This window comes from Glycomyces tarimensis (genome assembly GCF_054776215.1).
The window spans coordinates 93,197-141,002 of record NZ_BAAHCB010000019.1 but is presented as its reverse complement, the minus strand read 5'-3'; the positions used below and the strand labels follow the sequence as shown (position 1 = coordinate 141,002).

41 protein-coding genes and 1 pseudogene are annotated in these 47,806 nt (G+C 70.5%); 35 read left to right on the top strand and 7 right to left on the bottom strand.

Annotation, left to right across the window (positions count from 1 at the left end; genetic code table 11):
- On the bottom strand, positions 1 to 813 hold an 813-nt coding region (locus ACYVK3_RS14680), incomplete at its 3' end, for an NAD(P)H-binding protein (protein WP_460498070.1).
- Positions 814 to 901: 88 nt separating this feature from the next.
- Between ACYVK3_RS14680 and ACYVK3_RS14675 the strand changes: the two genes are divergently transcribed.
- Positions 902 to 1,297: a winged helix-turn-helix transcriptional regulator gene (locus ACYVK3_RS14675; RefSeq protein ID WP_460498069.1), complete on the top strand. Its 396-nt coding sequence runs from the start codon at positions 902 to 904 to the stop codon at positions 1,295 to 1,297.
- A gap of 40 nt (positions 1,298 to 1,337) precedes the next feature.
- Here ACYVK3_RS14675 and ACYVK3_RS14670 read toward each other — a convergent pair whose 3' ends face one another.
- The 3 genes and pseudogenes from ACYVK3_RS14670 to typA all read right to left on the bottom strand — a co-directional run bounded on the left by ACYVK3_RS14670 (position 1,338) and on the right by typA (position 5,171).
- Entirely contained in the window at positions 1,338 to 2,534 is a 1,197-nt protein-coding gene (locus ACYVK3_RS14670; RefSeq protein ID WP_460498068.1) for a glycosyltransferase, read from the bottom strand.
- Positions 2,535 to 2,930: 396 nt separating this feature from the next.
- Positions 2,931 to 3,296: pseudogene (locus ACYVK3_RS14665) on the bottom strand (transcriptional regulator); the annotation flags it as partial.
- Between the two features lie 3 nt (positions 3,297 to 3,299).
- Positions 3,300 to 5,171: a GTP-binding protein TypA/BipA gene (gene typA / locus ACYVK3_RS14660; protein ID WP_460498067.1), complete on the bottom strand. Its 1,872-nt coding sequence runs from the start codon at positions 5,169 to 5,171 to the stop codon at positions 3,300 to 3,302.
- A 176-nt stretch (positions 5,172 to 5,347) separates the two neighbouring features.
- Between typA and gsmA the strand changes: the two genes are divergently transcribed.
- From gsmA to ACYVK3_RS14640, 4 genes are all read left to right on the top strand, one after another.
- Positions 5,348 to 6,448, top strand: a complete 1,101-nt coding sequence (gene gsmA, locus ACYVK3_RS14655; protein ID WP_460498066.1) for a sporangiospore maturation cell wall hydrolase GsmA — start codon at positions 5,348 to 5,350, stop codon at positions 6,446 to 6,448.
- Between the two features lie 190 nt (positions 6,449 to 6,638).
- A complete protein-coding gene (gene uvrA, locus ACYVK3_RS14650) occupies positions 6,639 to 9,542 on the top strand; it encodes an excinuclease ABC subunit UvrA (protein WP_460498081.1) in 2,904 nt (967 codons plus the stop codon).
- Positions 9,543 to 9,598: 56 nt separating this feature from the next.
- On the top strand, positions 9,599 to 10,195 hold the full coding sequence (locus ACYVK3_RS14645) for a prepilin peptidase (RefSeq protein WP_460498065.1): 597 nt from the start codon (positions 9,599 to 9,601) through the stop codon (positions 10,193 to 10,195).
- 131 nt (positions 10,196 to 10,326) lie between these two features.
- Complete coding sequence (locus ACYVK3_RS14640) at positions 10,327 to 10,638, top strand: hypothetical protein (RefSeq protein ID WP_460498064.1); 312 nt, start codon at positions 10,327 to 10,329, stop codon at positions 10,636 to 10,638.
- A 90-nt stretch (positions 10,639 to 10,728) separates the two neighbouring features.
- Here the strand turns inward: ACYVK3_RS14640 and ACYVK3_RS14635 are convergent, their stop codons facing one another.
- Together ACYVK3_RS14635 and ACYVK3_RS14630 are read right to left on the bottom strand one after the other, a co-directional pair.
- Complete coding sequence (locus ACYVK3_RS14635) at positions 10,729 to 13,314, bottom strand: glycoside hydrolase family 9 protein (RefSeq protein WP_460498063.1); 2,586 nt, start codon at positions 13,312 to 13,314, stop codon at positions 10,729 to 10,731.
- A 74-nt stretch (positions 13,315 to 13,388) separates the two neighbouring features.
- Entirely contained in the window at positions 13,389 to 14,441 is a 1,053-nt protein-coding gene (locus ACYVK3_RS14630) for a LacI family DNA-binding transcriptional regulator (protein ID WP_460498062.1), read from the bottom strand.
- A gap of 186 nt (positions 14,442 to 14,627) precedes the next feature.
- On the opposite strand from ACYVK3_RS14630, the gene iolC reads away from it, so the two are divergent.
- The 13 genes from iolC (at position 14,628) to nusB (ending at position 28,205) form a co-directional block, all read left to right on the top strand.
- Complete coding sequence (gene iolC / locus ACYVK3_RS14625) at positions 14,628 to 15,614, top strand: 5-dehydro-2-deoxygluconokinase (RefSeq protein ID WP_460498061.1); 987 nt, start codon at positions 14,628 to 14,630, stop codon at positions 15,612 to 15,614.
- 10 nt (positions 15,615 to 15,624) lie between these two features.
- Positions 15,625 to 16,476 (top strand): Cgl0159 family (beta/alpha)8-fold protein, encoded by an 852-nt coding sequence (locus tag ACYVK3_RS14620; RefSeq protein ID WP_460498080.1) that lies wholly within the window; start codon positions 15,625 to 15,627, stop codon positions 16,474 to 16,476.
- A complete protein-coding gene (iolB, locus tag ACYVK3_RS14615; RefSeq protein ID WP_460498060.1) occupies positions 16,473 to 17,357 on the top strand; it encodes a 5-deoxy-glucuronate isomerase in 885 nt (294 codons plus the stop codon). Before ACYVK3_RS14620 ends, iolB begins: the two co-directional genes overlap by 4 nt.
- A complete protein-coding gene (iolD, locus tag ACYVK3_RS14610; RefSeq protein ID WP_460498058.1) occupies positions 17,347 to 19,260 on the top strand; it encodes a 3D-(3,5/4)-trihydroxycyclohexane-1,2-dione acylhydrolase (decyclizing) in 1,914 nt (637 codons plus the stop codon). Before iolB ends, iolD begins: the two co-directional genes overlap by 11 nt.
- Positions 19,261 to 19,270: 10 nt before the next feature.
- The gene (locus ACYVK3_RS14605) at positions 19,271 to 20,770 is read left to right on the top strand and encodes a CoA-acylating methylmalonate-semialdehyde dehydrogenase (RefSeq protein ID WP_460498057.1); all 1,500 of its coding nucleotides are present in this window, start codon (positions 19,271 to 19,273) and stop codon (positions 20,768 to 20,770) included.
- Between the two features lie 18 nt (positions 20,771 to 20,788).
- Positions 20,789 to 21,712, top strand: a complete 924-nt coding sequence (locus ACYVK3_RS14600; RefSeq protein WP_460498056.1) for an IolE/MocC family protein — start codon at positions 20,789 to 20,791, stop codon at positions 21,710 to 21,712.
- A 29-nt stretch (positions 21,713 to 21,741) separates the two neighbouring features.
- Entirely contained in the window at positions 21,742 to 22,749 is a 1,008-nt protein-coding gene (locus ACYVK3_RS14595) for a Gfo/Idh/MocA family oxidoreductase (RefSeq protein ID WP_460498055.1), read from the top strand.
- Between the two features lie 102 nt (positions 22,750 to 22,851).
- Positions 22,852 to 24,030, top strand: a complete 1,179-nt coding sequence (gene aroC, locus ACYVK3_RS14590; protein WP_460498054.1) for a chorismate synthase — start codon at positions 22,852 to 22,854, stop codon at positions 24,028 to 24,030.
- Between the two features lie 2 nt (positions 24,031 to 24,032).
- Complete coding sequence (aroB, locus tag ACYVK3_RS14585; RefSeq protein ID WP_460498053.1) at positions 24,033 to 25,589, top strand: 3-dehydroquinate synthase; 1,557 nt, start codon at positions 24,033 to 24,035, stop codon at positions 25,587 to 25,589.
- Positions 25,586 to 26,011: a type II 3-dehydroquinate dehydratase gene (aroQ, locus tag ACYVK3_RS14580; protein ID WP_460498052.1), complete on the top strand. Its 426-nt coding sequence runs from the start codon at positions 25,586 to 25,588 to the stop codon at positions 26,009 to 26,011. Before aroB ends, aroQ begins: the two co-directional genes overlap by 4 nt.
- 84 nt (positions 26,012 to 26,095) lie before the next feature.
- Positions 26,096 to 26,980 (top strand): hypothetical protein, encoded by an 885-nt coding sequence (locus ACYVK3_RS14575; protein ID WP_460498051.1) that lies wholly within the window; start codon positions 26,096 to 26,098, stop codon positions 26,978 to 26,980.
- A gap of 181 nt (positions 26,981 to 27,161) precedes the next feature.
- A complete protein-coding gene (efp, locus tag ACYVK3_RS14570; protein WP_460498050.1) occupies positions 27,162 to 27,719 on the top strand; it encodes an elongation factor P in 558 nt (185 codons plus the stop codon).
- A gap of 3 nt (positions 27,720 to 27,722) precedes the next feature.
- Positions 27,723 to 28,205, top strand: coding sequence for a transcription antitermination protein NusB (nusB, locus tag ACYVK3_RS14565; protein WP_460498049.1), 483 nt, complete (start codon positions 27,723 to 27,725; stop codon positions 28,203 to 28,205).
- A 142-nt stretch (positions 28,206 to 28,347) separates the two neighbouring features.
- Here the strand turns inward: nusB and ACYVK3_RS14560 are convergent, their stop codons facing one another.
- A complete protein-coding gene (locus ACYVK3_RS14560; RefSeq protein WP_460498048.1) occupies positions 28,348 to 28,845 on the bottom strand; it encodes a transcriptional regulator in 498 nt (165 codons plus the stop codon).
- Between the two features lie 273 nt (positions 28,846 to 29,118).
- Between ACYVK3_RS14560 and pyrR the strand changes: the two genes are divergently transcribed.
- The 17 genes from pyrR to ACYVK3_RS14475 all read left to right on the top strand — a co-directional run bounded on the left by pyrR (position 29,119) and on the right by ACYVK3_RS14475 (position 47,800).
- Positions 29,119 to 29,709 carry a bifunctional pyr operon transcriptional regulator/uracil phosphoribosyltransferase PyrR gene (pyrR, locus tag ACYVK3_RS14555; RefSeq protein WP_460498047.1) on the top strand — a complete coding sequence of 197 codons (591 nt, stop codon included), beginning with the start codon at positions 29,119 to 29,121 and terminating at the stop codon, positions 29,707 to 29,709.
- The gene (locus ACYVK3_RS14550) at positions 29,706 to 30,623 is read left to right on the top strand and encodes an aspartate/ornithine carbamoyltransferase family protein (RefSeq protein WP_460498045.1); all 918 of its coding nucleotides are present in this window, start codon (positions 29,706 to 29,708) and stop codon (positions 30,621 to 30,623) included. The genes pyrR and ACYVK3_RS14550 overlap by 4 nt, the downstream gene beginning before the upstream one ends.
- Positions 30,620 to 31,927, top strand: a complete 1,308-nt coding sequence (locus ACYVK3_RS14545; RefSeq protein WP_460498044.1) for a dihydroorotase — start codon at positions 30,620 to 30,622, stop codon at positions 31,925 to 31,927. Before ACYVK3_RS14550 ends, ACYVK3_RS14545 begins: the two co-directional genes overlap by 4 nt.
- Positions 31,924 to 33,075, top strand: coding sequence for a carbamoyl-phosphate synthase small subunit (gene carA / locus ACYVK3_RS14540; protein ID WP_460498043.1), 1,152 nt, complete (start codon positions 31,924 to 31,926; stop codon positions 33,073 to 33,075). Before ACYVK3_RS14545 ends, carA begins: the two co-directional genes overlap by 4 nt.
- Positions 33,068 to 36,406 (top strand): carbamoyl phosphate synthase large subunit, encoded by a 3,339-nt coding sequence (gene carB, locus ACYVK3_RS14535; protein ID WP_460498042.1) that lies wholly within the window; start codon positions 33,068 to 33,070, stop codon positions 36,404 to 36,406. Before carA ends, carB begins: the two co-directional genes overlap by 8 nt.
- A 17-nt stretch (positions 36,407 to 36,423) precedes the next feature.
- Positions 36,424 to 37,509, top strand: coding sequence for a quinone-dependent dihydroorotate dehydrogenase (locus ACYVK3_RS14530; protein ID WP_460498079.1), 1,086 nt, complete (start codon positions 36,424 to 36,426; stop codon positions 37,507 to 37,509).
- A 29-nt stretch (positions 37,510 to 37,538) separates the two neighbouring features.
- The gene (pyrF, locus tag ACYVK3_RS14525) at positions 37,539 to 38,456 is read left to right on the top strand and encodes a beta/alpha barrel domain-containing protein (RefSeq protein ID WP_460498041.1); all 918 of its coding nucleotides are present in this window, start codon (positions 37,539 to 37,541) and stop codon (positions 38,454 to 38,456) included.
- A gap of 145 nt (positions 38,457 to 38,601) precedes the next feature.
- The gene (mihF, locus tag ACYVK3_RS14520; RefSeq protein ID WP_460498040.1) at positions 38,602 to 38,925 is read left to right on the top strand and encodes an integration host factor, actinobacterial type; all 324 of its coding nucleotides are present in this window, start codon (positions 38,602 to 38,604) and stop codon (positions 38,923 to 38,925) included.
- Positions 38,926 to 38,945: 20 nt separating this feature from the next.
- Complete coding sequence (gene gmk / locus ACYVK3_RS14515) at positions 38,946 to 39,548, top strand: guanylate kinase (RefSeq protein ID WP_460498039.1); 603 nt, start codon at positions 38,946 to 38,948, stop codon at positions 39,546 to 39,548.
- A 63-nt stretch (positions 39,549 to 39,611) separates the two neighbouring features.
- The gene (rpoZ, locus tag ACYVK3_RS14510) at positions 39,612 to 39,884 is read left to right on the top strand and encodes a DNA-directed RNA polymerase subunit omega (protein ID WP_026923083.1); all 273 of its coding nucleotides are present in this window, start codon (positions 39,612 to 39,614) and stop codon (positions 39,882 to 39,884) included.
- A gap of 10 nt (positions 39,885 to 39,894) precedes the next feature.
- Positions 39,895 to 41,085, top strand: a complete 1,191-nt coding sequence (gene coaBC / locus ACYVK3_RS14505) for a bifunctional phosphopantothenoylcysteine decarboxylase/phosphopantothenate synthase (protein ID WP_460498038.1) — start codon at positions 39,895 to 39,897, stop codon at positions 41,083 to 41,085.
- Positions 41,086 to 41,202: 117 nt separating this feature from the next.
- Positions 41,203 to 42,396 carry a methionine adenosyltransferase gene (gene metK, locus ACYVK3_RS14500; protein WP_460498037.1) on the top strand — a complete coding sequence of 398 codons (1,194 nt, stop codon included), beginning with the start codon at positions 41,203 to 41,205 and terminating at the stop codon, positions 42,394 to 42,396.
- A gap of 192 nt (positions 42,397 to 42,588) precedes the next feature.
- Positions 42,589 to 44,478 carry a primosomal protein N' family DNA-binding protein gene (locus ACYVK3_RS14495; protein WP_460498078.1) on the top strand — a complete coding sequence of 630 codons (1,890 nt, stop codon included), beginning with the start codon at positions 42,589 to 42,591 and terminating at the stop codon, positions 44,476 to 44,478.
- Positions 44,479 to 44,516: 38 nt separating this feature from the next.
- Positions 44,517 to 45,275 carry a DUF72 domain-containing protein gene (locus tag ACYVK3_RS14490; protein WP_460498036.1) on the top strand — a complete coding sequence of 253 codons (759 nt, stop codon included), beginning with the start codon at positions 44,517 to 44,519 and terminating at the stop codon, positions 45,273 to 45,275.
- A 75-nt stretch (positions 45,276 to 45,350) separates the two neighbouring features.
- The gene (locus ACYVK3_RS14485; RefSeq protein WP_460498035.1) at positions 45,351 to 45,827 is read left to right on the top strand and encodes a VOC family protein; all 477 of its coding nucleotides are present in this window, start codon (positions 45,351 to 45,353) and stop codon (positions 45,825 to 45,827) included.
- A gap of 100 nt (positions 45,828 to 45,927) precedes the next feature.
- Positions 45,928 to 47,190 (top strand): sensor histidine kinase, encoded by a 1,263-nt coding sequence (locus tag ACYVK3_RS14480; protein ID WP_460498034.1) that lies wholly within the window; start codon positions 45,928 to 45,930, stop codon positions 47,188 to 47,190.
- The gene (locus tag ACYVK3_RS14475) at positions 47,156 to 47,800 is read left to right on the top strand and encodes a transcriptional regulator (RefSeq protein WP_460498033.1); all 645 of its coding nucleotides are present in this window, start codon (positions 47,156 to 47,158) and stop codon (positions 47,798 to 47,800) included. The genes ACYVK3_RS14480 and ACYVK3_RS14475 overlap by 35 nt, the downstream gene beginning before the upstream one ends.
- The last annotated feature ends 6 nt before the right edge of the window (positions 47,801 to 47,806 follow it).

Below are 47,806 nucleotides of genomic sequence, written 5' to 3'. Positions count from 1 at the left end.
GCGGAAGGCCGCCGCGTGGCGGCGCGCCCAGTCCTCGAACGTGCGCGGGCCCCGGCCCAGCACTCGTTCGACCTCGGGACTGATCCGCCGCTCCGCCTCATTGGGACTCCCGATGACGTCGAGGGAGGCCTCCACGACGTCTTCCGGCCAGAACCGGAGGAGTTGCTGCCGGGCTTCGTCACGGGTCTGCTCGATGAACTCCACCGCTTCGCCGATAGCGGCGGCGATGGCCCGTGTCTGCCCGCGGGGCGTGACCGGCTCCGGGCCGCTCAGCAGGTAGGCCTCGCCCTCGTGGCCATGCTCGGTGAGGGTGGCGGCCGCGACTTCGGCGATGTCGAGCGGGTCGATGACCGGCAGGCCCACGTCGCCGAAGGGCGCGGCGATGCGGCGTTCGGTGCGCACCGATTCGGCCCACAGGAAGGCGTTGGAGGCGAAGCCGCCAGGACGCAGGATCGTCCACTCCAGACCCGACTCGGTGACGGCGTCCTCGATAGCCCGTTGCGACGCATCGAGTCTGGTGACGGCACGCTCAGAGGAGAGCAGCACGACCCGCCCGACCCCCGCGGCCTTGGCGGCCTCGAGTACGGGGACGGCATCCAGCCGCGGATCGCGGGTGAGCAGGAAAAGCGACTCGGCGTTCGCGAAAGCCGATTCCAAGGTCTCGGGTTCCGACAAGTCGGCCCTGCGGTGGGTGACTCCGGCGGGGAGCTCGGCGTCGCCGCGGGACACGGCGGTCACCGCGGCTCCTCGTGCGGCGAGGGCGGCGACCAGTGGGCGGCCCACGTTTCCGGTGGCTCCGGTGACAACGATCATCTCGGATTCCTTTCGGTTTCGGTGTGGATCCCAAGGTAGAACCAAGACTTACTTTCGGGAAGGACGTACCTGAAGGTAAGCTCATGACATGTCGGGAGGAGAACAGCCCAGGGCATGGGCCCCGCCGGACGGCAGTGAGGTCTTTCACTCGAACTGCCCCGCAAGGCAAGTGCTCGACCACATCACCAGTCGCTGGGGCATCTGGGTGCTGCTCGCCTTGCGCGAGCGCGAATTGCGGTTCTTCGAGCTCCGCGAGCGCATCGAGGGCATCAGCGAGAAGATGCTGTCGCAGACGCTGCGCACGCTCGTGCGCGACGGCCTGGTCTGGCGTGAGGTCGAGCCGTCAGTGCCGCCTAAAGTCACCTACGGACTCAACGAGGTCGGCCGCGGCACCGCCGACCGCCTCGTGGACATGTTCGACTGGATCCGGGGGAACGCCGACCAGATCTGCCGGAACCAGAGCCGGTACGACGAGAGCGCTTGACGCCTCCGAAGCCGGCCGAGCGCTCCCGTCCCGAGCCTTATCAGTCCGCGTCCAGGAGGAGCTTCGCGGCCACTTCCGCCCCGTCGGGCCTGATCTCGGCGGCCACCTGCCGCGCTCGGGTCCTGGTCCGGGGATCCAGTGCCGTTTCGAGCGCGGCCGACAGGGTCGCGACGGTCGGCGTCGGGCCGTCGTGGGCGGCGCCGATGCCGAGCCCGGCGACTCGGCTCGCCCAGTACGGCTGGTCCGCTATCTGGGGCACCACGACTTGCGGCGCGCCGGCCGCGGCGGCCGTCGTGGTCGTGCCCGCGCCGCCGTGGTGCACCACTGCCGCCACTCGGCCGAAGAGCTTCCGATGGTTCGCCTCGCCGACGGCGAAGCCGTCCTCCCCCTCCTCGATCAGGCCCACCTCGGCCCAACCGCGCGAGACGACGACGCGGCGGCCGTGGGCTCGGACGGCCTGGACGGCCGCCTGGGCGGCGTGCTTGGCGGTGTCCCAAGGCATGCTGCCGAAGCCGACGTACACCGGCGGCGTGCCCGCGTCGAGGAACGCCTCCAGGTCGTCGGGGAGGGCGCGCTCGTCGGGCAGGAGCCACGCGCCGGTCTGCTCGACCTCGATGTCCCCGTGCCACGGATCGAGAACCGGATCGGTCGCCAGCCACGGCCGGTCGCCGAAGACCCAGTCGCGGACGTTGTCCACCGGCGGCAGGCCGACCGCAGCCCGGCCGGTGTTCACCGCCGGGCCGAAGAGCTCGTTCTTGAACTGGACGTCCAGGTCCCACAGCACCCGATTGTCGGTCACGTCCGGCGGGAACGGCCGGCCCGGCAGCGCGATCGGCGCCCTGTCCGGCGAGGGCAGGATGACCTGCTGGAAGGTCGCGAACTTCGATCGGATGCCCAGCTTCTCGGCCGCGGACAGCGCTCCGGCCGCGGCCGGCCACAGACCGGTCGCCACCAGCACGTCACAGCCCTCGGCCGCCGCGGTGACCCCTTCGAGCTCACTCGCCATCAGGATCGCCGCGGTCTCGGGCACGGACCGCCGCGGCCCGCTCGCCAAGTCCCGCGCCGAGGGACCGACGGGCGCCATCGGCACGCCCACCTCACCGAGCCGCCGCTCGAAGTCGTCGTCGGGCGGCGCGCACACCAGTACTTCCGCGCCGCGAGCCAGCAATTGTACCGCGAGTCCCGCGAGCGGTTCGACATCCCCGCGCGAGCCGTACGTCGACAGCAGTACACGCATGCTGTTTCCCCCAATGGTGGTGAGATCTGGTTTCGCCGACTGATTCTGCACCACCGTTGACCTGCGAGAATCGAGCCGGTGTGGGTCTTCTCGAAACCGATGCGCTATAAACTGAAGTGGGTTCGAGAACGGCCTTCCTCCTTTGCTTCACGGAGGTCGTTGCAACCTTGGTGAGTTCATTCGCCGCGCCACCGCTCGTAAAGAGCGGCTCGCGTGCCGCAGCATGTCGATGCCGGCTCGAAGGACGAGCGACGATCCAGTGAGCACCCGAGCACCCGAGCACCAGCGCTCTGCCCGGTCTGCGCTCGCGAGTGACCAGCGCGGTCGTAGCTCTCGCTCGCCCTCGAATCCGTAGACGATCGTCGCGTGTCGTACGCGAGCGCGATGGCGCCCGCGCTATCGCGCCGTTGCCGCGTTGCGTGCGGCGAGCTGTGCGAATGCCGCGGTCAGTTCTGGCGGGGCGATCACGTCGATGTCCGTGTCGAAGCGCCCCAGGGACGCGGCGAGCGCCACCCAGGACCAGGAGCCGGCGGTGTAGCGGCACCGGTCGGCCCCGAGGGCCTCGACGGTGCCGTCGCCGGCGAACGGGAGCACGGCGCCCGCGGGGAGGTGCAGGACGACGGTGCCGGTGCACGGCCAGGTGTCGACATGGTCGGAGCCCTTGAACCGTGCCGAGACGTAGTCCTGCGCGCTGCCTTCGGGGATCTCGCGCGGAGTGAACCGGGGCTCGGGCCCCGCCGTCCGGCGGGGCCCGTCGCGTTCGCCTTAGTTGCCGTGCTTGGCGCGGGAGGCGGCCCGGCCGCGCTCCTTCTGGTCGAGCACGACCTTGCGGATCCGCACCGTCTCCGGCGTGATCTCGACGCATTCGCCGTCGCGGCAGAACTCCAGCGCCTGCTCCAGCGAGAGGGCCCGCGGCGGCACCACGTTCTCGGTGGAGTCGGCCGCGGCGGCGCGCATGTTGGTGAGCTTCTTCTCCTTGGTGATGTTCACGTCCATGTCGTCCGCGCGCGAGTTCTCGCCGACGATCATGCCCTCGTAGACCTCGGTGCCCGGCCCCACGAACAGGATGCCGCGCTCCTGGAGGTTGATCATCGCGAACGCGGTGACCTGCCCGGCCCGGTCGGCGACGAGCGACCCGTTGTTGCGGGTGCGCAGCTCGCCGAACCACGGCTCGTGCGCCTCGAAGATCGAGTGGGCGATGCCGGTGCCGCGCGTCTGGGTCAAGAACTCGGTGCGGAAGCCGATCAGGCCGCGGGAGGGCACCAGCCACTCCATGCGGACCCAGCCCGAACCGTGGTTGGTCATGGTCTCCATGCGGCCCTTGCGCGAGGCCATCAGCTGCGTGATCGCGCCCAGGTGCTCCTCGGGGGAGTCGATGGTCATCCGCTCGACGGGCTCGTGGATCTTGCCGTCGATGACCTTCGTGACGACCTCGGGCTTGCCGACGGTCAACTCGAAGCCCTCGCGGCGCATCTGCTCGACGAGGATGGCCAGCGCCAGCTCGCCGCGTCCCTGGACCTCCCAGGTGTCGGGGCGCTCGGTGGGCAGCACCCGCAGCGACACGTTGCCGACCAGTTCGCGGTCGAGCCGGTCCTTGACGAGGCGCGCGGTGACCTTGTGGCCCTTGCCGCCCTTGCCGACCAGCGGGGAGTTGTTGGTGCCGATGGTCATCGAGATGGCCGGCTCGTCGACGGTGATGAGCGGCAGCGCCACCGGGTTCTCCGGGTCGGCGAGGGTCTCGCCGATCATGATGTCGGGGATGCCGGCGATGGCGCAGATGTCGCCGGGCCCGGCCTTCTCGGCGGGCACGCGGGTGAGCGCCTCGGTCATCATGAGCTCGGTGATGCGGACGCTCTGGATCGAGCCGTCGCGCTTCATCCAGGACACGGTCTGGCCCTTGCGCAGCTCGCCTTGGGCGACGCGGCACAGCGCGATGCGGCCGAGGAAGTTGTCGGCGTCGAGGTTGGTGACGTGGGCCTGGAGCGGGGCGTCCTCGTCGTACTCCGGCGCGGGCACGTGGTCGAGGATCGTGTCGAAGAACGGCTTGAGGCTGTCGGAGTCGTCGGGGACGGTGCCGTCCTTCGGCTGGTTCAGCGAGGCGACGCCGTCGCGGGCGCAGGCGTAGACGATCGGGAACTCGATCTGGTCCTCGTCGGCGTCCAGGTCCAGGAACAGGTCGTAGGTCTCGTTGACGACCTCGGAGATGCGGGCGTCGGGCCGGTCGGTCTTGTTGATGCACAGGATGACCGGCAGCCGCGACTCCAGGGCCTTGCGCAGCACGAAGCGCGTCTGCGGGAGCGGGCCCTCGGAGGCGTCGACGAGGAGGACGACGGCGTCGACCATCGACAGGCCGCGCTCGACCTCGCCGCCGAAGTCGGCGTGGCCGGGCGTGTCGATGATGTTGATGACCATCGGCGAGCCGTCGACGGGGTTGGCGTAGTGGACCGCGGTGTTCTTCGCGAGGATCGTGATGCCCTTCTCACGCTCGAGGTCCATCGAGTCCATGACCCGGTCGTCGACCTCGAGTCCTTCGCGGAACGCCCCGGCCTGTTTGAGCATGGCGTCGACGAGCGTGGTCTTGCCGTGGTCGACGTGGGCGACGATGGCGATGTTTCGCAGATCAGAGCGTATTGACACGCAGGCAATTGTCTCCTAAGCGCGCACCGGAAGCTCGGTCAGGCCACGTGATGGCCGACACGGCTGCCCGAGACGGGCCCGGCCGGCGGTTCCCGACGGAACACTCATTGCAGAGTGAACCTCACATTCAGCTTTCAACTGACAGAAAGACGACAGACTTCGTACCCTCGGTAGTCATGGGCGTATTGAACGTATTCTTCCGCTTCGTAATGGTCCTGGCGCTGGCCGCGAGCGCGATGCTGTCCGGCGCCCTGCCCGCATACTCCGAGATCAGCGGCGCGACCGTCGCCACCACCGGCGGCGGCGTCAACGTCCGCTCCGGACCCGCGACCGACCAGAAGGTCGTCGACACGCTCGCCGACGGCGCGAACCCCGCCGTCTACTGCAAGGTCCGCGGCGAACACGTCAGCGGCCATGTCCGCGACTCGTCCACGTGGCTGCGCATCGGCACCGACAAGTGGATCAGCCACGCGTACATCCGCTGGTCCGAGCGCAATCCGCACCTGCCCTGGTGCGCCATGGCCACGCAGAACGCCACCTACGCCAAGGTCACCTCCGGCGGAGCCGACCTCAACATCCGCGCCGCCGCGGACTCCGGCGCGAACCGCCAGGGCACCTACCCCGACGGCACCGTGCTGCGCGTCGCCTGCCAGGTGTGGGGCCAGTCCGTCGACGGCCGCGTCACCGAGACCAACGTCTGGTACCGCGTCGGCGACCAGCGCTACGTCTCGGCCGCCTACGTCAAGTGGACGGCGGGAGAGCCGTGGCTGCCCTGGTGCGGCCAGGACCCGCCGAGCGTCCCCAAGGGCGGCAACCAGGGCTTCATCGACCGGCACGCCGAATCGGCGCAGGCCAGCGAGCGCGCCACGGGCGTGCCCGCCTCGGTCACGCTCGCCCAGGCGATCCTCGAGACCGGATGGGGACAAGGCGCGCTCGCCCGCGAGGACCACAACCTCTTCGGCATGAAGTGCTTCGGCTCGCCCGGCGACCACGCCATCGGCTGCCGCGACTACGGCACCTTCGAGTGCAGCCCCACCGGAGGGTGCTTCGACATGGACGCCACCTTCCGCGCCTACGACAACGTCGGCGACTCCTACCGCGACCACGGGGACCTGCTCTCCGGCTGGTCGCGCTACGCCAAGGCCATGGAGCACCGGGACGACCCCGACCGGTTCGCCCGGGAGATCCACAAGGCCGGCTACGCCACCGACCCGAAGTACGCCGACAAGCTCATCGGCCTGATGCAGCAGTACGACCTCTACCGCTACGACTCGTGAAGCTCACGTGAGGCGCGCCTCACAACAGGCGAGGAATCCCAGCTGGGCACCGGGTAGCCTCGGTGGGAGGCCCGCATCGACCAGCGGGCCTCCCCAACCTGTCGGACCCGAAGGTTAGATTCCCACGGTGGCCAACGAGCAGCTTCAATCCACTTCCCAGCGAACGCCCGCACCCCTGTCGTCGGGGAACATCGTCGTGCGCGGCGCCCGCGAGCACAACCTCAAGGACGTCGACCTCGACCTGCCGCGCGACTCCCTGATCGTCTTCACCGGCCTGTCCGGTTCGGGCAAGTCCTCCCTGGCCTTCGACACGATCTTCGCCGAGGGCCAGCGCCGCTACGTCGAGTCGCTCTCGGCCTACGCCCGCCAGTTCCTCGGCCAGATGGACAAGCCCGACGTCGACTTCATCGAGGGCCTGTCCCCAGCCGTGTCGATCGACCAGAAGTCCACCTCCCGCAACCCGCGCTCGACGGTCGGCACCATCACCGAGATCTACGACTACCTGCGCTTGCTCTACGCCCGCATCGGCGTCCCGCACTGCCCCCAGTGCGGCGAGCCCATCGGCAGCCAGACGCCGCAGCAGATCACCGACCAGATCATGGCCCTGCCCGAGGGGACCCGCTTCCAGGTCCTCGCCCCGGTCGTGCGCCGCCGCAAGGGCGAGTTCGTCGACCTCTTCAACGACCTCCAGCAGCAGGGCTACGCCCGCGCCCGCGTCGACGGCCAGGTCTACACGCTCACCGACGTGCCGAAGCTCAAGAAGCAGGAGAAGCACGACATCGAGGTCGTCGTCGACCGCCTGGTCGTCAAGCCCTCCTCGGTCCAGCGCGTCACCGACTCGGTCGAATCGGCGCTGGCGCTCGCCGACGGCGTCATCGAGCTCGACTTCGTCGACCTCGCCGAGGACGACCCGGGCCGCCGCCGGCGATTCTCCGAGAAGCTCGCCTGCCCCAACGACCACCCGCTCGCACTCGACGAGCTCGAGCCGCGCACGTTCTCCTTCAACGCCCCCTTCGGGGCCTGCCCGGTCTGCCACGGACTCGGCATGCGCAAGGAGGTCGACCCGGAGCTGGTCATCCGCGACCAGGAGGCCTCCATCCGCGACGGCGCGCTCGCGCCCTGGTCGTCGGTCGGCATGGGGGACTACTTCCTGTACCAGATCGTGGCGCTCGGCGAGGTCGTCGGCTTCGATGTCGACACCGCCTGGGCCGACCTGCCCGACCGCGCCCAGAAGGCCGTCCTCTACGGCTACGACGGCACCCTCCAGGTCTCCTACCGCAACAAGCGCGGCCAGAAGCGCTCCTACGAGACGCGCTTCGAGGGCCTCGTGCCGTGGGTCGAGCGCCGCCACCACGAGACCGACTCGGAGTGGACGCGCGAGAAGTACGAGCAGTTCATGCGCGAGATCCCGTGCTCGACGTGCGGTGGCGCCCGCCTCAAGCCCGAGGTCCTCGCCGTCACCGTCGAGGGCAGGTCGATCTACGACGTCTGCGACCTCTCCATCAGCGAGTGCTCGCGCTTCTTCGCCGACCTCGAGCTCTCCGACCGCGACACCATGATCGCCGCGCCCATCGTCAAGGAGGTCACCGCCAGGCTCCAGTTCCTGCTGGACGTCGGCCTCGACTACCTCACGCTGGCTCGCTCCGCCGGAAGCCTCTCGGGCGGGGAGGCCCAGCGCATCCGCCTGGCCACGCAGATCGGCGCCGGCCTCGTCGGCGTCCTCTACGTCCTCGACGAGCCCTCCATCGGCCTCCACCAGCGGGACAACAACCGGCTCATCGGCACCCTCGAACGCCTGCGGGACCTCGGCAACACGCTCATCGTCGTCGAGCACGACGAGGACACCATCCGCGTCGCCGACCACATCGTCGACATCGGCCCGGGCGCCGGCGAGCACGGCGGCTCGGTCATCTACTCCGGCCCCGTCGAGGGCCTCACCGACGCGCCCGGCTCCATCACCGGCGACTACGTCGCGGGCCGCCGCCACATCGAGGTCCCGGCCGCGCGCCGCGCCCCCTCGCACGACCGCGAGCTCGTGGTCAGGGGCGCGCGCGAGAACAACCTCAAGAACATCGACGTGGCCTTCCCCATGGGCTGCATGGTCGCCGTCACCGGCGTGTCGGGCTCGGGGAAGTCCACGCTCGTCAACGAGATCCTCTACAACACGCTCGCCGCCGAGATCAACGGCGCGAAACTCGTCGCCGGCCGCCACCGCACCATCACCGGCGTCGACGGCGTCGACAAGGTCGTCGGCGTCGACCAGTCGCCCATCGGGCGCACCCCGCGCTCGAACCCCGCCACCTACACCGGCGTGTTCGACAAGGTCCGCAAGCTCTTCGCGGGCACGCCCGAGGCGAAGGTGCGCGGCTGGGGACCCGGCCGGTTCTCCTTCAACGTCAAGGGCGGTCGCTGCGAGGCCTGCGGCGGCGACGGCACGCTCAAGATCGAGATGAACTTCCTGCCGGACGTGTACGTGCCGTGCGAGGAATGCGTCGGCGCCCGCTACAACCGCGACACGCTCAAGGTCCACTACCGAGGCAAGACCATCTCCGACGTGCTCGACATGCCGATCGAGGAGGCCGCCGACTTCTTCGAGCCGATCCAGTCGATCCACCGGCACCTCAAGACCCTCGTCGACGTCGGCCTCGGATACGTGCGGCTCGGCCAGCCCGCGCCCACCCTCTCCGGCGGCGAGGCGCAGCGCGTCAAGCTCGCCTCCGAACTCCAGAAGCGCTCCACCGGCAAGACCGTGTACATCCTCGACGAGCCCACCACGGGCCTGCACTTCGAGGACGTGCGCAAACTCCTCGGCGTGCTCGACGGCCTGGTCGACAAGGGCAACACCGTCATCACCATCGAGCACAACCTCGAGGTCATCAAGTGCTCCGACTGGGTCATCGACCTCGGCCCCGAGGGCGGCGACAAGGGCGGCGTGCTCGTCGCCGCCGGCACGCCCGAAGAGGTCGCCGACATCGAGGCCAGCCACACCGGCGCCTACCTGCGCCCACTGCTGGGCATGGAGGGCAAGGGCAACGGCGACGGCCCCGCGGCGCGGCGCGCCAAGTCGGGCAACGGCCGCAAGACCAAACGGTGATCGCCTGACCGTGTCGTCGTCGGCGAACGCCGTCGGCGCGTGCGAGCATCGGCGTCATGCTCATCGCAGGGGCGGCCGCCGCCGCGATCCTCGTCAGCCCGGGCCTGCGCTGGTGCGTGGCCCTCGCCACCGGGCGACACGCCGGGCCCAGATCGATCGCCGCGGTCGCACTGGCCGCGGCGCTCCTCATCGTGTGGCGTGCCGACGGCGCGCTGCACGCGGTCGCATTGGCGCTGGTGGCGTCCGCCGGGATCGTCGCGGCGTGGGTCGACGTCTATGAGCGGCGGCTCCCCGACGCGATGGTCCTCCCGGTGTATCCCGCGGTCGCGGCCCTGCTCCTGGCCACCGCCGATCCCGACGCGATGCTGCGTGCGGCGGTCTGCGCGGCGGCGGGCATGGCCGTGTTCGGCGCTGGCTGCGCGTCGGGGCAGTTGGGCTTTGGCGATGTGAAGCTTGCGGGACTGCTCGGTCTCGTACTCGGCTGGGCGTCCTGGCACGCCGCCGTCCTCGCCTTGGTCGCGACCATGGTCATCGGCGGTTCGCAGGCAATGGCAGCGATCGCATCGCGACGAAGCGAACTCCCTTTCGGACCGGCGATGCTGCTCGGAGCGGCTGCCGCCTTGACGACTGCCAATATGGATATTCCTCACTAAAAAGGTATTGGAAAATAAAAGCCGTGACACGCAGCAAGTCCCATGAAATCAGGCCAAAAATGCATATAGTCATGTTCGGTTCTGCAATCGGGACCGACCATCGAAATCGAAATCGATTCAAGGGAGCGTTCATGCTTCGTAAAGCTCTTCAGGGTGCCGCGGTCGCCGGTGCCTCCGTTGCCCTGGCCGTCAGCGCAGCCTCGCCTGCCATGGCCCAGACCGAGTACGAGTACAGCCCCGCCGACTTCGGCGGCATCAACATCCTGTCGAACCTCTGCATCGACGTCAAGGAGATCGTCTACCTGGTCGACGTCGAGGTCCTCACCAGCGACGGCACCAACTGCGACTTCGTCGACAGCACGGTCCACGCCAACGGAAACGACGTGGACTTCGACGGCAACGGCCGCGGCTGGCACCACAAGGACAAGTGGCACGACGACTAGGTCGTGAATGAGAGGACGGGGGGCGGCCCAAGCCTGGGCCGCCCCCCGTTTCCCGTCACCGCTCAATCGGCGGTGCGGGCCGCCGTCACCTCATCCGGCGATGCAGATCACCGATGACGGCGCCACGGCCGTCCGGGCGTCCTTGCCGCCGATGAAACCGAAGGAGTACTCCCCGCCCGGCTGGAGCGGGAAGCCCCCGCCGAGGTTCGTCGCCGTCACCACATGGCCCTCCTTGGCCACCTCGGCGCTCCAGTGGCGCTCGATCGACTGCCCGGTGGGCAGCGCCCACCGCACCGTCAGGTCACTCAGCGGCTCGTCGCCGGTGTTGGTCACCACGACCTGTGCGTTGAAGCCGTCCGTCCACGAGCCGTTGATCTGGTACTCCACCTGGCACGAGCGGGCCGCCGACGTCGCCGTCCGCTCGGCGGCGAAGTTCGCGATCCACGCGAGCGGCGCGTTCCAGTTGATCGTCAACTCGTTGGTCGCCCACGAGCCGATGTCGTCGATGTAGCACCACTGCGGTTCGCAGTCGGTGAGCCACCGCTGCGCCACCGGGTCCCATGTAGAGGTCACCGTGTTCGGGCCTCCGGCGAGGGTGCCGTCCGGCGGGTTCGGCAGGTTCGGGTCGAGCTGGTTGGCGTACCAGCGGCTGTGCTGGTTCTGCGAGAAGTGCGTCCCGTAACCGGTCACATAGGAGTTGTTGAGCGCGTTGCGGCCCAGGATGTAGTCGAAGCCGGCCAGCACCCCGTCGCGGAAGCGCTGCTCCCCGGTGAGGTCGTAGGCGGTGCCGACGACGGTGAGCGCGTTGAGCACGAGGCTGTTCGAGCCCCAGTCGAAGTTGCCGTCCTCCCCGTAGGTGAGGTCCCAGGGGTTCGAGGCCTGCTTGGCCAGGTAGGCCTCGGCGGCGGCGACGACCTGGTCGGCGACCGCGTCGCGGCCGGGCAGGTCGTTCGGAACCAGCGCCAGGTCGATCTTGGCGAGGCCGGCGACCTGGGGCCATGAGATCGGATAGTCGAACACGTCCCCCTCGTGCAGCTCCGATGCCAGGACCTGGTCGGCGTAGGCCTGTTCGCCGGTGGTGATGTAGAGCTCGGCCGCGGCCCAGTAGAACTCGTCTTCGAGCACGCTGTCGCCGTACCCGCCGCTCCCGGCCGGGATGCCTTCCTGCGCGAGCATGTCCGGGTTCGCCACGGCAGCGTCCCAAGCGGTCTCGGCGGCGTCCAGGCACTGCGAGGCGAAGTCCGCGTCATAGGGCGCGAAGAGCCTGGCGCACTGGGCCGCTGTGGCGGCCAGGTTCAACGTCGCCGCCGTCGAAGGCGGGCCCAGGTAGCGCGGCTGCGGGTCGTCCGCCGGCATCAGCGGCAGGCCGGTCCAGCTCTCGTCGCTCATCTTGTGGTGCGCCATCCCGGCGAGCTCCTCGCCGGCGGGAACCTGCATGCTCATCAGGAACTCCATCTCCCAGCGGGCCTCGTCGAGGACGTCGGGGACGCCGTCGCCGTGCTCGGGGATGCGCAGGCTTCCGTCGGCCAGGCGAGCCGGTTCGCCGGTGGGGGAGTGGAGGGCCCGCTCGTAGATCGCCATGAGCTGGGCGACCGAGATGCCGCCGTTGACCACGTACTTGCCGTGGTCGCCGGCGTCGTACCAGCCGCCGGACACGTCCAGGGAGTAGTCGCAGGTGCCCGGGTAGCAGGGGACGTCCAGGTCGCCCTGGTTCGGCGCGACACCGACGTGCCCGGCCTCGCGGCCGTATCCCGGTGCGATCGCGTCGTCGATGGCGATGCCCGAGCGCTGCGGGTAGTAGAACGACATGGCGTCGACGGCCATCTGGCCGTAGGCGTCGGCACCGATGCCGAACGGATAGGACGTCTCGCCGTCGGCGGTGAGCGTGAAGCCCTCGCCGGCGCCCGTCACGTCCGAGAAGTCGATGGTGTGGACCGACTGCCCGGAGGTGGCGTCGGCCCCGTGGACCGTCGTCTCACCGCCGGCGACGACCGCGCCTTCGGCGTCGTGGAGTTCCCAGGGCAGCGGCTCGGCGGCGTCGGCGACCACGGTGGCGCGCTTGGGTCCGTCCGGCAGGTAGCCGACCTGGTTGACGCGCACGCGCGGACCGGTGTCGGGATCGTAGGTCGGTGGTTCGGCTCCGGTGAGCAAGGAGACCTCCGAGAGGCAGAGTTGCCACGGGTCGGCGTGGCGGCCGATCTGGAACGCCAGCTGCGCGTCCGTCCAGTCCTCATTGGCGGTGAAGGAGTAACTGTACTGCTGGGCCTCGACGTCGAGGAGCGGGAACTCCTCCAGGGCGGTCGGCCACGGGTCGACATCGCGCTGCACGAGCGCGCGGACGCTCACCGGGGCCGAGGCGCGCGCGGTGAAGTTGAGCTCGTAGGACTCGCCGGCGGCCAGCGGCAGGTCGTTCTGGCCGATGATGGCGTCCCACGGGTTCGACGTGCCTCCCGGCACGTCGAGGCACCATTCGCCGTCGGCGACCGCGCCGGTGAGGTTGGCGGTGGACCACCAGCCGTCGGTGCCGGCGGAGAAGTCGCCGTTGACGAGCAGATCGGTCGGCTCTTCGTCTTGTGCATAGGCGGTGGTGACGGCGATGGTCGAGAGTGCCAGGGCCCCGACGGTCGCGGACGCGAGCAGTGCGCGGCGTGGTCTTCGGGCGGGTAGGAATGGCATGGTGTCCCCTTCAGAGACTTGGGAGCGATACCACGCACATCCTGGCATTGAAACGTATGGATGTCAATAGGGGTTCATCGCGAGGCGGGCGGACCACTGGTGCCGCGAATGAGCAGCTTCGACTCCAGTTTGAGATAGGCACCGGCCTCGCGGACGCCGCGGAGCTGCTCGTCGGCCGCCTGGACCGCCAGGTGGGCGAGCCTCGGAACGTCCTGGCGGACGGTGGTCAGGTCGATGTGGCTGAGTCCGGCGATGTGGCTGTCGTCGTAGCCGACGATCGAGACCCGCTCGGGGATCTTGACTCCGGCGCGGGTGAAGACGTCGAGCAGACCGATGGCGCACTGGTCGTTCGAGGCGAACACGGCCGTGGGCAGCGCCCGGTCCCCGGCGAGCATCGCGCGGGCGGCGTCGCCGCCGGCCTCCTCGGTGTGGTTGCCGGGGATGACGCGGATGTGGTCGGCCAGTCCGTGCGCGCGCATCGCGTCGCGGTAGGCGCGGCGGCGCTCGGGCCCGCCGGGGCGCGAGCCGCCGTCGACGTGGACGATGTCGCGGTGGCCCAGGTCGACGAGGTAGTCGACGACCTCGCGGGCGCCGGGCCGATCGTAGGAGGTCACGACGTCGACGGGGAGGTCCTTGAGGTGGCGGCCGACGATGACGGTGGGGATGCGCCGGCCGATCTCCTCGATGTCCGGGTCGGGGATGATCGGTCCGCACAGCAGCAGCGCCTCGCTGCGGTGCCCGATGAGGGCCTCGATGGCCTTGTGCTCGTCGCGAGTCGGCACCGCGGCGCTCAGCACCAGGTCGTAGCCGAGCTCCTCGGCCGCGGGATGGATCGCCTCGACCAGGTCGACGTGGTAGGGGTTGCGCGGGGTGAAGAGGATGCCGAGGACCTTGCTGCGTCCGCGCGCGAGCAGTCGCGCGGCGATGTCCGGGCGGTAGCCGAGCTCGGCGGCGGCCTCGAAGACCCGTTCGCGCGTCTCGGGGCTCGCGCCGGGCTGCCCGCGGAAGACGAGGGAGACGAGCGCGCGGGACACGCCGACGCGGGCGGCCACGTCGGCCATGGTCGGCTTCCGCGACCGCTGTGCCGGGGCGCGGTCGGGTTGGTTCAGGGGGTCCAGGGGGGTCATGGCGCCGTCATCCTTCCGATGCAAACATATTGAGATTTTTAGTACCGAATCCTTGACTGAGGTCCGTGGTCCGTGTCATTCTAACCCCACTAGCGCGCTCTAGTAGCGCGCTCTATAACGAAGTGAATCCACATATGCCTGTCTACTATGCATATGTCTTGTTCATCCGAAATTCATGGGGAGGCGATGTTGGCTCCGCAGCCGCAGGCCGTCCACGGTGACCCGCCGTTCGACGTGATCACCATGGGACGCGTGGGGGTCGACCTCTACCCGGCGCAGACCGGCATCCGCCTCCCGGAGGTGACGGCGTTCAACAAGTACCTGGGCGGCTCGCCCACCAACGTCGCGGTGGCCGCCGCCAGGTACGGCCGGCGCTCGGCGGTCGTGACCAAGGTCGGCGACGATCCCTTCGGCGCCTACGTCCGGTCCGCGCTCGCCGGCTTCGGCGTGGACGACCGCTTCGTGGGCACCGACGCCGAGATGCCGACGCCGCTGACGTTCTGCGAGGTCTTCCCCCCGGACGACTTCCCGCTGTACTTCTACCGCTTCCCCAAGGCCCCCGACCTCAATATCGAGGCCGGCGAGCTCGACACCGACGCCATCGGCGCGGCCGAGGTCTTCTGGGCCACCGTCACCGGACTGTGCGCCGAGCCCAGCCGCACCGCCACCCTCGCCGCCCTCGAGGCCGCCCGCCCCTGCCGCCACACCGTCCTCGACCTGGACTGGCGCCCGATGTTCTGGGACAGCCCCGGCGAGGCCCGCCGGTGGATCGACCGGGCGCTCGGCTTCGCGGACGTCGCCGTCGGCAACCGCGACGAGGTCGAGGTCGCCGTCGGCGTGCGCGATCCCCGCGAGGCCGCGAAGCGCCTGCGGGACAAAGGCGTCCGGCTCGCCGTCGTCAAGCAGGGGCCCGAAGGCGTCCTCGCCGTCGACGACTCGGGCGAGGTCGAACTGCCGCCCGCGCCGGTCGACGTCGTCAACGGCCTCGGCGCCGGAGACGCGTTCGGCGGCGCCCTGATCGACGGGCTGCTGTCCGGATTGAGCGCCGAACTCGTCATCGCCCGCGCCAACGCCGCCGGCGCCATCGTCGCCGGCCGCCTCGCCTGCTCCTCGGCCATGCCCGACGAGGCCGAGGTCGAAGCCAAGCTGCGGGAGGCCACCGGTGCACGCTGAGGAACTGACCATGCTCGCCCAGACGCGCCTGCACCGGCCCGAGGCGATCGCCGAGGCCGCGGCCTCGCGCAAGCGGGCCGACGGCCCGGTAGGGCCTTCCGGCCGCTGCTTCGTCATCGCCGCCGACCACCCGGCGCGCGGCGCCCTCGGGACCGGCGGCGACCCGATGGCGATGGCCGACCGCGGCGACCTGCTCGACCGGCTCCGCATCGCCCTGGAGCACCCCGGCTGCAACGGGGTGCTCGCCACGGCCGACATCCTCCAGGACCTGCTGCTGCTCGGCGCCCTGGAAGGCAAGGTCGTCCTCGGATCGATGAACCGGGGCGGCCTCGCCGGGGCCGCGTTCGAGATCGACGACCGCTTCACCGGCATGAGCGCCGCCGCGATCGAGCGCATGGGCTTCGACGGCGGCAAGACGCTCACCCGCATCGCGCTCGACGACCCCGCCACCCCGACGGTCCTGGAGCACACGGCGAAAGCGGTCGACGCCCTCGCCGAACGCGGCCTGATCGCGATGGTCGAACCGTTCCTCTCAGCGCTCGTCGACGGCGAACTCGTCAACGACCTGTCCACCGAGGCCGTCGTCACCTCGGTCGCGATCGCCTCGGGCCTCGGGGCGAATTCCGCCTACACCTGGCTCAAGGTGCCGGCCACGCCCGACATGGCGCGCGTCGCGGCCGCCTCCACGCTGCCGATGGTCGTCCTCGGCGGCGAGGTCACCGACCTCGATACCCAGCGCGAACGCTGGGCGGCCTCGCTCGAACTGCCCAATGTGGTCGGCCTGACCGTCGGCAGGTCCCTGCTGTACCCGGCCGACGGCGACGTCGCCGGAGCGATCGAAGCGGTGGTGAACCTCCTGTGAACTCGAAGCACTACCTGCCCGCCGGGTCGACCGCCGCCGGTCCCTACGAGACGGTCGTGACTCCCCAGACCGCCGGATGGGCCTACTCGGGCCTGAAGGTCCTGCGCCTGAGCCCCGGCGAACGCCACACCCTCGACACCGGAGACGCCGAGACCCTCGTGCTGCCCCTCGAAGGCGGCTGCACCGTCGAATGCGACGGCCGCACCTTCGAAGTGCGGGGCCGCAGGGGCGTCTTCACCCGTGTGAGCGACTTCGTCTACCTCCCCAGGGACGCCACCGCCACCGTCGTCAGCGAGCGCGGAGGCCGGTTCGCCCTGCCCTCGGCGCGGTGCGATCGCCGCCTGACCGCCCGCTACGGCCCGGCCGAGGACGTGCCCGTCGAACTGCGCGGCGCGGGCCAAGCCTCGCGACAGGTCAACAACTGCTGCACCCCCGAGAGCTTCGAGGCCGACAAGCTCATCGTCTGCGAGGTGCTCACCCCCTCCTCCAACTGGTCGTCCTACCCGCCCCACAAGCACGACGAGGCCCGAGACGGGGAGGCCGAACTCGAGGAGCTCTACTACTTCGAGGTCGCCGGCAACGGCCTCGCCTGGCAACGCGTCTACGGGACCGCATCACGGCCGATCGAGGTCTCCGAGGCCGTCACCAGCGGCGACGTCGTCCTCATCCCGCACGGCTGGCACGGCCCCAGCGCCGCCGCCCCCGGCTACCACCTCTACTACCTCAACGTCATGGCCGGACCGGGCGAGCAGCGCGCCTGGCTCATCAGCGACGACCCCGCCCACGCCTGGATCCGCTCCACCTGGGACGCGCAGTCGATCGACCCGCGGCTCCCGCTCACCTCGACCCGAGAGAACGAAGAGGACGCCGATGCCCGCTGAGACCATCCGACTGACCGTCGCCCAGGCCCTGGTCCGATTCCTGGCCGAGCAGTGGACCGAGCGCGACGGCGAGACGCGGCGGCTCATCGCCGGCACGTTCGGCATCTTCGGCCACGGCAACGTCGCAGGGCTCGGACAGGCGCTCCTCCAGGCCGACGAGGACGGCGTCGACATGCCGTACCTCCTCGCCCGCAACGAGCAGGCGATGGTCCACGCCTCCAGCGCCTACGCCAAGCTCAGCGACCGGCTCGCCACGTACGCCTGCACCGCCTCCATCGGCCCCGGCTCGACCAACATGGTCACCGGCGCCGCGCTGGCCACCGTCAACCGGCTGCCGGTCCTGCTGCTACCCGGTGACATCTTCGCCAACCGCGCACCCGACCCGGTCCTCCAGCAGATCGAGGACCCCCGAGCGCTCGACGTGTCCGTCAACGACGCCTTCCGCCCCGTCTCCAAGTTCTTCGACCGGATCTCGCGCCCCGAGCAGCTCCTCCCGTCGGCGCTGGCCGCCATGCGCGTGCTCACCGACCCGGTCGAGACCGGCGCGGTCGTCATCGCCCTGCCGCAGGACGTGCAGGCCGAAGCATGGGACTGGCCGGTCGACTTCTTCCGCCGCCGCACCTGGCGTATCCGCCGCCCCGCCCCCGATCCGGCCGAACTCGACGCCGCGATAGGAGCGATCCGCTCGGCCCGCAGACCGCTCATCGTCGCCGGAGGCGGCGTCGTCTACTCGCACGCCACCGAGCGGCTGCGCGCCTTCGCCGCCGCCCACGGCGTCCCCGTCGCCGAGACCCACGCCGGCCGCGGCTCGGTCCCCTGGGACCACCCGCAGGCCGTCGGCGCACTCGGGTCCACCGGCTCGCGGGCCGCCAACGAGCTCGCGCGCGACGCCGACGTCGTGATCGGCGTCGGCACCCGATACACGGACTTCACCACCGCCTCCCACACCGTCTTCGGCGACCCCGACGTCGCCTTCGTCAACCTCAACGTCGCCCCGATGGACGCGGCCAAGCACGCGGCCGCGACCCTCGTCGCCGACGCCCGCACCGGTATCGAGGCGCTCGGCGACGGACTCGCGGACTGGCGGGCCGACCCCGCCTGGACGCGGCGGGCTTCGAACCTGGCCGCCGACTGGCAGACCGTCGTCGAACGCGCCCGACATCCCCACGGCGAAGCCCGCGGAGCCGCGAACGCGCAGAGGCGCGAGCCCCTGCCCGCACAGACCGAGATCCTCGGCGCCCTCAACGACGCCATGGGCGAACGAGACGTCGTGATCAACGCCGCCGGCTCCATGCCCGGCGACCTCCAGATGATGTGGCGCTCAAGCGACCCCAAGCAGTACCACGTCGAATACGGCTACTCCTGCATGGGATACGAGGTCGCCGCCGGCATCGGCTGCAAACTCGCCGATCCCGGCCGCGAAATCGTCGTCCTGGTCGGCGACGGCTCGTACCTCATGCTGTCCTCCGAGATCACCACCGCGATCGCCGAGCACCTCAAGATCATCGTCGTCATCGTCCAGAACCACGGCTTCGCCTCCATCGGCGCGCTGTCCGAATCGCTCGGCAGCAGGCGCTTCGGCACCGAGTACCGCTACCGCGACCCCCAGTCCGGACGCCTCGACGGCGACGTCCTGCCCGTCGACCTGGCCGCCAACGCCGCCAGCCTCGGCGCCCACGTCCTCTCGGCGAGGACCGTGGCCGAATTCAAGGACGCGATTGAACGGGCCAAGGCCGCCGACCGCACCACCGTCGTGCACGTCGAGACCGACCTGCACTCGCCGGGCCTGCCCCAGAGCGCCTGGTGGGACGTGCCCGTCGCCGAGACCGCGACGCTCGATTCCACCCGCGCGGCCCGCGAGGCCTACGAGTCCGGCAAACGCGGCCAGCGCCACTACCTCTAGGAGCACACCGATGTCAACGACCATCGACCACTGGATCGACGGCAAGGCCACCGCCGGCGCGTCGGAACGCCTCGCTCCCGTGTGGAACCCCGCCACGGGGGAGCGGCAGGCGAGCGTGCGCCTGGCCTCCCGGTCCGACGTGGACACCGCCGTCGCCGCCGCCGAAGCCGCCTTCGACTCCTGGCGCGAGCAGTCGCTGGCGGTGCGCAGCCGCGTCATGTTCCGGCTGCGCGACCTCGTCGAACGCCACGAGCTCGAACTGGCGAGGATCGTCGCCGCCGAGCACGGCAAAGTCGTCGACGACGCCCGCGGCGAGATCGTCCGCGGCCGCGAAGTCATCGAGTACGCCTGCGGCATCGCTTCCGCGCTCAAGGGCGGACATTCCAAGGACGTCTCAGGCGGGGTCGACTCCTACGACTTCCGCGAACCGCTCGGCGTGTGCGCCGGGATCACCCCGTTCAACTTCCCGGTCATGGTCCCCATGTGGATGCACCCCATCGCGATCGCCACCGGCAACACCTTCGTGCTCAAGCCCTCCGAACGCGACCCTTCGGCCAGCCGGTTCATCGCCGAGCTGTACGCCGACGCCGGGCTCCCCGACGGCGTGTTCAACGTCGTCAACGGCGACAAGGAGGCCGTCGACGCGCTGCTCGACCACGACGATGTCGCCGCGGTCTCCTTCGTCGGCTCCACACCGATCGCCCGGTACCTCCACGAGCGCGCCACCGCGAACGGCAAACGGGTCCAAGCCCTCGGCGGTGCCAAGAACCACGCCGTCGTCATGCCCGACGCCGACATGGACCGGGCCGCGGACCAGCTCACCGCCGCCGCGTTCGGCTCGGCCGGCCAGCGGTGCATGGCCGTGTCCGTCGCGGTCGCCGTCGGCGACGCCGCCGACGAGCTCGTCGACCTCCTGAGCACCAAGGCCGAAGCGATCAAGGTCGGACCGGCGAGCGACCCCGAGGCCGAGATGGGCCCCGTCGTCACCCGCGCCGCCTGCGACCGCATCACCCGCTCCATCGACTCGGGCATAGCCCAGGGCGCGACGCCCGTCGTCGACGGCCGCGGGCTCACCGTCCCCGGCCACGAGGACGGCTTCTTCGTCGGCCCCACCGTCCTCGACCACGTCACCCCCGATATGGACGTCTACGCCGAGGAGGTCTTCGGCCCCGTCCTCGCCGTCGTCCGCGCCGACACCCTCGAAGCGGCGATCGACCTGGTCAACGCGGGCCCGTACGGCAACGGCGCCGCGATCTTCACCTTCGACGGCGGCGCGGTCCGCACCTTCGAACGCGGCGTCGACGTCGGCATGATCGGCGTCAACGTGCCGATCCCCGTGCCGACGGCGCACTACTCCTTCGGCGGCTGGAAGGACTCCCTGTTCGGCTCCAGCCACATCCACGGCTCCGAAGGGGTGCGGTTCTACACGCGCGCCAAGGTCGTCACCGCGCGCTGGCCCAGGCACACCGAGGCCCGAGCGGCCCGACTGAACTTCCCGACCTCCAGCTGAAGCGACAGGAGACCGCCAATGCCGACGAACCCAGCACCCGAGCTCCGCCTCGGATCCGCGCCCGACTCGTGGGGCGTGTGGTTCCCCGAGGACGAATACCAGCTGCCGTACGAGCGCTTCCTCGACGAACTGGCCGAGGCGGGCTACGCATGGCTGGAACTCGGCCCCTACGGCTACCTGCCGACCGATCCCGACGTCCTGGCCGACGAGCTCGGCCGGCGCGGCCTCAAGGTCTCCGGCGGCACCGTCTTCGGATCGCTCCACCGCCCCGAACTGTTCGACCGGATGATCGCGACCGTCGACAAGGTCGCCGCGCTCACCGCCTCCCAGGGCGCCGAGCACGTCGTGTTCATCCCGCCGCTGTACCGCGACGAGAAGACCGACGCGGTCTCCGACGTCGTCGACTTCGACGCCGAGCAGTGGAAGACCGTGCATGCCACGGCCAACCGCGTCGGGAAGCGGATGTACGAGGAGCACGGCGTCACCATCGCGGTCCACCCGCACGCCGACTCCCAGATCATGACCCAGCCGCAGATCGAGACCTTTCTCGACGGCACCGACGCCGACTACGTGTCGCTGTGCCTCGACACCGGACACGTCGCCTACGGTGGGGGCGACAACCTCGACCTCATCCGCCGCTACGCCGAACGCATCGGCTACGTCCACATCAAACAGATGGACCCCGAGGTGCTCCGGCAGGTGAACGACGAGGGCCTCGGCTTCGGCGAGGCCGTCAAACGCGGGGTGTGCGTCGAACCGCCCGCCGGCGTGCCGAACCCGGCCGACATCGTCGCCGAGCTCGCGACGCTCGACGCCGAACTGTTCGTCATCGTCGAGCAGGACCTGTACCCCTGCGAGCCCGACGTGCCGTACCCGATCGCGGTACGGACCCGCGAATACCTCAACGGCTGCGGCCTCGGCGCCCGCCGCCAGCGAGCCTGAGCACCGGACCAGGGAAGAAGGACAGCGACATGACCATCGGCATCGGCGTCATCGGGACCGGCTGGATCGGCGAGGAGCACGTGCGCCGCCTGACGCACCAGGTCTCCGGCGCGCGGGTCGCGGCCGTCTCCGACATCGACCTCGAGCGGGCCGCCGAAGTGGCGGCGCTCGCGGGGGCCAAGGTGATCGACTCGGCCGAGCAGCTCATCGACGACCCGGCCGTGGACGCCGTCGTGGTGACCTCTTGGGGCCCCGTCCACGCCGAGCAGGTGCTCGCCTGCATCGCGGCCGGCAAGCCGGTCTTCTGCGAGAAGCCGCTCATCACGGTCGCCGAGGACGGGCCGCGCATCATGGAGGCCGAGCGGGCCTTCGGGCGCCGCCTCGTCCAGGTCGGCTTCATGCGCCGCTACGACGCCGGCTACCGGGAGATGAAACGCCTCATCGACTCCGGCCGGATCGGCGTGCCGCTCATGGCCCACTGCGTCCATCGCAACCCGAGCTCCCGCGAGGCCTACCACACGGAGATGGCCGCGCAGGACACCGCCGTGCACGAGGTGGACGTGCTGCGCTGGCTGCTCGACGACGAGTTCGTCTCGGCGCAGGTCCTCGCCCCGCGCAAGACGAGCAAGCGCTACGAGCACCTCCAGGATCCGCAGATCATGCTGTTCGAGACCGCCTCGGGCGCACGAGTGGACGTCGAGGTCTTCGTCAACTGCCAGTACGGCTACGACATCCAGTGCGAGATCGTCGGCGAGACCGGGACCGTGCGCCTGCCCGACCCCGCCCGCGTCGCCGTCCGCAGCTCCGGGACCGCCGGCTACGCGGTCGTCCAGGACTTCCAGGACCGGTTCACCGACGCCTTCGACGTCGAGATCCAGGAATGGGCCGACGCGGTCGCCGCCGGACAGGAGCCGACGGGGCCCTCCGCCTGGGACGGCTACGCGGCCGCCGTCGTCACCGGCGCGGCCGTCGGGGCGCTCCGCTCCGGCCGGATCGTCCCGACCGGCCTGCCCGAGCGCCCCGACTTCTACGCCTGAGTCAAGGCGATCCGCCGGACCGCCGAGGAGCCGATCCACCGTTTGGGACACGCGTCCCGCCACGTGCCGGATCACATCCGTGCCAATGGCAGACTTGACAGCGTGTTGCGATGGATGACAGCTGGAGAATCACACGGACCCGAGCTCGTGGTCACGCTCGACGGCCTGCCCGCGGGCGTCGAGCTCACCACCGGCGCCGTGGCCGCCGAACTCGCCCGCCGCCGGCTCGGTTACGGCCGCGGCGCGCGCATGAAGTTCGAGGCCGACGAGGTCTCCTTCATCGGCGGCGTGCGCCACGGCCGCACCCTCGGGTCGCCGGTTGCCATCAAGGTCGGCAACACCGAGTGGCCCAAGTGGGAGCAGGTCATGGCCGCCGACCCCGTCGACGAGGACGAGCTCGCGGGGCTCGCCCGCAACGCCCCGCTCACCCGCCCCAGGCCCGGCCACGCCGACCTCGCCGGCATGCAGAAGTACGACCACGAGGACGCCCGCCCGATCCTCGAGCGCGCCTCCGCCCGCGAGACCGCCGCGCGCGTCGCCGGCGGCACCGCCGCCAAGGCGTTCCTCAAGCAGGCCTTCGGCATCGACATCGTCTCCCACGTCAAGGCCCTCGGGCACGTCCGCGTCAAGGACGGCACCGTCCCCACCCCGGCCGACGCCGAGGCCGTCGACGCCGACCCGATGCGGTGCCTCGACCCCGACGCCTCGGCCCGCATGGTCGCCGAGGTCGACGCCGCCAAGAAGGACGCCGACACCCTCGGCGGCATCGTGGAGGTCCTCGCCTACCACGTCCCTCCCGGGCTCGGCTCCCACGTCCAGTGGGACCGCAAGCTCGACGCCCGCCTCGCCACCGCGCTCATGTCGATCCAGTCGGTCAAGGCCGTCGAGATCGGGGACGGCCTCATGCAGGCCGCCGTGCGCGGCTCCGCCGCCCACGACGAGATCGTCCCCGGCGCCGAAGGCGTCGAACGCCTCACCGACCGCGCCGGCGGCCTCGAAGGCGGCATCACCACCGGCCAGCCCGTGCGCGTCTCGGCGATGCTCAAGCCCATCTCGTCGCTGACCCGCCCGCTGCGCACCATCGACACCGCCACCGGCGAGGCCGCCGAGGCCATCAACCAGCGCTCCGACGTGTGCGCCGTCCCCGCCGGCGGCGTCGTCGCCGAGGCGATGGTCGCCTACGTCGTCGCCGAGGCCGCCCTCGAGAAGTTCGGCGGCGACTCGGTCGGCGAGGCCCGCCGCAATCTGGACTCCTACATCGAACACCTGCGGGTGAGGTAGCGATGGGCCTGGTCGTCATCGTCGGTCCGCCCGGATCGGGCAAGACCACCGTCGGCACCGCGCTGGCCGAGCGGCTCGGCGCGGTCTTCCGCGACACCGACGCCGACATCGCCGCCGAAGCCGGCAAGCCGATCCCGGACATCTTCATCGACGAGGGCGAGGAGCACTTCCGCGCGCTCGAACGCGAAGCGGTGCGCCGCGCCGTCGCCGAGCACGACGGCGTCCTCGCGCTCGGCGGCGGAGCGGTCATGGCCGAGGCCACCCGCGAACTCCTCGCGGACGTGACCGTCGTGCACCTGCGCGTCGAGCTCGCCGAGGCCGTCAAACGCACCGAGATCGACCGCGGGCGTCCGCTGCTGGCGGTGAATCCGCGCGCCACGATGCGCCGGCTCATGGACGAGCGCATGCCGCTGTACCGCGAGGTCGCCGACATCGAGATCGACACGACGAGCCGCGACATCGCCGACCTGGTCGAGGAGATCGCCGTGAAGCTCGGCACCCGCACCGTCACCGTGAACGACGCCGAGAGCCCCTACCCGGTCCTCATCGGACGCGGCACGGCCGCGCGCCTGCCCGAGTTCCTGGACCGGGCCGCGCGCGTCGCCGTCGTCCACACCGCCAACACCGCGGAGCTCGCCGGACGGGTCGCCTCGCTCGTGCCCGAGGGCTCCCGGGCGGTCCTCATGGAGGTCCCCGACGCCGAGGACGGCAAGTCCGTCGCCGTGGCCGAGCAGTGCTGGGAGGCCCTCGGGGCCGAGGGCTTCACACGCACCGACATGGTCGTCGGCGTCGGCGGGGGAGCGGTCACCGACCTTGCCGGCTTCGTCGCGGCCTGCTGGCTGCGCGGCGTCGCGATCGTCCACGTCCCCACCTCGCTGCTCGGTGCGGTCGACGCCGCCGTGGGCGGGAAGACCGGCGTGAACACCGCCGCCGGCAAGAACCTCGTCGGCGCCTTTCACCCCCCGCGCGCGGTCCTGGTCGACCTCGACAATTTCGCGACGCTCCCCAGGCGCGACCTCGCGGCCGGACTGGCCGAAGTGGTCAAGGCCGGCTTCATCGCCGACCCGGTGATCCTCGACCTGGTCGAGGCCGACCCCGAGGCGGCCCTCGACGCGGCCGGCCCGGTGGTCGCCGAGCTGGTCGAACGCGCGATCGCGGTCAAGGCCGACGTCGTCGGCTCCGACCTCAAGGAGGGCGGCCTGCGGGCGATCCTCAACTACGGGCACACCTTCGGGCACGCCATCGAGAAGCTCGAGCACTACCGCTGGCGGCACGGCGACGCCGTCGCCGTCGGCATGGTCTACGCCGCCCACCTGGGGGCGATCACCGGCCGCATCGACCTGGTCGACCGCACCAAGGCGGTCCTCGCATCGCTCGGCCTGCCGACGACGTACGAGTCGGGCCGCTGGGACGAGATCAGCTCGGTCATGAAGATCGACAAGAAGAACGTGGGCACGAGGCAGCGGTTCGTTCTGCTCGAGGAGCTCGGGAAGGCCGTCGTCGTCGACGACGTCACGGCCGCCCAGCAGCGCGAGGCGTATGAGAGGCTGACCGCGTGAAGACCTACGTGCTCAACGGCCCCAACCTGAACCGCCTCGGCAGTAGAGAGCCGCTCATCTACGGTTCGGAGACCTACGCCGATCTCGTCGAGTTGTGCGTCGCCACCGGCGAGCAGCTCGGCCTGGAGGTCGAGGTGCGCCAGAGCAACCACGAGGGCGAACTCATCGAGTGGCTCCACGAGGCCGCCGACGAGTCGATCCCGGTGGTGCTCAACGGCGCCGCCTGGACGCACACCTCGGTGGCGCTCGGCGACGCCTGCGCGCAGCTCGCCGCGCCGCTGATCGAGGTCCACATCTCGAACGTCCACAAGCGCGAGCCGTTCCGGCACCACTCCTACGTCTCGGCGCACGCCGAGGGCGTCATCGTGGGCTTGGGCCTGCGCGGATACGTCGCGGCCCTGCACCACATCGCCGCGGCCTAGCGGGCCGAACGGCATCGTACGGCTGTCGCGAAGCCGACAGTGTCACGCGAGGGATTCGGGACCACTGGTACCTATTGTGATTCCGTGGTCACATACGAACACGAGATGCCACTGAGGTTGTTGCAGGACAACCCGAAGTTCGGCGCTGAGCTGTATTGCGACGTCCTCGGTCAGCGGCTGCCGCCTTACACGGAAATCCATCCTGGCTCGGAAGCCATCACCCGGCTCGACCGGCCCGCGAAGGAGGACTGCGACGGGGTCGAGGTCTTCTATGAAGGAGGAAAGCCCGTATTCGCGCTCGTTTTCGAGATGCAGCGCAAGCCGGACGACGACAAGTACTACGTCTGGCCCGACTACCTGATCTCCATCAGGACCCGGCTTCGCTGCCCGGTGGCGTTGGTGGTCATCTGTCCGAACGAGCGGACCGCGAAGTGGGCTCAGGCCCCGATCGAGACGGGGCACCTGGCATTCACGCTCGCGCCCTTCGTGATCGATCCCGGGAACATACCGATCATCACCGACCCCGAGGAGATTCGGGGGGTGGAGCAGATGGGCATGCTGTCGGGCATGGCCCACGGGGACGGGGACCAGGCCGAAGTCGTGATCAGGGCCCTGTACGCGGCCCTGTCGCAGCTCCCCGAAGACCAGCACGTCAAGTACACTCGAATTGCCCGGGCGGCATTCTCGAGGAAGGCATTCGAGCGACTGGAGGCTCTGACCATGGCGGACACGTCCGCGCGAGGTGCGTTCATCTACGATGCGATCGAGGCCCGAGGTGAGGCCCGAGGTGAAGCTAAGGGCGAAGCCAAAGGCATCGCCGAAATGCTGCTGTTGATTCTCGAGCAGCGCGGTATCGCGCTCGATGACGCCGACCGCGAACGCATCACCAGCTGCACCGATCTCGAACAACTCCAGTATTGGGCTACCAGAGCCTTTCAGGTCGACAGCGTCGAGCGGCTGTTCGCCTGACCGAACGCTCCGCCCGTCCAAAGACCGAATCCGCGGCGGCCGGAGCCGGCATCGTCGGCTCCGGCCGCCGCGTTGCGCCGGCGACCACATCGGGTGTGGCCTGAGCCGTGATCCGTCCAGGTCGGTCGCTACCATTGACGGTCGGTCCGCTCAAACCCTCTATCGAAAGAGACGAACGCCCGTGGCAACCACGAACGACCTCAAGAACGGCCTGGTGCTCAACCTGGAGGGCCAGCTCTGGCAGGTCCAGGAATTCCAGCACGTCAAGCCCGGTAAAGGCCCGGCGTTCGTGCGCACGACGTTGAAGCAGATCCCGTCGGGCAAGATCGTCGACAAGACCTTCAACGCCGGCACCAAGGTCGAGACCGCGACCGTCGACCGGCGCACCATGCAGTACCTCTACAAGGAGGGCGAGGACTTCGTGTTCATGGACATGGAGACCTACGACCAGTACCCGCTGGGCCCGGGCCTGGTCGGCGACGCCTGGAAGTTCCTCCTCGAGAACTCCGACGCCACCGTCGCGATGCACGAGGGCAAGGCCCTCTACGTGGAGCTTCCGGCCGCCGTCGAGCTCACCATCACCTACACCGAGCCCGGCCTCCAGGGCGACCGCTCCTCCGGCGGCACCAAGCCCGCCACCGTCGAGACCGGCGCGCAGGTCAACGTGCCGCTGTTCATCGAGAACGGCGAGAAGATCAAGGTCGACACCCGCGACGGCAAATACCTCTCGCGGGCATAGGCAGTGAGCAACAAGAAGACCCAGCCCGGTCCGCTCACCGCGCGGACGAAGTGGCGGATGCGCGCCGTCGAGATCCTCTATGAGGCCGAGAGCCGCGACGAGCCGGTCGAGACCGTGCTCGAGGAGCGCGCGAAGCGCGCCGCCGACGACCCCGAGGCGCCCCGGCTGCCGGCCTACGCCGACGAGCTGGTGCGCGGCGTGGCCGAGCACATCGCCGAGATCGACGACGCGCTCACCGAGTCCGCCTCCGGCTGGGCCGTCTCGCGGATGCCCGCGGTCGACCGGAACGTGCTGCGGGTGGGGCTGTACGAGATCCGCTTCGCCGAGGACGTGGACGCGCCGGTCGCCATCAAGGAGGCGCTGCGCGTCGCCGAGCAGATCGGCTCGTCCGACGACCCGGGCTTCATCAACGCCGTCCTCGACAAGGCCGCCCACACGAAGGCGGTCCGGCCCCAGGCCGGCGAGCCCGAGCGCGACGCGGACTGACGAGCGAACACGACGGCCGGGGCGCCCGCTGGGCGACCCGGCCGTGTCGTATCGGTCAGCGCTCACCGAGCGCCTCTGGGACGTGCCCGGCCGCAGGGGATCGGACTTTGCGGCTCGGTCCGTCGTCGTGAGCTCGTGCGGCCTATTCGTCCGCCGCGAAGAAGGCCTGGAGATCGTGCACCAGGACGCCGAAGTCTTCGAGCTTCTCGATCAGGCCCGAGGGCGTGGTCGAGTAGATGACCGCGAGGGTGTAGAGGTCGTCGGCGCGGATCGAGAGGATCCGACCGTTGTAGTCGCCGCGCCGCTGCTGGATCGAGCGCGCCAGCCTGGCGACGTGCTCGAGCTCGGCGTCGGGGTGGTCGTAGAGCGCCTCGAGGTTGAGGACGATCTTCTCGGGCTGCTCGATCGGGAGCGGCACGCCCTCCGGCAGCAGCTCCGAGACGGGGATGCGGTAGAAGTCGGCCAGCTCGGCGAGGCGGCTGACGGTGATGGACCGGTCGCCCCGCTCGTAGGAACCGATGACGACGGCCTTCCACTTGCCGCCGGACTTGTCCTCGACGCCTTGCAACGACAGCCCCTGCTGCATGCGGATGTCACGCAGCCGGTTGCCGAGCGCCTTGGCGTAGTCAGATGTCGCCATGTTGGGATCAACTCCAAGTTTTCGGTACGAGAGGAATCCTATTGTTGACTACAGTCGGTGACCATCGGCCGGTGGGGTCCCCAAAACTAGTGTTCTTCGTCGCGTGAGGGCCTGATAACAGCCTTCCAAACCGTACTATATCGGTCAAGTGGTCGATTTTCGGTGCCGTCTGGCTCCGGTCTGCCTTCACGCTCCGTTACGGGCGACGTAAGATGACCCGCGACGAAACCGTTCTTTAACAGACCGTCCAGTGAGGCGGAGAAGGAGGTTCGCGTGGCTCACCCTGCCCGCCGTGCGCCGTCCGGAGATCCGGACAGGCCCGCAGAAGGCAAACAGATCCTCGCCGCTGACGACATCAGCCGGATCCTCGACCGCATCGCCCACCAGATCCTCGAGAAGACCAAGGGCGCCCCCGACACGATGCTCCTGGGCATCCCCACCCGCGGCGTCGCGCTCGCCGGCCGCCTGGCCGACCGCATCCGCCGTTTCGCCGACATCGAGGTCCCCGCCGGCACCCTCGACATCACGCTCTACCGGGACGACCTGCGTCGCAGGGCGCTGCGCCCGCTCGGGCCCACCGACCTGCCGCCGTCCGGAGTGGACGATCAGCGGATCGTCCTCGTCGACGACGTGCTGTACTCCGGGCGCACCGTCCGCGCCGCCCTCAACGCCCTCTACGATCTCGGCCGTCCCGCCCAGGTCCAGCTCGCGATCCTGGTCGACCGCGGCCACCGCGAGCTGCCCATCCGCGCCGACTACGTCGGCAAGAACATTCCCACCTCCCGCAGCGAGAACGTCGCGGTCCATCTCACCGAGTACGACGGGGCCGACGCGGTCATCCTCACCGGAGGCGAGGAGCGATGAAGCACCTCCTGACAACCAAGCAGCTCACCCGCGAGGAGGCCGAGCTCATCCTCGACCTCACCGGCCAGATGGCCGACGCCGTCTCCGGCCGCGAGGTGCCCAAGCTCCCGACCCTGCGCGGGCGCACCGTGGTCAACCTCTTCTACGAGGACTCCACCCGCACGCGCACCTCCTTCGAGACCGCCGCCAAGCGCCTGAGCGCCGACGTCGTGAACTTCTCGGCGAAGACCTCCAGCGTCAACAAGGGCGAGAGCCTCAAGGACACCGCGCTCACCCTCCAGGCCATGGGCCCCGAGGCCGTGGTCATCCGCCACCCCGCCTCCGGCGCGCCGCAGAACCTCACCCAGTGGGTCGACGGCGCGGTCCTCAACGCCGGTGACGGCACCCACGCCCACCCCACGCAGGCCCTCCTCGACGCCTACACGATGCGGGGCCGCCTCGGCGGCATCGAGGGCCGCACCGTCGCCATCGTGGGCGACATCCTCCACAGCCGCGTCGCCCGCTCCAACATCTGGCTGCTGTCGAAACTGGGCGCGCGCGTGCGACTGGTCGGCCCGCCCACGCTGCTGCCCACCGACATCGAGGACTGGCCCGTCGAAGTCTCCTACGACCTCGACTCCAGCCTCCGCGACGCCGACGCGGTCATGATGCTGCGCGTCCAGCGCGAGCGCATGCACGACGCGTTCTTCCCCACCGCCCACGAATACGCGCGCCTCTACGGCCTCGACGAGCGCCGCCTGGCGCTCATGCCGAAGCACGGCATCGTCATGCACCCGGGGCCGATGAACCGCGGCATGGAGATCGCCGCGCGCGTCGCCGACTCGCCCCGCGCCACCATCACCGAGCAGGTCGCCAACGGCGTCTGGGTCCGCATGGCCGTCCTCTACCTCCTGCTGACGAACGGAGCCTCATGAGCAAGGTCCTCATCAAGGGAGCCGACATCATCGGCACCGGCCGGGCCGACGTGCTCGTCACCGGCGGCCGCATCGCCGAGATCGGCACGCCCACCGCCGCCGGGGCCGAGATCGTCGACGCCGACGGCCTGGTGCTCCTGCCCGGCCTGGTCGACCTCCACACCCACCTCAGAGAACCCGGACGCGAGGACGCCGAGACCGTCCTGACCGGCACCCGGGCCGCCGCCAAGGGCGGCTACACCGCCGTGTGCGCCATGGCCAACTCCTACCCCGTCGCCGACACGGCCGGGGTCGTCGAGCAGGTCGCCGCGCTCGGCCGGGCCGCCGGCTACGCCGACGTCCAGCCCATCGGCGCCGTCTCGGTCGGCCTCGGCGGCGAGCGCCTCGCCGAGATCGGCGCCATGGCCGACTCGGCGGCGAACGTCCGCATGTTCTCCGACGACGGCCACTGCGTGTGGGACCCGCGCCTGATGCGCCGCGCCCTGGAGTACGTCAAGACCTTCGACGGACTCATCGCCCAGCACGCCGAGGAACCGCGCCTGACCGAGGGCGCGCAGATGAACGAGGGAGCCGTCTCCGCCGAGCTCGGCCTGCCCGGCTGGCCGAGCGTCGCAGAGGAGGCCATCATCGCCCGCGACGTGCTCCTCGCCGAGTACGTCGGCGCGCGCCTGCACTTCTGCCACGTCTCGACGGCCCGCTCGGTCGAGATCATCCGCGAGGCCAAGGCCCGCGGGGTGGCCGTCACCGCAGAGGTCTGCCCCCACCACCTGCTGCTGACCGACGAGGCGGCCCACAGCTACGACCCCGTCTACAAGGTCAACCCGCCGCTGCGCTCGGGCACCGACGTCGAAGCCCTCCGGGCCGCGCTCGCCGAAGGCGTCATCGACGCCGTCGCCACCGACCACGCCCCGCACGCCCCGCAGGACAAGGACTGCGAGTGGTCGGCCGCCCGGCCGGGCATGCTCGGGCTCGAGACGGCCCTGTCGATCACCGTCGCCGCCCTCGGCGGCCCAGCGGACGTCGACTGGGACCTCGTCGCCGAGCGCACCTCCCGCACCCCGGCGCGCATCGCCGGCCTCAGCGCCCACGGCCTCGATCCCGAGCCGGGCCGGGAAGCGAACTTCACCCTGCTCGACCCGTCCGAATCCTGGACGGTCGTGCCCACCGAACTCGCGTCCCTGTCGCAGAACACGCCCTACGCCGGGATGCAGCTCCCGGTCACCGTCCAGGCGACGTTCCTGCGCGGACGCGCCACCGTACTCGACGGCAAGCCGGCAGAACACACCGCAGAGGAGAACACATGAGCAGCCGCGCACCAGCGATCCTCGTCCTCGAGGACGGCCGCGTCTTCCGCGGCGAAGCCTACGGCTCGGTAGGCGAGACCTTCGGCGAAGCCGTCTTCTCGACCGGCATGACCGGCTACCAGGAGACCCTCACCGACCCGTCCTACTACGGCCAGATCGTCGCCCAGACCGCCCCGCAGATCGGCAACACCGGCGTCAACGACGAGGACGAGGAGTCCCGCCGCATCTGGGTCGCCGGCTACGTCGTCCGCGACCCCTCCCGCATCGCCTCCAACTGGCGCTCCAGGCGCGGCCTCGAAGACGAGCTCGCCGCCCAGGGCATCGTCGGCATCTGCGGCGTCGACACCCGCGCCCTCACCCGCCACCTCCGCGAGGTCGGCGCCATGCGCGTCGGCATCTCCTCGCGCTCGACCGACGCCGACGAGCTCCTCGCCCGCGTCAAGGCCGCGCCCGAGATGGCCGGCGCCAACCTCGTCGACGCCGTCACCACCGCCGAGCCCTACACGTACGAGGCCGTCGGCGAGACGAAGTACACCGTCGCCGCCCTGGACCTCGGCATCAAGCGCAACACGCCGCGCAGCCTCGCCCGGCGCGGCATCACCACCACCGTCTTCCCCGCGAACACCGGTGTAGAAGCGCTCCTGGCGGGCAACCCCGACGCCGTGTTCCTCTCGAACGGACCGGGCGACCCGGCCACCGCGGACGTCCAGGTCGACATCACCAGGCAGCTGCTGCGCCGGCGCGTCCCGGTGTTCGGCATCTGCTTCGGCAACCAGATCCTCGGCCGAGCCCTCGGCCTGGGCACCTACAAACTCAAGTACGGCCACCGCGGCATCAACCAGCCGGTCCTCGACCGGCACACCCGCAAGGTCGAGATCACCTCGCACAACCACGGCTTCGCCGTGGCGCCGCCGGAGTCGGGGGAGTTCTTCGAGACCGAGTTCGGCCGCGTCCAGGTCAGCCACGTGTGCCTCAACGACGACGTCGTCGAGGGCCTCACCTGCCTCGACGTCCCCGCCTACTCCGTCCAGTACCACCCCGAGGCCGCCGGCGGTCCCCACGACGCCGACTACCTGTTCGACCGCCTCACCGCGCTCATCGACACCATGCACAAGAACAACAGCGAAGGGGCGAGGGCCGATGCCTAAACGCGACGACATCAACCACGTTCTGGTCATCGGGTCCGGCCCCATCCAGATCGGCCAGGCCTGCGAATTCGACTACTCCGGCACCCAGGCGTGCCGCGTGCTCCGCGAGGAGGGCATCAGGGTCACCCTGGTCAACTCCAACCCCGCGACCATCATGACCGACCCCGAGTTCGCCGACTCCACCTACGTCGAGCCGATCACCACCGAGGTCATCGAGCAGGTCATCGCCCGCGAGAAGCCCGACGCGCTGCTGCCGACCCTCGGCGGCCAGACCGCCCTCAACGCCGCCGTCGCCCTCGACGAGGCCGGCATCCTCGAGAAGTACGGCGTCGAGCTCATCGGCGCCGACATGGAGGCCATCCAGCGCGGCGAGGACCGCCAGCAGTTCAAGGACGTCGTCATCAAGGCCGGCGGCGAGGTCCCGCGCTCCGCGGTCTGCCGCACCATGGACGAAGTCCGCGCGACCGTCGACGACCTCGGCCTGCCCGTGGTCATCCGCCCCTCCTTCACCATGGGCGGCCTCGGCTCCGGCATGGCCCACACCTGGGAGGACGTCGAGCGCATCGCCGGCAACGGCCTCGCCGAATCGCCCACCACCGAGGTCCTCATCGAAGAGAGCGTCCTCGGCTGGAAGGAATACGAGCTCGAACTCATGCGCGACCACGATGACAACGTCGTCGTGGTCTGCTCGATCGAGAACATCGACCCCATGGGCGTCCACACCGGCGACTCGGTCACCGTCGCCCCCTCCATGACCCTCACCGACCGCGAATACCAGCACATGCGCGACGTCGGCATCGCCGTACTGCGCGAGGTCGGCGTCGACACCGGCGGCTGCAACATCCAGTTCGCGATCGACCCGGCCGACGGGCGCATCATCGTCATCGAGATGAACCCGCGCGTCTCGCGCTCCTCCGCGCTGGCCTCCAAGGCCACCGGCTTCCCGATCGCCAAGATCGCCGCCAAACTCGCCATCGGCTACACGCTCGACGAGATCCCCAACGACATCACCAAGGCCACCCCGGCCGCGTTCGAGCCCACGCTCGACTACGTCGTCGTCAAGATCCCGCGCTTCACCTTCGAGAAGTTCCCCGGCGCCGACCCGACCTTGACGACCACCATGAAGTCCGTCGGCGAGGCCATGAGCCTCGGCCGGACGTTCCAGCAGGCCCTCCAGAAGGCCCTGCGCTCCACCGAGACCAAGTCCGCCGGCTTCTGGACCCGCCCCGACCCCGACGGCGCCACCCTCGAGACCACGCTCGAAGCGCTCAGGACAGCGCACGACGGGACCCTCTATACCGCCGAGCGGGCCCTCCGCCTCGGCGCCACGGTCGACGAAGTCCACGCCGCCTGCAAGATCGACCCGTGGTTCCTCGACCAGATCGCCCAGCTCGTCGACCTCCGCGCCGAGATCGAGGCCGCCCCCGTCATCGACGAGGGCCTGCTGTGGAAGGCCAAGCGCGCCGGATGCTCCGACGCCCAGATCGCCGCCCTGCGCCCCGAACTGGCCGGCGAGGACGGCGTGCGGCGCCTGCGCCTGCGCCTCGGCCTGCGCCCGGTCTACAAGACCGTCGACACCTGCGCCGCCGAATTCGCCGCCGACACCCCCTACCACTACTCGACCTACGAGGACGAGACCGAAGTCGCGCCCTCGGGCCGGCCGAAGGTCATGATCCTCGGCTCCGGGCCCAACCGGATCGGCCAGGGCATCGAGTTCGATTACAGCTGCGTGCACGCGGTCCAAGCCCTGCGCGAGGCCGGCTACGAGACCATCATGGTCAACTGCAACCCCGAGACCGTCTCCACCGACTACGACACCGCCGACCGGCTCTACTTCGAGCCGCTCACCTTCGAGGACGTCACCGAGGTCCACCACGCCGAGCACACCTCCGGCAAGGACGCCGGCGGCCCCGGCGTCGTCGGCGTCATCGTCCAGCTCGGCGGCCAGACCCCGCTCGGCCTCGCCGAGCGCCTCGCCGAGGCCGGCCTGCCGATCGTCGGCACCTCCCCGTCCGCCATCAACGCGGCCGAGCACCGCGGCGAGTTCGGGCGGCTGCTCGACGAGCTAGGACTCGTCTCGCCCGCCAACGGCACCGCCACCTCCTACGAAGAGGCCAAGGCGGTCGCCGAGCAGATCGGCTACCCCGTCCTCGTGCGCCCCTCCTACGTCCTTGGCGGCCGCGGCATGGAGATCGTGTACGACGAGGACACGCTCGCCGGATACATCTCCCGCGCCACCGAGGCCAGCCCCGAGCACCCCGTCCTGGTCGACCGCTTCCTCGACGACGCCATCGAGATCGACGTCGACTGCCTCTGCGACGGCGACGACTTCTACCTCGGCGGCATCATGGAGCACATCGAGGAGGCCGGCGTCCACTCCGGAGACTCCTCCTGCGCGCTCCCGCCGATCACCCTCGGCGGGGCCGTCATCGAGCAGATCCGCGACTACACCGCCAAGCTCGCCTTCGGCATCGGCGTGCGCGGCCTCATGAACGTCCAATACGCCCTCAAAGACGAGCAGCTGTACGTCCTGGAGGCCAACCCGCGCGCCTCGCGCACCGTCCCGTTCGTCTCCAAGGCCACCGCCGTCCCGCTCGCCAAGGCCGCCGCCCGCATCGCCATGGGCGCCACCATCGCCCAGCTGCGCGAGGAAGGCATGCTGCTGCCCGAAGGCGACGGCTCCCACCCCGGGCCCGACGCCCCCATCAGCGTCAAAGAGGTCGTCCTGCCCTTCAAGCGCTTCCGCACCACTGAGGGCACCGGCATCGACGCGGTCCTCGGCCCGGAGATGAAGTCCACCGGCGAAGTCATGGGCATCAACGGCTCCTTCGGCCTCGCCTTCGCCAAGGCCACCCTCGCCGTCTACGGCAGGCTCCCCACCACCGGGAAGGTCTTCGTCTCCGTCGCCGACCGGGACAAGCGCGCCATCGTCTTCCCCGTCAAGCGTCTGGTCGACCTCGGCTTCACCGTCTACGCCACCAAGGGCACCGGCCTGGTCCTCAAGCGCCACGGCATCGACTTCACCCCCGTCGCCCGTCACTCCGGCGTGCGCGGCGGCGAAGCGCACGACGCGGTCAGCCTCATCGCGAACGGCGAAGTCGACCTCGTCATCACCACGCCCTCGGCCTCGTCCGGCCCGCGCACCGACGGCTGGGAGATCCGCTCCGCCGCCGTCGTCGCCGATGTCTCATGCGTCACCACCATCCAGGGCGCCGGGGCCGCCACCATGGGCATCGAGGCCGCTGCCAGGGGTGAACTCACCGTCACGCCCCTCCAAGAGCTCCACCAGCGTCTCCGCGGGGCTGAGACAAGGCCGTCACTGGGCGAATAGGTGTATACCGGAAGATGATGCTCTACCAGAAACTGGCTCGGCCGGTCCTGTTCCGGATCGGCCGGGGCGACGCCGAGGCCGCGCACGAGACCACGCTGCGCTGGCTCTCGCGCCTGTCCGTCCAACCGCAGGCCCGCAACGCGCTCATCAAGCTCAACCAGGCGAGCGCCCCCGTCACCGTCTGCGGCATCCCGTTCCCCAACCCGATCGGGCTGGCCGCCGGGATGGACAAGCACGGCGCCGCCATCGGCGCCTGGCCCGCGCTGGGCTTCGGCTTCGCCGAGATCGGCACCGTCACCGCCCACGCCCAGCCGGGCAACCCCCGGCCGCGGCTCTACCGCATGCCCAAGTCCGAGGCCTTCGTCAACCGCATGGGCTTCAACAACGACGGCGCGCAGGCGCTGGCCGCCAGGCTCGCCGCCGCGCCGCCCGTCAACTGCCCCCTGGGCATCAGCATCGGCAAGTCCAAGGCCACACCGATCGAGTCGGCCACCGAGGACTACCTGCACTCCATGCGGGTCCTCTATCCGTTCGCCGACTACTTCGCCGTCAACGTCTCCTCGCCGAACACACCCGGCCTGCGGCAGTTGCAGGACGCCGACGCGCTCCGGCAGCTGCTCGGCGCGCTCCGCGTCGAAGGCGAGCGGCTCGCGGCCGGCAGACCCCCGCACCCGGTGCTCGTCAAGATCGCCCCGGACCTGACCGAGCCGGCCATCCTCGAGCTGCTCGAGGTGTGCCTGGCGACCGGCGTGTCCGGCGTGATCGCCACGAACACCACCATCGGACGCGACGCCGTCGATCCGAGCGAGGACGCCGTGGCCGCCCAGCCCGGCGGCATGTCGGGCAGGCCGCTGACGGAGATCTCGCGGGAGATCGTGCGCTTCGTCCACCGGGAGACCGAGGGACGGCTGCCGATCATCGGCTCGGGCGGCATCATGACGCCCGACGACGCCGCGGCCATGTTCGACGCCGGTGCGAGCCTCGTCCAGATCTACACCGGACTCGTCTACGGTGGGCCGTCGCTGGTGCGGCGGAGCGTCCGCCGCTACAAACGGCTGTCCGCCGGGCGGCGCCGCCATCGCCAGACCAGCATCAGCTCCTGAGAGACCCGTCCCTCTGAAAGGAAGTACCCGTGCCCGCAACCAAGGATTTCGGCGCCAGGGCCCACCACATGTTCGCGGCCCGCGGACCGCTCTGCGCCGGGATCGACCCCCACGGCGCCGTGCTCCAGTACTGGGGCCTCGACGACGACCTCGCCGGGGCCGAGCGGTTCGCGATGACGATGGTCGAGGCCTGCGCCGGTTCGGTCGGCTTCGTCAAACCCCAGTCGGCGTTCTTCGAGCGCTTCGGCTCCGGCGGTGTGGCGCTGCTGGAGCGGGTCGTCGCCGAGTCGCGCCGGGCCGGCGCGCTGGTGATCCTGGACGTCAAGCGCGGCGACGTCGGCTCGACCATGGCCGCGTACGCCCAGGCCTATCTCGACCCCGCCTCGCCGCTGGTCGTCGACGCGATCACCGCCAGCCCGTTCCTCGGGACCGGTTCGCTCCAGCCCGCCTTCGACCTCGCCGCCGCCCACGGCAAGGGCGTGTTCGTGCTCGCCCGCACCTCGAACCCGGAGGGCAAGCAGGTGCAGCTCGCGAAGCGCCGCGACGGGAAGTCGGTCGCCCAGGGCATCATCGACGAGATCGGCGCGCTCAACGGCGACGCCGAGCCGATGGGCTCGCTGGGGGTCGTCATGGGCGCCACCGTCGGCGCCTGCGCGAGCGAGGGTGAGGCCAGGCTGCGTGAGTCGACTTACGGAATCACCCACACGACGGTCCAACAACGTGACACCTCTCACGATCTGTCGGAGTTCAATGGACCCATCCTGGTGCCCGGCATGGGCGCGCAGGGGGGCCGCCCAAGTGATCTTCCGCGCGTCCTCGGCCCGGCGGTCAACTTCGCAATTCCGTCCTATTCGCGACAAATCGCGCAGCCGGGGCCCGCGAAGGCCAGTATTCGCGGCGCGATCGAGGCGCTCCAAGACGAGTGCCGCGCCGCCACGGGGGAATGATCGCCGCCGATCCCGACTGGAATGCCCGACCCCCGGTCGCAGGCGTGTCGGATGGTGGGGTTACCTTTCCCGAGCTGGGTATGCTTTGGCGATACCCGCACGTCAAGGTCCAGAGGGACGAAACCATCGACTGCAAGGAGACCCCGTGCCGCTCCCTAAACTGACACCGGAACAGCGCGCCGCAGCCCTCGAGAAGGCCGCCGCCGCCCGCAAGGCCCGAGCCGAACTCAAAGAGAAGCTGAAGTCGGGTGAGATCACCCTGGAGGAGGTCCTCAAGTCCGCCGCGACCGACGACATCTCCGGCAAGATGAAGGTCTCGGCCGTCCTCAAGGCCCTCCCGGGCATCGGCGACAAGCGCGCGCTGCAGATCATGGAGAAGCTCAAGATCGCGGACTCGCGCCGCCTGCGCGGCCTGGGCGAGCACCAGCGTGCCGCCCTCCTGGATGAGTTCAAGGGCGACCAGGCCTAATCTCGGGTAGTAGTAGTCGAGTGAGCATCGATAGACTGCACGCGGCCCCGGCCCAGCGCCTGACGGTCCTCTCCGGCCCGTCCGGAGTGGGCAAGGGCAGTGTCAAGGCTCTCATCCAGGAGTACTACCCGTGGGTCTGGCTCTCCGTGAGCTGCACGACCCGCAAGCCGCGCCCGGGTGAGGTCGACGGCGCCGACTACCACTTCGTGTCGACCGACCAGTTCGAATCGATGATCGCCGCGGGGGAGTTCCTTGAATGGGCCTCTTACGCGGGGAACCTGTACGGAACCCCCCGCGGCCCCGTCGAATCCCAGCTCCGCTCGGGGCTCCCGGCGCTGCTGGAGATCGAACTGCAGGGCGCCCGCCAGGTCCGGCGGGCCATGCCGGAGGCACATTTGGTATTCCTGGCCCCGCCGTCGTGGGACGAGCTGGTCCGCCGGCTCACCGGGCGGGGGACCGAGGACACGGCCACGATCGAACGTCGCCTGGAGGCGGCCCGGTCGGAGCTCGCCGCCGAAGCGGAGTTCGACCACACGATCACGAACGTCTCGATCGAGCAGGCCGCCTCCGAGCTGGTAGAGTTGCTTGGTTCTCCGGCAACAGTGAAGTCCGGAGCCATCTGAGCACACCACGGCGACGCTTGCGGAGCCGTGACTGAGTACCGAGTCGCACACGAAGGAATCAACGTGTCAGGGACTGTCGCCGACCCCGTCGGCATCACCAACCCGCCGATCGACGACCTGCTCGAGAAGAGCCAGTCGAAGTATCAGCTGGTGATCTACTCGGCCAAGCGCGCCAGGCAGATCAACGCCTACTATTCGCAACTCGGCGAGGGCCTGCTCGAATACGTCGGGCCCCTGGTCGAGACCACGCCCGAGGAGAAGCCGCTGTCGATCGCCATGCGCGAGCTCGACAAGGGCCTGCTCGAGACGAAGGCCTTCGACGACCCCGAGGCATAGGGCGCCGCGATTGAACATCGTCCTGGGCGTTTCGGGCGGCATCGCCGCCTATAAGGCCTGCATACTGCTTCGCCTCCTGAAGGAATCCGGTCACGACGTGACCGTGGTCCCCACCGAGGCGGCGCTGGAATTCGTCGGTGAAGCCACCTGGGAGGCCCTGTCGGGCCACCCGGTGGCTTCCGGCGTGTTCAGCGATGTCTCGAGCGTGCCGCACGTGCGCCTCGGCAGGCAGGCCGACCTGGTGGCCGTCGTACCGGCCACGGCCGACCTGCTCGCGCGCGCCGCGATCGGTCGCGCCGACGACCTGCTGACCTCCACGCTGCTCACGGCCACGTGCCCGGTCGTCTTCGCGCCGGCGATGCACACCGAGATGTGGCAGCACCCGGCCACTCGGGCGAACGTGGCGACGCTGCGCGAGCGCGGCGCCCATGTCGTCGAGCCCGACTCGGGCCGCCTGACCGGCGCGGACACCGGCCGGGGCCGCCTGCCCGAGCCGGAGGCGCTGTTCGCCCTGCTCAACGGCTTTCTGACTTCCCCGGCCCGCGACCTGGTGGGCCGGCGCGTCCTGGTCACCGCCGGCGGCACCCGCGAGGCGATCGATCCGGTCCGCTTCATCGGCAACCACTCCTCGGGCCGCCAGGGCATCGCCCTCGCCGCCGCCGCCGCCGCGCGCGGCGCCGAGGTCGTCCTCATCGCCGCCCACGTCGACGCCGCCCTCCCCGCCGGGATCGAGGTGCACCGGGTCGAGACGACCGGCGAGCTCTACGACGCCACCCTGAGGGCCGTGCGCGGCGTCGACGCCGCCGTCCTGGCCGCCGCACCGGCCGACTTCCGGCCCAAGGAGGCCTCGGACCGCAAACTCAAGCGCGACGGGGACGTCGACCTCGCCCTGACCTCCACGCCCGACATCGCCGCCGCGGTGGGGGAGCGCAAGGAGGACGGCCAGGTCCTGGTCGTCTTCGCCGCTGAGACCCACGACGGTCCCGAGCACGCCCAGGCCAAGCGCGCCAAGAAGGGCGCTAACCTTGTCGTGCTCAATGACGTCTCCGGCGGCGCCGTGTTCGGCGCCACGGAGAACTCGGTCACGATCTTCGACGAGGGCGGCATCGTGGACGCGCTCGACCGCACCGGCAAAGCGGTGGTGGCGGACGCCGTCTGGGACGCCGTCGCAGCGCGACTCCCGGCTGGTGGACGCGATTGACACCGCCTCGGCGCCGCGCGCCGGGTTGGTGGGATGATCTGGAACGAATAGACTTGTGAGCTGCGAAGTCAGTCGAATAGCGTCGCATCGCGGCGTGGATGTGTGTTGAGGAGTGCCGTGGCACGTCGCCTGTTCACCTCCGAGTCGGTCACTGAGGGCCACCCGGACAAGATCGCCGACCAGATCTCCGATGGGATCCTGGACGCCCTGCTGACCCAGGACCCGGGGAGCCGGGTGGCGGTCGAGACGCTCATCACCACCGGGCAGGTCCACGTCGCCGGCGAGGTGACCACCGCGGCTTACGCCGACATCCCCCGCATAGTGCGCGACACGATCCTCAACATCGGCTACGACTCCTCCAAGAAGGGTTTCGACGGCGCCTCGTGCGGCGTGAACGTCTCCATCGGAGGCCAGAGCCCCGACATCGCCCAGGGCGTCGACAAGGCCTGGGAGTCGCGTGTGGACGGCACCGACCTCGACGAGCTCGACATCCAGGGCGCCGGCGACCAGGGCCTCATGTTCGGCTTCGCCTGCCGCGAGACCCCCGAGCTGATGCCGCTGCCGATCGCCTTGGCGCACCGGCTGTCGCAGCGACTCACCGAGGTCCGCAAAGACGGCACCGTGCCATACCTGCGCCCCGACGGCAAGACGCAGGTCACAGTGGAGTACGAAGGTCTCAAGCCGGTCCGGCTCGACACCGTGGTCGTCTCCAGCCAGCACGCGCCGGACATCTCGCTCGACTCGCTGCTCGCCCCCGACGTCGCCGAGCACGTCATCGCCCCGGTCGTCTCGGGGCTCGACCTCGACACCGACGGCTACAAGCTCCTGGTCAACCCCACGGGCCGCTTCGAGATCGGCGGCCCCATGGGCGACGCCGGCCTGACCGGCCGCAAGATCATCGTCGACACCTACGGCGGCTACGCCCGCCACGGCGGCGGGGCCTTCAGCGGCAAGGACCCCTCGAAGGTCGACCGCTCCGCGACGTACGCCGCCCGCTGGGTGGCCAAGAACGTCGTCGCCGCGGGGCTCGCCGAGCGCTGCGAGGTCCAGGTGGCCTACGCGATCGGCAAGGCCAAGCCCGTGAGCATCGCCGTCGACACGCAGGGCACCTCGACCGTCGAGCCCGCGCGCATCGAGAAGGCCGTCCGCGAGGTCTTCGACCTGCGGCCCGCGGCCATCATCCGCGACCTCGACCTGGTCCGCCCGATCTACTCCAAGACCGCCGCCTACGGCCACTTCGGGCGCGAGCTCCCCGAGTTCACCTGGGAGTCCACCGGCCGCGCGGCGGCGCTCAAGGAAGCCGTGAACTAGATTAGGGCTGAGCCGAAACCGTCCCCGACACGTGGGCGGCTGCGCCGCCGGCAGCTGTGCACATGGTGCTACCACGGTCTTCGACACGTGGGCGGCTGCGCCGCCGGTAGCTGCGCACATGGTTCTACCACGGTCTTCGACACGTGGTAGAACTGGTCTATGTCCGAGTCTCCGGCGATCGCAGCGGTCTGCATCGACCAGCCGCTGCCGCAGCTGGACCGGCTCTTCGACTACCGCATCCCCGACGATCTGAGGGACGTCGTGCGCCCAGGCTGCCGCGTCAAGGTCCGGTTCGGGCGGCGCAAGATCGGCGGCTACGTCATCGACGTCAAGCACGAGACCGACTTCGACGGCAAGCTCCTGTGGATCTCCGAGCTGGTCTCGCCCCAGTCCGTCCTGACGCCCGAGGCGGCGCGCCTGGCGCGCGCCGTGGCCGACCGTTACGCCGGGACCCTCATCGACGTGCTGCGCCTGGCGGTGCCCGAGCGGCGCAAGCGCGTCGAGGACGAGCCGCCTCGGGCGTCGCTGCCGGTGGCGGCCCCGTCTCGGCATAATTGGAAGAGATATATCGCAGGCGAGGCATTCCTCCGCGCGCTCGGCGCGACCAAGTCGCCGAAAGCGGTGTGGAACGCCCTGCCCGGCGAGGACTGGCCCGCCCGGCTCGCCGAGGCCGCCGCCGTCACCGCCGCCGCGGGCCGCGGCGCGGTCCTGGTGGTCCCCGACCAGGCCGACCTCGACCGGCTCGACGCCGCCCTCGAGGCGGTGCTCGGCGCAGGCCGCCACGTGACGCTCGCTGCCCAGATGGGGCCCACCAAGCGCTACCGCGCGTTCCTGCGCGCCGCCAGGGGCGAGGTCCGCATCGTCGCCGGCACCAGGGCCGCGGCCTTCGCGCCCGTCGCGGACCTCGGTCTCGTCGCGATCTGGGACGACGGCGACGAATCCCACGTGGACCGGCACGCGCCCTATCCGCACGCCCGCGAGGTCCTGCTCACCCGCGCCGACCTCGCCGACGCGGCCTGCCTCGTGGGCGGCCACGCCCGCACCCCGCAGGCCCAACTGCTCGTGGACGCCGAATGGGCCGCATCGATCACCGCGGCCCGCGAGGAGGTCCGTGCCGCCGTGCCGCGCATCGCGCCGGTCGGCGATGAGTCCGACATGGCCCGCGATCCTTCGGGCGGCACCGCGCGCCTGCCAACCGTCGCCTGGGAGGCCGCCAGGGCCGCGCTCGCCCGCGAGCAGCCGGTCCTGGTGCAGGTGCCGCGGCGCGGCTACGTTCCCGCCGTCTCGTGCCAGCGCTGCCGCACCCGCGCGGTCTGCCACCACTGCTCGGGCCCGCTGCGTCTCACGGGCGCCCGCCGCGCACCGGTGTGCGGCTGGTGTGGCCGCGCCCCCGAGGACTACCGCTGCCGCGAATGCGGTTCCGGCAGGGTCCGCGCCCGCGTCATCGGCGCCGAGCGCACCGCCGAGGAGCTCGCGCAGGCCTTCGTCGGTGCCAGCGTCGTCGAGTCGACCGGAGCCAAGCGGCTCGACGCCGCACCCGAGGGACGATCGGTCGTCGTCGCCACGCCCGGCGTCGAGCCGCCCGCGCCCGGCGGCTACGGGGCGGTCCTGCTGCTCGACACGTGGGCGCTGCTCACCCGAGCCGACCTGACCGCCTCCGAGGACGCACTGCGCCGCTGGATGAACGCCGTCGCCCTCGCGAGGCCGGACGGCACGGCCGTGGTGGTCGCCGACGGGGGACTGGCGGTGGTGCAGGCGCTCATGCGGTGGGACCCGGCCTGGTTCGCCTCCAAGGAGCTCGGCGAGCGCGCCGAGCTCGGTTTCCCGCCCGCGATGAAGATGGCCGCCCTGACCGGGCCGTGCGGCGCGCCCGAGAAGCTCGCGGCCGACCTGCCGGCGGATCTGGGAGCGGAGGCGATCGGCCCGATCCCGGTCGACGAGGACACCGAGCGGCTGCTGCTGCGCGTGCGCCGCCGCGACGGTGCGGCCCTGGCGGCCGCGCTCGCCCGCGCGAGCGCCGAACGCGCCGGCGCGAAGGCCGAGCCGGTGCGCGTCCAGATCGACCCGCGCGCCATCGCCTGAGCGGGCATATTCGGCGCGGGGCTGGAAACCACTAGGCGATGCCCGTTCTCGTCGGCACCTCCGGATGGCAGTACCGCGACTGGCGCGGCGTGCTCTATCCCGAGCGGCTGCCCCTGCGGCGCTGGCTGGAGCACTACGCCGAGCGTTTCGTCACCGTGGAGAACAACGGCGCCTTCTACAGGCTCCCGACGCGCGAGACCTTCGCCTCCTGGCGCTCCCAGCTGCCGTCGGGCTTCTCGATGGCGGTGAAGGCCAGCCGGTTCCTCACACACCTCAAGCGGTTGCGCGAGCCGGAGGAGCCGGTCGAGCGGCTCATGGGCGTCGCCGCCGGGCTCGGCGACCGGCTCGGCCCAGTCCTGCTCCAGCTGCCGCCGACACTGCGGGCCGACCCCGAGCTGCTGGACGGCTGCCTCGGCCGCTTCCCCTCCGGAACGCGCGTGGCCGTTGAGCCTCGGCACGAGTCGTGGTGGAGCGAGGAGATCCGGGCCGTGCTCGCCGGCCGCGACGCCGCGCTGTGCTGGTCCGACAGGCGCGGGCGCCCCGCCGCTCCGCTGTGGCGCACCGCCTCCTGGGCCTATCTGCGCCTGCACGAGGGGACCGCGAAGCCGCCGCCGAGCTACGGCGACCAGGCGCTGCGCTCGTGGCGCGACCGCCTGAACGAGCAGTGGCCCGAGCGCGCCGACTGCTACGTCTACTTCAACAACGACCCCGGCGGCGCGGCCGTGCGCAACGCCTTCCGATTCGCCGAACTCATGCGGAAGGCGGGCCGCGAGGCGCCGGGAGCCGTCGAGCGATGAGTTTTCGCGCGCGGCCTCGTCTGAACTGGTGCAATCGAATGTCAGGTCCCGCCGAACGCACGAAAGGACGAGGCCATGCAGAAGATCGTCACCAACCTCTGGTTCGACGACAATGCCGAAGAGGCCGTCGACTACTACTGCTCGCTGTTCGAGGACTCCAAGATCATCCAGACCGTGCCGTACTCCGAGGTCGGACCCGGGGAGCCCGGCAAGGCCATGGTCATCGACTTCGAGCTCGCCGGCCAGCAGTTCACCGCCATCAACGGCGGCGGGGAGTTCCACTACACGCACGCCATGTCGCTGCTGGTCAACTGCGACAGTCAGGAGGAGGTGGACCGGCTCTGGGACGCCCTGCTCGCCGGCGGCGGCCGGGAGGTCGAATGCGGCTGGCTCAACGACCGGTACGGCGTTCCGTGGCAGATCTGGCCCTCCGAGGCCAACGACCTCGTGGGCGGCCCCGACCCCGAGGCCGCGCAGCGCGCCATGAAGGCCATGCTCGGCCAGCGGAAGATCAACGTGCAAGCGCTGCGCGACGCCTACGAAGACAGGTGAGCCCCGGCCGCGCTCCCCCGCGCGGGGGAGCCGGGCCGCCCGTCGGAGGGAGGGCGTCGGTCGCCCGGCGGCCGACGCTTGCGGAATGCACAATGGCCCCATGCGCCTGCTTGCCCCGCTCTGGTCCCGATCCACCTATCGCGGGTGGATCTGGTTGATCCTCGGCGGGGCGCTCTTGATGCCGTACATGCTGGTCGGCGCGCTCGTCTACAACTGGAACGCACCCGAGTCGGGCCTCGGCGGCGTCACCCATCCGCTCGTCTTCCTCGGCGTCCTGCCGCTGGTGGCCGCCACGTCGTTGCTGCTGCCGGACCGCGAGGTCGAGCGGACCGCCGCGAGACGCCTGCTCGGGGCCCGCTTCGAGACGCCGCTCGACGACGGTTCGTGGAACTCGCGCTGGCGCACCGGCTGCTGGTTCACCCTTCACGCCGCCGTCGGCGGCGTGCTGTCGGGCGTCACGCTCGCGATGGTGCCGTTCGCGGTCTACCTGCTGATCATTCCCTTCACCGACGCCGGCAGCGTCGAACTCATGCCCGCAGGGTGGCCGACGCAGCTGGGCCTGGTGGCCGGGCCGGTGGTGGCCGTGGTGCTGATCGCCACGGTCGCGGCCACCGTCGCCGGCATGCGGCGCCTCGCTCCGCGCCTGCTGGGGCAGAGCGCCGCCGATCGACTGGCCGGAGCGCGCGCCGAGACCGCCAAGCTCGCGGCCCGCAACCGCATCGCCCGCGAGCTCCACGACTCGATCGGCCACGCCCTGTCGGTGGTGGTCGTCCAGTCTGACGCCGCCGCCAGACTCGTCAAGGCGGACCCGGCGTTCGCCGCGAAGGCCATGGGCGCCGTGGGCGAGACCGCGCGCGGCGCGCTGGCCGAGCTCGACACCGTCATCGCGGCGCTGCGCGAGGACGACGCGGGATCGCGCGCCCCGCAGCGCGGCCTGCACGACCTCGAATCGCTCGCCGCCGAATGCGGGGTCGAGGTCGACCTCCGTGTCACCGGCGACCGGGACGCCTTGGGCGGTCTGGCGTCGCGCGAGGCCTACCGGATCGTCCAGGAGGCGCTGACGAACGTGCTGCGCCATGCCGACCGGCCCGAGGCGCGGGTGAGCGTCGACATCGCCGAGGGCCTGGCGCGCGTCACCGTCGACAGTCCCTCGGCGAAGCCGTCGCGCTCGACTCGCTCCGGCCGGGGTCTCATCGGCATGGCCGAGCGGGCGGCCGTCGTCGGGGGCGGGGTGCGGACCGGGCGCGAGGACGGCCGCTGGGTCGTCCGCGCCGCGATTCCCCTCGCCCCGCCGGCTTCAGCTTCGGACACCACTGGAAAGGCAGACGATGGCCACGCCACTGCGCATAGCGCTGATCGATGACGAGGAGCTCATTCGCTCGGGATTCGCCGCCGTCATCGGCGCCGAAACCGACCTGGAGGTGACGGCCCAGGGCGCCGACGGCGTCGACGCGGTCAACATCGCCCGCGCCGGGAAGGCGGACGTGATGCTCATGGACGTGCGCATGCCGACCGTGGACGGCATCGCGGCCACCGAGCGCATCACCGCCGAACTGGCCGAGCGCCCGAAGATCCTGGTGGTCACCACCTTCGAGGGCGACGACTACGTCTGGCAGGCGCTCAGGGCCGGCGCCGACGGGTTCCTGCTCAAGCGCACCAAGGTCGAGGACCTGCTCGCGGCCGTGCGGCTGGTGGCGCGCACGGATGCGCTGCTGTTCCCCGAGGCCATCCGCCGCCTCGCCGCCTCCTCGGCCCGCTCCGCTGAGCGGCGGCCCGGCATCGACGATTTGAGCGAGCGTGAGCGGGAGGTCCTCCAGTACGCGGCCAAGGGCCTGTCGAACGCCGAGATCGCCGCTCGTCTGTTCCTCGGCCGCGAGACCGTCAAAACGCATCTGAGCAGCGTGTACACCAAGCTCGGTGTGCGCGACCGCACGCAGGCGGTCATCGCCGCCTACGACTCCGGACTCGTCTGAGGCGCC

What these genes read in the sequence shown, in the direction of transcription:
- ACYVK3_RS14640 (WP_460498064.1), top strand. Translation starts at nt 10,327, where the DNA reads ATGCTTCGTAAAGCTCTTCAGGGTGCCGCGGTCGCCGGTGCCTCCGTT.
- ACYVK3_RS14595 (WP_460498055.1), top strand. Translation starts at nt 21,742, where the DNA reads ATGACCATCGGCATCGGCGTCATCGGGACCGGCTGGATCGGCGAGGAG.
- ACYVK3_RS14530 (WP_460498079.1), top strand. Translation starts at nt 36,424, where the DNA reads ATGCTCTACCAGAAACTGGCTCGGCCGGTCCTGTTCCGGATCGGCCGG.
- ACYVK3_RS14600 (WP_460498056.1), top strand. Translation starts at nt 20,789, where the DNA reads ATGCCGACGAACCCAGCACCCGAGCTCCGCCTCGGATCCGCGCCCGAC.
- ACYVK3_RS14475 (WP_460498033.1), top strand. Translation starts at nt 47,156, where the DNA reads ATGGCCACGCCACTGCGCATAGCGCTGATCGATGACGAGGAGCTCATT.
- ACYVK3_RS14490 (WP_460498036.1), top strand. Translation starts at nt 44,517, where the DNA reads ATGCCCGTTCTCGTCGGCACCTCCGGATGGCAGTACCGCGACTGGCGC.
- ACYVK3_RS14645 (WP_460498065.1), top strand. Translation starts at nt 9,599, where the DNA reads ATGCTCATCGCAGGGGCGGCCGCCGCCGCGATCCTCGTCAGCCCGGGC.
- iolC (WP_460498061.1), top strand. Translation starts at nt 14,628, where the DNA reads ATGTTGGCTCCGCAGCCGCAGGCCGTCCACGGTGACCCGCCGTTCGAC.
- ACYVK3_RS14675 (WP_460498069.1), top strand. Translation starts at nt 902, where the DNA reads ATGTCGGGAGGAGAACAGCCCAGGGCATGGGCCCCGCCGGACGGCAGT.
- iolD (WP_460498058.1), top strand. Translation starts at nt 17,347, where the DNA reads ATGCCCGCTGAGACCATCCGACTGACCGTCGCCCAGGCCCTGGTCCGA.
- ACYVK3_RS14620 (WP_460498080.1), top strand. Translation starts at nt 15,625, where the DNA reads ATGCTCGCCCAGACGCGCCTGCACCGGCCCGAGGCGATCGCCGAGGCC.
- ACYVK3_RS14635 (WP_460498063.1), bottom strand. Translation starts at nt 13,314, where the DNA reads ATGCCATTCCTACCCGCCCGAAGACCACGCCGCGCACTGCTCGCGTCC.
- gsmA (WP_460498066.1), top strand. Translation starts at nt 5,348, where the DNA reads ATGGGCGTATTGAACGTATTCTTCCGCTTCGTAATGGTCCTGGCGCTG.
- ACYVK3_RS14480 (WP_460498034.1), top strand. Translation starts at nt 45,928, where the DNA reads ATGCGCCTGCTTGCCCCGCTCTGGTCCCGATCCACCTATCGCGGGTGG.
- ACYVK3_RS14485 (WP_460498035.1), top strand. Translation starts at nt 45,351, where the DNA reads ATGCAGAAGATCGTCACCAACCTCTGGTTCGACGACAATGCCGAAGAG.
- ACYVK3_RS14630 (WP_460498062.1), bottom strand. Translation starts at nt 14,441, where the DNA reads ATGACCCCCCTGGACCCCCTGAACCAACCCGACCGCGCCCCGGCACAG.
- carA (WP_460498043.1), top strand. Translation starts at nt 31,924, where the DNA reads ATGAGCAGCCGCGCACCAGCGATCCTCGTCCTCGAGGACGGCCGCGTC.
- ACYVK3_RS14550 (WP_460498045.1), top strand. Translation starts at nt 29,706, where the DNA reads ATGAAGCACCTCCTGACAACCAAGCAGCTCACCCGCGAGGAGGCCGAG.
- ACYVK3_RS14560 (WP_460498048.1), bottom strand. Translation starts at nt 28,845, where the DNA reads ATGGCGACATCTGACTACGCCAAGGCGCTCGGCAACCGGCTGCGTGAC.
- ACYVK3_RS14605 (WP_460498057.1), top strand. Translation starts at nt 19,271, where the DNA reads ATGTCAACGACCATCGACCACTGGATCGACGGCAAGGCCACCGCCGGC.
- carB (WP_460498042.1), top strand. Translation starts at nt 33,068, where the DNA reads ATGCCTAAACGCGACGACATCAACCACGTTCTGGTCATCGGGTCCGGC.
- ACYVK3_RS14670 (WP_460498068.1), bottom strand. Translation starts at nt 2,534, where the DNA reads ATGCGTGTACTGCTGTCGACGTACGGCTCGCGCGGGGATGTCGAACCG.
- ACYVK3_RS14545 (WP_460498044.1), top strand. Translation starts at nt 30,620, where the DNA reads ATGAGCAAGGTCCTCATCAAGGGAGCCGACATCATCGGCACCGGCCGG.
- aroB (WP_460498053.1), top strand. Translation starts at nt 24,033, where the DNA reads ATGGGCCTGGTCGTCATCGTCGGTCCGCCCGGATCGGGCAAGACCACC.